We start from the raw sequence: 45855 nt of genomic DNA, 5'->3' as shown, positions 1-45855 counted from the left end.
GGGAATCCCAAATCGTTAAATCGTCACCGCGCCCTAGAAACTGGCATGTGACGAAGGTTAGAAAATGCAAAAGCCGTCCGCCAAGGGTTACAGCCTCAGCCAGCGCGCGCTTCATTGGACGGTGGCGCTTTTGATCTTCTTCAATCTGCTGTTTCCTGACGGCATGAACATCTGGCATCGGCTCATGCGCAGAGGCGAGGTGCCGACGCCGGAGCAGATTGCGTCGGCCAACATCCACGCCTATGTCGGCATCGCCATTCTGCTGCTCGCCGCCGTCAGGCTCGGGCTGCGCTTCGTGAACGGCGTGCCGGCCGAGGTCGCGGAGGAGCCTGCGATCTTCCGTCTTGCGGCTAAGCTTGCGCATGCCGGTCTCTACATTTTGATCTTCGCCATGCCGCTTACGGGCATCGGCGCCTATTATTTTGGCGTCAATCCCGCCGGTTCGTTGCACGCGGATATCCTGAAGATCATTCTCTGGGCGCTGATCGCGGCGCATGTCGCGGGCGCGCTCACCCATCAGTTCTATTGGAAAACCAATGTGCTGCGCCGCATAACGCTCGGCTGAACACCACCTGACGTATACAAACTGAGGTTGTTAGTCTCGATGATCTGCTATTGTTGCTGACTATTCGGATGACATGCTTCAGTTTACGGCAGTCACCGTAAAACCCTGCTTGCGGAGCAGTTCAATGACGCCGCGCTCGCCGGGCAGATGCAGGGCGCCGACGGCCATGAAGACGTTGCCGCCGTCGAGAATGGGGGCGGCGCGTTCGGCCATCACCTTGTTGCGGTCGAGGATGACGCGTTGTTCGAAGGCGGCGTAATCGCTGGTGTCGCCTTCGTCTTCCGGCGTCACGGTTTTCAGCATCGGCATGGTCATGCCGATATCGCCGGAGAGGTAGAGATCGGTCATCGTTTCAACGACATCGTTCATCTTGTCGCCGAGCTCCAGCGTCTCGATCAGCGACTTCATATGGAATTCTACCGGCAGGTCGGCCATCGCCTGGATCTGCTCGGCAAGGGTCTCCAGCCCCTTCACCTGCTTGCCTTCGGCCGCGGCATCGGCGGCGATTTTCTGGTCGAGGAATTTTACGCCTTTCGCCTTGCGGGCGATTTCGCAGGCCGGCAGGGCAACGGCGCTCGAGATCATCCAGGGCCGCATGCGAGAGACGGCGCCGAGCGGAATGCCGCGCTGCTTGAGGCCGGCTTCGAGCCGCTGGTAATCCTCGGGGGAAAGCAGCTTGTCGATCGTCGTGCCGTCCGTGAACATCGTCAGCTCCGGCTTTGCGAGCAGGGCGGCGGTCGCCTTGCGCTCATCGAGGATCTCGTCGGATTCGATGATGACCGTGCCGGCCGCATCATGGGCGGCCTGGGCGCGGGGCGGCAGGGCAAGCACGCGCGGATCGGTGACATGCATGCTGCCGAGCAGCCAGGAAGGCTGGACGCCCGGCTTCTCGATCTTCCAGAAGATACCCTTGCCGTTCGGCGTGGCGTCGGCTTCCTTCAGAGCTTCGGCATAGCGGGCAGGATCGTTCTGCTGCAGCTCGGCCATCAGGTTGCGGCCGGTGCAGGTCTCATCGCCGGCCGCTGCCGGCCGAGCCGTCAGAAAGGCGACAAACAGGGCCGCGAGAAGCAGCATGTGAAAGGCTGCGATCAACCAGAGAAGCAGGTTGCCCGGCGCGATGAAGTGAAGCGTCCGGCGGCCGATTGATGTCGTCATAGGGGTTTTCCCATCATGCCTTTTGTGCGTCATGCTCTACGCCCGGCTTGCGCATATTCCTTTAAGAGAATGCGTTAACGAAAGGTTGAAGCCTCATGCGTCTCTTCGGCCCAAGCCTTTGGGGCGACCTGCATCAGGCTCGCGGATGCGCGCGATCATACACCTCCAGCAGCCGCGACGCATCGACGCCGGTATAGACCTGGGTGGTCGACAGGCTGGCGTGACCGAGCAGCTCCTGAATGGTGCGCAGATCGCCGCCGCCGGCAAGCAGATGGGTGGCGAAGGAGTGGCGCAGCGCGTGGGGTGTGGCGGTCTCCGGCAGGCCGAAGGCGCTGCGCAGCTTCTGCATGGCGCGCTGGATGATCGCCGGCTGCAGCTTGCCGCCGCGGGCGCCGCGAAACAGCGGCTCGCCGCTTTCCAGATGGTGGGGGCAGAGCGTGCGATATTTCTCGACGGTATCGAAAACCACAGGGAGCAGCGGTACCAGCCGCGTCTTGTTGCCCTTGCCGGTGATGCGCAGCGTGGTGGCGCCCTTCGGCAGATCTGCGGGAACGAGATCCAGCGCCTCGGAGATGCGCAGGCCGCAACCGTAAAGCAGGGTCATGACGGCTGCATCGCGCGCGGCGATCCAGGGTTCGTCATGGAGCTGGGCTTCGTCGCTGACGACGGTGATCGCCTGGGTATCGGAGAGCGGCTTGGGCAGCGATTTCGGCTGCTTCGGCGAGCGGATCGCGCCAGCGCCGGCGGCATTGACCAGGCCCTTCTTTTCGAGATGGCGCAGCAGCGAGCGGAGGCCGGCGAGATTGCGGCCGAGCGAGCGGGCACCGGAGCCTTGCTTGCGCCTTGCCGCGAGGAAGGCGCGGAAGTCGGCAGGGCGCAATTCCCTGATATCGGCAAGTGTCGCCGGCCCGGCGAGATGGCCGGTCAGGAAGGTCAGAAACTGGCGGGTGTCGCGCTCGTAAGCGTCGAGCGTATGCTCGGAAAGACGGCGCTCGCGGGCGAGGTTTTCGAGCCACGCAGCCCGTTCCGACATCAGGCGCGGATCGGCGATGATCAACAGTTCATTCACGTGGCAGGGCCTTGAATTTGCCTTCAAGTTCGCCAATTTGAAGCAGGAACGGTTATGGAATTGCTAATGCCGGCCAAACCTTTGTCATCCCTAGATCATATTCTACTGCGATAGCTTTATACCCCATAGACAGGATCTTTCATGGCACGGCGCGATTCCATGACGGCTTTCGGACAGCTCGCGGAAGCGATCGCCCTCGTTTCACATGGAAAACCCGGTCATATCGTCGATACGCTGATTGCCGAACGCGGCCAGAGGATCGTCAAACACCCGCTCTGGCCGGCGATGCGGCCATTTCTCTACACGCTTCTGCGCTACAGCAAGGCGATCGAATTCGCCAATGCGGTTGCCAAGATGCCGGGCTTCCAGTCGTTCGAATATCTGAGCAACGTGCTGAAACTCGATATTGGCATCACCAATGGCGAACGCATTCCCGATAGGGGCGGCTTCATCCTCGTCAGCAACCATCCGACCGGCATTGCCGATGGCGTCGCTGTCTTCGATCTTCTGAAAGCGCGCCGGCCCGATATGATGTTCTTCGCCAACCGGGACGCGATCCGCGTCAATCCGCGCTTTGCCGAGATGATCATTCCCGTCGAATGGCGGGAGGAGCACAAGAGCAAGCTCAAGGCGCGCGAGACGCTGCAGCTGACCAACCATGCGGTCAGGGAAGGCAAGGCGACCGTGCTCTTTCCCTCGGGCCGCATCGCCTATTGGGCGAACGGACGGCTGAACGAGCGCTCGTGGAAGACCTCGGCCGTAGGGCTGGCGCGCAAATACAATCTGCCGATCCTTCCCGTCCATATGACGGCGCGCAATTCCGGCCTGTTCTACTGGCTGGCGAAATGGTCGACGGAACTGCGCGATATGACCGTGTTCCACGAACTCTTGAACAAGCGCGGCGACCGTTTCGATTTCGTCATCGGCAATCTCATTCCGGCCGAAGATCTGGACGGCGACCTCAACGATGTCACCAAGGCGCTGGAAAAGCATACGGTGCATGATCTGGCGGCGGACGGCGACGCGGCCTTCGTACCGGTCGGCCTGCCGGCTGTAGCCGTGTCCGGCCGCGACCTTCCGGTTCCTGCGGTTTAGCCAGGCAGCATCGTGATGATGATCGATATCCGCGTGATACGGGATCGACTGCCACAGGAGATCGTGGCTCTCGAGAGCGAGGCCAGGTGCGAAGGCCATCTCCATATCACCCGGCTCATACAAGAATGGTCCGCTGGCGAAGTCAGGTTCGACGATGTTGGCGAAAAGCTGCTCGGCGCTTACGCCGATCAGGCGCTCGCCGGTGTCGGAGGCATGACCGTCGAACACGCCGTGGCGGGAGCGTTGCGGATGCGGCGTTTCTACGTCCAACCTGCAATGCGCGGGCGCGGCATCGGCCGGATGCTCGCCCAGGCTCTGCTGGATCATGGGCGATGCTTCTGCACGCTCGCCACCGTTCATGCGGGAAATGACGGTGCCGCGAAGTTCTGGGAGTCGTTAGGATTCCAGCCCCGCGAGCACCACCGCTATACTCATAGTCTTGAGCTGTATTGATCCGGCCTCATGCGCCGATCTCTTTGAGGCGAATGGCCTGGCGCGCCAGCAGCCGTTCGACATCGGCAATGTCGGGCGCCGAGAGCCGGGCGCCCGGCTTGCGCAGAGCGGCGGACTTGATGACGCCGCGCTTGGCAAGGACGTATTTGCGGCAGGCCAGGCCGATGCCCTGCTGCTGTTCATAGCGGGCGAGCGGCAGGTAGGCGTCGAAGATTTCGTGTGCGCGATCGGGATTTCCGGCGGCATAGGCCTCGACGACGCCGACCATCATCTCGGGATAGCAGAAGCCGGTCATCGCGCCGTCGGCGCCGCGCCCCATCTCCTCAGGCAGGAAAAGCCCGCCATTGCCGCAAAGGATCGAGATGCGCCGCATGGCGCCGCTGCCGCTGGCGGCGCGAAGCGCGGTGATCTTGGCAAGGCCCGGCCAGTCCTCGTGCTTGAGCATGACGCAATTGGGCACTTCCCTGACGATGCGCTCGATGACGCCAGCGGCGATCGTCACATTGGTGGTCAGCGGATAGTCCTGCAGCACGAAGGGCGTGTCATCCAACGCCTCGCCGACCGACTGATAGAAGGAGAAGGCCTGATCGTCGGTCCTGACGGTCCAGGGCGGTGCGACCATGACGCCGGCCGCACCCGCGCCCATGACGGCTTCCGCAAGCTCGCGCATCGGTGCGAGCCCTGGCGCCGAGACGCCGACGACGACCGGAAGGCGTCCATCAAGGCGCTTCAGCACACGCTCGACGACGATGCGTGATTCCTCGGCCGTCAGCTTCGGCGCTTCGCCGAGCTGGCCGAGGACCGTCAGGCCGGTGACGCCGGCGCCCTCGTAGAAATCGACCATGCTGTCGATGCTGGCAAGATCGAGCGCGCCGTCGTCGGTAAAGGGCGTTACGGCAATCACATAGACGCCCTTGGCATCTTCGGTCAGTCGGGCCATCCGTTCTCCTCCGGTTCAGCGGTCGAACAAAGCGTTCCGGCAATCTATGCAGCCAATCGTTCGTCCGGCAACCCTTTCCCAAGGGGGGCATCAATCCTGGCCGCGCCTCGCAGCCCTCATTCCTCGCTGGATGCGCCGCTTCCTCTTTGCGGTTCCAATTCCATTGATTTGCGGGCATGGTCTCGCGCGATGAGCACAGATTCGTCCGATCTCTTTGGCGCGCTTTTCGAGGCACCGCCCGCGAACCGAACGGTTCCAGTGCTGGTGCCGATGCCGGCGCCGAAACCCTATTCCTATTCGGTGCCGGAGGGCATGGCGGTCGAGCCCGGCTCGGTCGTGCAGGTGCCGCTCGGACCGCGTCAGGTGATCGGCGTCGTCTGGGACGGCGGCGAAGATGGCGTCGATCCGAAGAAGCTCCGGCCGATCAGCCATGTCTTCGACTGCCCGCCGCTCTCCCGGGAGATGCGGGATTTCATCGATTGGGTGGCGACCTATACGCTTTCGCCGCCGGGCCTCGTCGCCCGCATGGCGCTCAGGGCGCCGAACGCCTTCGAGCCGGAGCCGATGGTGGAAGGGCTGAAGCTCGTCGGCGGCGAGCCGGAGCGGATGACGCCGGCGCGCGCCCGGGTGCTCGATGCCGCCGCCGACGGCTTGTCCTGGACCCGCAGTGGCCTAGCGCATGCTGCGGGTGTCTCTACGAGCGTCGTCGACGGGTTGATCACGCTCGGCATCTTCGAGACGATATTCCTGCCGCCGCCGCCAGTGGTGGCAAAGCCCGATCCCGACTTCGCCGCCGCGCGCCTGGAAGGACCGCAGAGGCAGGCGGCCGAGGAGATCGTGGGCGACGTTCGCAAGGGCGAATTCGCGGTGTCGCTGATCGACGGGGTGACGGGCTCCGGCAAGACGGAGGTTTATTTCGAGGCGATCGCCGAGACGCTGAGGCGCGGCAAGCAGGTGCTGATCCTGCTGCCGGAAATTGCGCTGACGGCAAGCTTCCTGGAGCGCTTCCAGGACCGCTTCGGCGCAAAGCCGGCCGAATGGCACTCCGATCTGCCGCCGCGCATGCGCGAAAAGGTCTGGCGCCAGGCGGTGACTGGCGAAGTGCGTGTCGTGGCCGGCGCGCGCTCGGCGCTCTTCCTGCCCTTCGAGGAGCTCGGCCTCATCATCGTCGACGAAGAGCATGATCCCGCCTACAAGCAGGAAGACCGCGTTTTCTACAATGCCCGCGACATGGCGGTGGTGCGCGGCCGCATCGGCGACTTTCCCGTAATCCTGGTGTCGGCGACGCCGTCGGTCGAAAGCCAGGTCAACGGGCAGAGCGGGCGTTACAGCACCGTCCACCTGCCGACGCGGTTCGGCGATGCCGCGCTGCCGGACCTGCATCTCATCGATATGCGCAGGCATGCGCCGGAGCGCGGCGGCTTCCTGTCGCCGGTCCTGATCCGGGCAATCGGCAAGACGGTGGAGAGGCGCGAACAGGCGCTGCTCTTTCTGAACAGGCGCGGCTACGCGCCGCTGACGCTCTGCCGGGTGTGCGGCCACCGTTTCCAGTGTCCGCAATGTTCGAGCTGGCTCGTCGAGCATCGTTTCCGCAAACAGCTGCAATGCCATCAATGCGGCCATGCCGAGCGCACGCCGGAGGCATGCCCGGAATGCGGCACGCTCGACCATCTGGTCGCCTGCGGGCCGGGGGTCGAGCGCATCGCCGAAGAGGTGGAGCGGCATTTCCCCGAGGCCCGAACGATCGTTCTCTCCTCCGATATCATGGGCGGCGTGAAGCGGCTGCGGCTGGAGCTCGAGGCGATCGCCAAGGGTGAGGCGGATATCGTCATCGGCACCCAGCTCGTCGCCAAGGGCCATAATTTTCCGCTTATGACGCTGGTCGGCATCGTCGATGCCGATCTCGGCCTTGCCAACGGCGATCCGCGCGCCGCCGAGCGCACCTTTCAGCTTCTGTCGCAGGTGACCGGCCGGGCCGGGCGCACGGGCCTCAAGAGCCATGGGCTGCTGCAGACCTACCAGCCGCAGCATCCGGTCATGCAGGCGATCGTATCGGGCGATTCCGGCGCCTTCTACGAGCGCGAGATCACTGAGCGCGAACGCGCCGCACTGCCGCCGTTCGGCCGGCTCGCCTCGGTCATCGTTTCGGCCGAAACCCGCCATGACGCTGAAAACCATGCGCGCGGCATGCGCAATGCGGCGCCGCAGGTTTCAGGCATTTCGGTGCTCGGACCGGCGGAAGCGCCGCTGGCGCTGGTGCGCGGCCGCCATCGCTTCCGTCTTCTGGTGCACGGGCGGCGGAACTCCGACATGCAGGGCTTCCTGCGGGCGATGCTGTCGCAATCGCCGAAGGAGCGCGGATCGGTGCAGGTGCAGCTCGATATCGATCCGCAGAGTTTCCTTTAGCTTGCTGCGGATCGCCCGCCGGCGTTTTCTGGCGCCGCCGCCATTTCATCCTTTTCCGGCCCATGCCATAAAACAGCGATTCGCGAGTGATTTGGGGCTGAAGCATGGAGTTCTATTTTCCGACCGAGCTTGGCGAGCAGCTGGCGTTTTGCTCCGCGGCCTTCACGGCGCTGGCGGGCTTCGTCATGATGTTCGCGCCGGGCCACGCCTTGCGTCTTCTCGGCCTCCAGGCGCGGGAGGGGCGGCCGGAAGGCTATGGCGAGGCGCGCTCGATGGGCGGTTTTTATCTCGGTTTCGGGGCCTCGGCGATCATGCTCGCCCAGGACTGGATCTATATGGCGCTCGGCGCTTCCTTCGTGATGGCTGCCTTTGCCCGTATCATCTCGATCCTGTCCGATAAGGGGAGTAATATCATCAACTATTTACTTCTGGTTGTGCAGGTCGCTTTGGCTGCATTGCCCCTGCTCTATGTGTTCGGCTTCATCCAGGCGTGATTTTCGCCACCGCCGGACGGCCTCTTCGGCCGGCTTTCAAGACATTGCGCAATTTTGCGGACAGAAATTCATGTGAAAGGCGTATTCGGGCATTACGCGTGTTGCGAGTCCGAACATCCTATGTTAGACGGACCCCGAATTTCGGAAGAAGCAAGAGGCTTCTCTTGTGATTTCTGGGGGAAATCAAAACGAATTCAAGATCATAGGCTCGGCGCCCGCCGAAAGCCGGGTTTTGGATTGAAATCAGGGAAATTTGTGCCAGTGGCAGACACGTCCCAGCTTACTTCTGGTGTTGCAGAGCGCTATGCCTCGTCGCTTTTCGAGCTGGCGCTCGAAGAAGGCGCCGTAGACAGGGTAACCGCCGATCTCGACCGTTTTCAGGCGATGCTGGATGAGAGCGGCGACCTGAAGCGCTTCATCCTGAGCCCGGTTTTCTCCGCCGAAGACCAGTTGAAGGCGATCGTCGCCATCAGCGAAAAGGCCGGCATCTCCGGTTTCTTCGCCAATTTCCTGAAGGTCGTGGCGCGCAACCGCCGCCTGTTCGCCCTGCCGGGCATGATCAAGGCCTTCCGGGTGATTGCCGCCAAGCATCGCGGCGAAATTTCTGCCGAGGTCACCTCGGCCCATGCTCTGACCGCAGAGCAGGAAAATGAATTGAAGGCGGCGCTGAAGGGCGTCACCGGCAAAGACGTGGCGATTGCCGTCACGGTTGATCCGTCAATTCTTGGTGGTCTGATCGTCAAGGTCGGGTCCCGTCAGATTGATACGTCTCTTCGTACCAAACTCTCTACCCTTAAGCTTGCATTGAAAGAGGTCGGCTGATGGATATCCGCGCCGCGGAAATTTCCGCAATTCTCAAAGACCAGATCAAAAATTTCGGCAAAGAGGCAGAAGTCTCGGAAGTCGGCCAGGTTCTCTCCGTCGGTGACGGTATCGCTCGCGTTTACGGTCTGGACAATGTTCAGGCCGGTGAAATGGTCGAGTTCCCCGGCGGCATCCGCGGCATGGCCCTGAACCTTGAATCTGACAACGTCGGTGTCGTTATTTTCGGCTCCGACCGCGACATCAAGGAAGGCGACACTGTCAAGCGCACCGGCGCCATCGTCGACGTTCCGGTTGGTCCGGAACTGCTCGGCCGCGTCGTCGACGCTCTCGGCAACCCGATCGACGGCAAGGGCCCGATCAACGCGACCCGCCGTTCGCGCGTCGACGTCAAGGCTCCCGGCATCATTCCGCGCAAGTCGGTTCATGAGCCGATGTCGACCGGCCTCAAGGCCATCGACGCCCTGATCCCGGTCGGCCGCGGCCAGCGCGAGCTCGTCATCGGCGACCGTCAGACCGGCAAGACCGCGATCCTGCTCGATGCCTTCCTCAACCAGAAGGCCATTCACGACAGCGGTCCGGAAGGTGAGAAGCTTTACTGCGTCTACGTCGCCGTTGGTCAGAAGCGCTCCACGGTTGCCCAGTTCGTCAAGGTTCTCGAAGAGCGTGGCGCACTGAAATACTCGATCATCGTCGCCGCTACGGCTTCCGACCCGGCTCCGATGCAGTTCCTCGCTCCGTTCGCAGGCTGCGCGATGGGCGAATACTTCCGCGACAACGCCCAGCACGCCCTGATCGGCTATGACGACCTGTCCAAGCAGGCTGTCGCCTACCGTCAGATGTCGCTGCTGCTGCGCCGCCCGCCGGGCCGCGAAGCCTATCCGGGCGACGTTTTCTACCTGCACTCGCGTCTCCTCGAGCGCGCCGCAAAGATGAACGACGACAAGGGCGCCGGTTCGCTGACCGCTCTGCCCGTCATCGAAACGCAGGGCAACGACGTTTCCGCCTTCATTCCGACCAACGTGATCTCGATCACCGACGGCCAGATCTTCCTTGAAACCGACCTGTTCTATCAGGGTATCCGTCCGGCCGTTAACGTCGGTCTGTCGGTTTCCCGCGTCGGTTCTTCGGCTCAGATCAAGGCCATGAAGCAGGTTGCCGGCTCGATCAAGGGCGAGCTCGCCCAGTATCGCGAAATGGCCGCCTTCGCTCAGTTCGGTTCGGACCTCGACGCTGCGACGCAGCGCCTGCTGAACCGCGGCGCACGCCTGACCGAACTCCTGAAGCAGCCGCAGTTCTCGCCGCTGAAGACGGAAGAGCAGGTCGCCGTGATCTTCGCAGGCGTCAACGGCTACCTCGACAAGCTGCCGGTCGCATCGGTCGGCAAGTTCGAACAGGGCCTGTTGTCCTATCTGCGCTCGGAAGGCTCGGCCATCCTCGACGCGATCCGCACGGAAAAGGCTATCAGCGACGATACCAAGGGCAAGCTTACGGCTGCTCTCGATAGCTTCGCCAAGTCTTTCCAGTAATCGGGCCTAGTTAGGACGGACAACGGATGCCTTCACTTAAGGATCTGAAAAACCGGATCGCCTCCGTCAAGGCGACGCAGAAGATCACCAAGGCGATGAAAATGGTCGCCGCGGCGAAGCTTCGGCGTGCGCAGGAGGCGGCCGAGGCCGCCCGGCCCTATTCGCAGCGCATGGGTGCGGTTCTGGCGAACATTGCCAAGGCCGTCACCGATGCGGATGGCGCGCCGGCCCTGATGACCGGCACCGGCAAGGACCAGGTCCATCTGCTGGTGGTCTGCACGGCCGAGCGCGGTCTTTGCGGCGGCTTCAACTCGCAGATTGCGCGCTTTGCGCGTGACCATGTCCGCAAGCTGCTGGCCGAAGGCAAGACGGTGAAGATCTTCACCGTCGGCAAGAAGGGCTACGACATCCTGCGCCGTGAATATGCGTCGCTGATCATCGAGCGCAAGGAACTGCGCGAAGTCAAGAAGATCGGTTTCGAGAATGCCGACCAGATCGGCAAACGCGTCATCGACATGTTCGCCGCCGGCGAGTTCGACGTCTGCACGCTGTTCTACTCCGAGTTCAAGTCGGTGATCAGCCAGGTCCCGACCGCGCAGCAGCTCATCCCGGCGAAGGCTCCCGAGGCCGTCGCCGAAGATGCGGAACATGCAGGCGCCGTCTACGAATACGAGCCGGATCCGGCGTCGATCCTCGACGATCTGATCCCGCGCAACATCTCCGTCCAGATCTTCCGCGCTCTCCTCGAGAACGTCGCGGGCGAGATGGGCGCCAAGATGAGCGCCATGGACAATGCGACGCGCAATGCCGGTGAGATGATCAACAAGCTGACGCTGAGCTACAACCGTCAGCGTCAGGCTCAGATCACCAAGGAACTGATTGAAATCATTTCGGGCGCGGAAGCGCTCTGAGTTAGGGAAAGAGGGTAAGAATATGGCTGAGGCAGCTACCCGCTCTGTCGGCAAAGTCACCCAGGTTATCGGCGCCGTCGTCGACGTTGCTTTCGAAGGCGAACTGCCGGCGATCTTGAACGCGCTTGAAACCGACAACAACGGCAACCGGCTGGTTCTCGAAGTCGCTCAGCATCTGGGCGAAAACGAAGTCCGCACCATCGCGATGGACTCGAGCGAAGGTCTCGTCCGCGGCCAGCAGGTCGTCGATACCGGCGCTCCGATCTCGGTTCCGGTCGGCGATGAAACGCTCGGCCGCATCATGAACGTCATCGGCGAGCCGGTCGACGAAGCAGGCCCGCTGAACACCGCTCACAAGCGCGCCATCCACCAGGACGCTCCGGCTTACGTCGAGCAGTCCACGGAAGCGCAGATCCTCGTCACCGGCATCAAGGTCGTCGACCTTCTCGCGCCTTACGCAAGGGGCGGCAAGATCGGTCTGTTCGGCGGCGCCGGCGTCGGCAAGACGGTTCTGATCATGGAACTGATCAACAACGTCGCCAAGGCGCATGGTGGTTACTCGGTCTTCGCAGGCGTGGGTGAACGTACCCGCGAAGGCAACGACCTCTACCACGAAATGATCGAATCGGGCGTCAACAAGCATGGCGGCGGCGAAGGCTCCAAGGCTGCGCTCGTTTACGGCCAGATGAACGAACCGCCAGGCGCCCGCGCTCGCGTCGCCTTGACCGGTCTGACCGTCGCTGAACATTTCCGCGACCAGGGCCAGGACGTTCTGTTCTTCGTCGACAACATCTTCCGCTTCACGCAGGCAGGTTCCGAAGTGTCGGCTCTGCTCGGCCGTATTCCTTCGGCCGTGGGCTATCAGCCGACGCTCGCAACCGACATGGGCCAGATGCAGGAGCGCATCACCACGACGACCACGGGCTCGATCACCTCGGTTCAGGCCATCTACGTTCCGGCCGACGACTTGACCGACCCGGCGCCGGCAACCTCGTTCGCTCACCTTGATGCAACGACCGTTCTGTCGCGCTCGATCGCCGAAAAGGGCATTTACCCGGCCGTCGATCCGCTCGACTCCACCTCGCGCATGCTCGACCCGATGGTCGTCGGCGAAGAGCATTACGAAGTCGCCCGTAAGGTTCAGTCGACTCTGCAGCGCTACAAGGCCCTGCAGGACATCATCGCCATCCTGGGCATGGACGAACTGTCCGAAGAGGACAAGCTGTCGGTTGCCCGCGCCCGCAAGATCGAGCGCTTCCTGTCGCAGCCGTTCTTCGTCGCCGAAGTCTTCACCGGTTCGCCGGGCAAGCTCGTCGCTCTCGAAGACACGATCAAGGGCTTCAAGGGTCTGGTCAACGGCGAATACGACCACCTGCCGGAAGCCGCCTTCTACATGGTCGGCTCGATGGACGAAGCTATCGAGAAGGCCAAGAAGCTCGCTGCTGCCTGATGAGCGATGCTCAGGACGAGATATTCTGCTGCGACTCCCTGAAGGGGGTCGTGGCGGACCTTCCGGAACCGGCAGCACCCACCGTCTACCGTGCCGATAACGGCGTGATCATGATGGTCGTGGGGCTGGTTCAGACCGAGGAGGGCCTCGGATATCTCGACCAGGCGATAATGCACTGCCCGTTCTGCGGGACCAAATTGCAAGATGCAAAAGCCATAGCCGAGAAGGTAAGTCACTGATGGCTGACAATTTCAACTTTGAGCTCGTTTCGCCGGAGCGTCTGCTGCTGTCGGAGATGGTGACCGAAGTCGTCATTCCCGCGACCGAGGGCGAAATGACCGTCATGGCGCACCATGCGCCGACGATGACGACGATCAAGCCGGGTGTCGTGAGCGTGCGTTCGGCTTCCGGCAAGAAGCAGGACTATGTCGTGTTCGGCGGTTTCGCCGATATTCTGCCGACCGGCTGCACGCTGCTTGCCGAATCCGCCGTACCGGTGGAAGAGCTCAACAAGGACGAACTGACCCGCCGCATCGAAGCTGCGAAGAAGGAACTCGAGGATGCCGAGCATCACGAGCACAAGTCGAAGCTCGAGCATTTCATCATGGAACTGACGCACCTGCGCGGCATCGTCCAGCAAGACTGATCGCCATCACCGGCATCGATCGAAGGCGGCCTCCAGGGCCGCCTTTTTTGTTTCTGCTTTCTTCTCGGATATGGGAACGGCGTCATCGAGCGGCTGAAATGAATGAACGGCCGTTTTGCCGCGGCGCTGTGATGGCCTTGTCCAAAGGCATGTCGCGCAAGGTGCGAAACGGTTTTGCGGCAACGACATGCGAGAAATAAAGAGCGAAGGTGCAAGGAGCGATTCTGAAAGATCGCGATGCGCTTTAGAAACCGGTGCCGCCGCGCAGCTCGATGACCAGGGTCTTGAGCAGGATCTTGATGTCGAGTAGCAGGCTGAAATGCCTGACATAATAGATATCGCAGGCGATGCGGGCGCGGGCTTGCAGCGGGCGCGCCGTCGGACCGCGCCAGCCGCGTGTCTGCGCAAGACCGGTGATGCCGGGGCGCATGACGTGGCGGTGGTGGTAATTGGGGACGAGTTCCTCATAGAGCCTGCCGGCCGCCCGCATATTGATGGCGTGGCAGCGTGGGCCGACCAGCGACATGTCGCCCTTGAGGACATTCAGAAGCTGCGGCAATTCGTCGATATTGGTCTTGCGGAGGATCGCGCCGATGCCGGTGACCCTGATGTCGCCTTTGACGGTCTGCTGAATGCCGCTGGGATCGCAGGCTTCCGTGCGCATCGACCGGAACTTGAGGATCGTGATCTTCCGGCCGTTCAGCCCCCAGCGGATCTGGCGGAAGAATACAGGGCCGCCATCGTCGAGTTTGATGAAAAGCGCGATTGCCAGAAAAAGCGGTGCCAGCACAATCAGGGCGCTGGCCGATACGATGATGTCGATGAATCGTTTCACGATCAATCGCAGCACCATCTTTCTTTTCGAATCGGAAAAGCTATCCGGCTGGCGAATATTGGAGTTCGCTACAACCAGAGCCTTGATTTTGTCCTGATGCCGAGACGCATCGAAGCGCGCGTTCCTCTTCGAAGTAAAAGCATTCATTACAGAAGGTCCACAAGATTATTCTGACGCTGAACCGCAACGAGACAAATACATGCTCAGCTATCGTTTGTCATCGTTATAAATAAGAAATTAGTAAGCATGAAGACGCCAAAAATGGGAGTATTTCCCGTTAACCTTAATGCCTGTAGTTGAGGTGATGGGGAATTTATACTTTGAAAGGAGTAGCCCGATTGGGCTGGCTGCTCGCAAGCAGGCTGCCAAAATGGATCGCCGGCCTTTCCAAGAGATAGTAGCTGAGGGTCGCGACCAGGAAGAGAAGCGCCACCGTCAGTCCGCAGGATTGAAGCCAGCCGGTCACGACATTTTCGGTGGAAGCACCGAACGAGCCGGGGTCGAGCCTCTGGATCAATATCAGGATGATCTCCTGCCAGATGTAGATGCCGAAGGAGATCTTTGCCGTGTAGCGGACAGGCGCGTTGTCGAGCAGCCTGCCCAGAATTTGCGAACGGGTCAGCGATACCAAGGCGATTGCGACCGCCAGCGGAAAGAGCGGAAAGCCGTAGGGGATATCGAGCCAGCCGAAGGCTTCCGGCGTGCCGCCGGGCGATATGACCAGGCGGTATGCGGCAACGACGAGGGCGAGCAGTGCAGCGGCATCGAACCAGGCGGAGCGCCTCAAGGGCAGTATGACCTCGATGCCGGCGGCAAGCGCGCCGATCGCGAAGACGGCGAAAAAGCCGATCGGATTATATTTGGGCATCCATTCCTTCGCCCCGCCCTGCAGGCCGTACCGCCAGCCGCGCCCGATGTCGTCGAGCGCAAAGAAGGTCAGGATCAGCACATGGGCAACAAGCACGCCGCCGATGATGCAAAGCCAGGCGGAGCGGGTGAGCAAGGGGTGCTTTCTCAGGACGGGCGCACGAAACAGCAGGAAGAAGCAGGCGGGCAGCAGCACATAGCTGGTGACCTCGAAAGGAATGGACCAGAGCGGCCCATCGGCTTCGACGGGAAAGAGGGTTCGCCAATGCCACTGGCTCATGAACAGCATGCCGGAGACGTAGCGGAGCGCAAGTTCCGGTGTCAGCGGCAGGGCAAGCAGCGTCAGGCTGAGGGCGAAGCTGACGGTGGCGGCAACCCAGAAGCCGGGGGCAATACGCGCCGCCCTGCGGATCGCATACTGCTGCAGGTTCGGCATATCGCCGCCCGCGTCGAGCGCGCGCCAGAAGGGACGAGCCAGAAGAAAGCCGCTCAGCACGAAGAAAATGGCAACACCGAAATTGCCGAAGCGGGCGATATGAGCGGCCGGCGCAAGCTCGTCGGGAATCCTGCGCATATCCAGCCGCAGCACGAGATGGTGGGCAAGCACCAGCAGACAGGCCGTCGCGCGCAGAAAGTCCGCCCCGGCCAGTCTTTCCTCTTGTCTCATCGCGCCCCTCGCCTTGCCCGGCGATTGTGACGTGGAACGCCGCGTCGGGCAAGGCTGGGATTGGGTTCAGCCAAGGAGTTCGTTGGTATAATAGGCGGAAAAGTCCGGCTTCTCCTTGAGTGCGGCGCCGTTCGCATCGACCAGAATGCCGTTTTCGAGGAGGAAGCCGCCGATGGCTTCGGCCTTTGCCGGATCGAGAGTGCCGATCACGCCTGCCTCCGATTTCAGGAAGTGCCCTTCGATCAGGGCCTTCTGAGAGGCCTTCACCAGTTCCGTATTCATCAATGCGCCATTGCTGCCTGACATCAGCAGGTCGCAGGCTTCGTCGGGATGGTCGATCGAGTAGGCATAACCCTGGCGCGTCGCCTGGATGAAGGCGCGGGCATGCTCCCGGCTTGCCGCGAGATAGGCGTCGCTGGAGACGATCACCGTCGTCTGTTCGTCGGGAATGCCATAATCGGAATAGTGGAAGCGGCTGATCTTCCGGTTTTCCAGTTCGGCGGCGATGCCTTCCCAGGTGTAGATCTCCAGCGTGAAATCGATCGAGCCATTGTCCAGCGCCTCGTAGGCAGAGGTGCCGAGGGTGACGGTCTTGACGTCGCCCTTGCCGCCGTCGTTGCGGATCATGGCGGAGACCAGCGCGCTCTCCCAGGTGCCGCCGAAGCCGCCATAGGTCTTGCCGTCGAGATCCTTGGGGCTCTTGATGTCGTCGCGTCCGCCCTTGAAGATCAGGCGGGCGGTTTCCGTCTGGACGACGCCGTAGACCATCTTCACGTCGCCGCCGCCGGCGCGCTGCGTGATGGCTTCGATCTCGCTGCTGATGCCGAAATCGGCGACGCCGTTGGAGACCAGCGTTCCGGCGCTGGTGTCGGTGAAGGGAAGAATTTCGACGTCGAGGCCGGCGGCGGCATAAAAGCCCTTCGCCTGAGCGACATAGATGCCGATATGGTTGGTGTTGGGCGTCCAGTCGAGCGCGATGCGAACCTTTGCCGGCGCCGACTGGGCGAAGGCTGCGCGGCCGGCGAGGCTTGTTGCGATGGCGGCGAGGATCGTCTGGCGACGGGTAAGAAGCGGCATGGTGACCTCCTCAGGTCTCTGGAGCATGATGCCGAAAAGTGAGTGGTTTTCGGCCGCCATCATGCTCTAACTCTTTAAATCAGAACGGGATTCAGATTTTAGGCCGCCTGGCCTAAAATCATCCTGTTCCAGCGGATGAAGCAGGGTTTGCAGGATTTCAGTCTCGATCGCCTGGGCCGTCGGCGAGCCGAGATCGGCGATGCTTCTCGGGCGGGGCAGGGGAACGCGGAATTCGCGGATGACGCGGGCCGGACGGGCGGAGAGCACGTAGATGCGGTCGGAAAGAAATACCGCCTCGCGCACATCATGGGTGATCAGCAGCGCCGTCCAGCGGTGCTCGGTCCACATGCCCTGCAGCCATTCCTGGATCTGCGTGCGCGTCAGGGCGTCGAGCGCGCCGAAGGGCTCGTCGAGCAGCAGCACGTCCTGGGTCTGGATGACGGTGCGCAGCAGCGCCGCGCGCTGGCGCATGCCGCCGGAAAGCGCGGAGGGATAGTGGTGCTCGAAGCCGGCAAGGCCGAACCGCTCGAACAGAGGCGCGACAGCGGCGCGGGCGGCGCGGCGGCTCATGCCCTTCACCTCCAGGCCGAGCGCGGCATTGTCGATGATCCGGCGCCAGGGCATCAGCGCATCGCGCTGCGGCATGAAGGCGAAGGAATGCGGCGCCTGTTCCAGCGGTGCGCCATTGAAAAGCATGGCGCCGGAATCGGGCTGAAGCGCCTGTGTCAGCAATCTCAGCACTGTCGATTTTCCGGAACCGGACGGGCCGACGATCGACACGAACTCACCGTTTGCGACGCTCAGCGAAACGTCGCCCAGAACCTTCATGCCGTCGAAGGTTTTCGAGATGTTGCGCAGTTCAAGCATGTCGGTCATCGGCGCCGCTCCCGGGGTGGCTGCCAGGGCATCGCGAGACGCTGAATCATCAGTGTCAGCCCGAAGAGGCAGAGCGTCAGCACGGCGCTGACGATGACGGCGGCAAGCACCAGATCGGGGCGAAAATTATTCTTGGCGTTGAGGATATAGATGCCGAGGCCGCTCGCGGCGCCGGCATATTCGGCAAAGATCGCGCCGACGACGGCATAGGTGATCGAAATCCTGAGGCCGGCGAAGAAATAGGGCAGGGAGGAAGGAAGCCGGGCGAGGCGGAAAATGCGCCAGCGGCTCGCCTTCATCGAGTTCAGGAGTTCGGCGATGTCGCGGTCGGTCGATTCATAACCCTGAAGCAGGGCGACGAGCAGAGGGAAGAAAGTAACCAGCGCCACCAGCAGGATCTTCGGCAACAGGCCGAAGCCGAACCAGAGCACGACGAGGGGCGCGATCGCTACCAGCGGCAGGGTCTGGCTGGCGATGAAGATCGGCAGCAATGCGCGGCGCATGAACGGCACAAAATCCATGAGGATCGAGGAGACAAAGGCGAAGGCCAGCGATAGCGCAAAGCCGCCGAGGGTCGCGCCGAGCGTCGGCCAGGTATTGGCGGCCAGCGCTTGCCGGTTCAGCCAGCCCTGGATGAGAATGCGGGAGGGCGCCGGCAGGATGGAGGGCTTGATCCCGGAGAGATCGACATAGAGTTCCCAGGCCGCCAGGAAGGCGCAGCCGGCGAGCAAGGCGGGCATGCCCCGGTAGAGAGCGGCGCGGAGCGCGGGAAGGCGCCAATCCGATTGTTGCGGCGATGTCGTCACGTTCGATTTCAGGCTTTCGTCGGGCTGTTGGCGGAAATCGTGATGTCGAGGGTCACATGTCCCTCGGGATCGCCGAAGCGATGAAAAGCCTCGCGGATGGTCGCGAAGATAGCGCCGGCATCGCCGCTCAGCCTGGTGCAGAAATTCTTCGAGCGATCGAAGGTTCCGGAGCGCTTCAGGAAGTCGATGCAGCCATAGATCTCGTCCATATGGGTTCCGCTTCCCATGACGTAGAGCGAGAATTGGGCGGCGGTCGGCTGACCGGTTTCACCGGCGGTTTCGACGGCGGCCAGTGCAGCGTCTATGCGCCCGGCAAGCGGTTCCGCCTGTCCGGAGGAAGAATTGACGCCGCAAATGGCGTCGTCGGGTTCGCCCGGGCAGCCGCGTGAGACCGCGGCGGAAAGCACGCAATGCTCGCCGGTTTTTGCGGCGGCGACGAACAGATCTCGCATGGCGGAAAAGAGGATGTCGGGCGGGCCGACCAGCAGGGTGGAGATATCGTCGGTCTCGATGCGCAGCCGGTCACGATAGGGATCGAGCGCCTTGACGGCATCAAGGATGATGCCGACGAAATTGCCGGACATCGGATAGAGCGACACTTGTGCGCCGGAAAACATTTGGACCTCGCTCCGCTGGCATTACCCAGATCAGCTTTGAAGGGTCCAGAAGCTTGCGCCTCACATCTCAGCCCCGGCAATACGGAGCTCCCCTGTAATCGGCGCGGAAATTATCACCGGGGTTTTCTTCCCGCAACCGCAAAGTTCGTAACCCGTCCGCGTGGTCGGAATAAGCCCGATATGAAGGAAAAACACCCGGACGGAGGTCCTGTCCGGGTGTTTCTCGAGGTTCCGTACCTGCCGGGAACGGAACCGAAGGCCTCTAAAGCACGTCGCGATCTTTCAGATTCGCTCGCTGCGCTTTAGGTCTTTATTTTCTCGCGTGTCGTTATCTCAAAACCGCGCATACGCGACACGCTTTAATTCAACGCGGCGAGACAGGCATGCCTCTTTCCGGCGGCCGGCTTTACGGCTGCAGGAGCAAGATTTATAAAACCTCAACCAATATTGAGGTCAACAGGCGATGGATAGATTTTCTCCGGCCGCGCTTGGCAGGCTGCTTACGGTCGGCGAAGTGGCGCAGCGCAGCGGCCTTGCCGTCTCGGCGCTGCACTTCTACGAGACCAAAGGGCTGATCTCGAGCATTCGCACCCGGGGCAATCAGCGGCGCTACGGCCGCGATGTGCTGCGACGCCTCGGCATCATCAAGGTGGCCCAGCGCGTCGGCATTCCGCTTTCGGAAATCCAGGCGGCGTTCGAATCGCTGCCGCAGGGGCGCACGCCGACAGCCGCCGATTGGCAGACGCTGTCGGGGCTGTGGAAGGACGATCTCGACGAGCGAATCAGGCAATTGAGCCTGCTGCGCGACAGGCTGGCCGGCTGCATCGGATGCGGCTGCCTGTCGATCGAAAGCTGTCCGCTGCGCAATCCCGGCGACCGGCTCGGCAGGGAAGGACCGGGTGCCCGGCTTCTGGAGGAGGAGGGCTAGTTCCCCCGGGCGAAGTCTCGCCCAGTAAGATTTCTCCCGTGAAGATCGATGCGCGCCTTTCTTTCGGTCGGCGCACTCATATGTTAACAGCGAATGGCGCAACTATGTTAACAGCGAATGGCGCAACCGGCGGCCATGTCCGCGAGGAGGACGGCTTCGTGTTTCATCCCAGACTGTTTGAAAATCGCAATGTCGTCGTGACCGGCGCCGGTCGCGGCATCGGGCTGGAAGTGGCCCGCCAGTTTCTGGATTGCGGCGCGAAGGTGATCGTCCATACCGGGCGCAAGCCGGGACGGGATCTGCCGGATTCGCTGCTGACGGCCGAATCCGAAAGGCGGGCGCTGCTGCTGCATGCCGATTTCTCGGCTGTCGGCGGGGCGGCGCAGTTTGCCGAAGATGCTCTCGCCTTCTTCGACAAGGTGCATGTGCTCGTCAACAATGCCGGCACCATGCTCGGCCGTTTTCCGGCCGGCACGCTTACCGATGCGGATTATGAGGCGGTCGTGCGACTCAACCAGACATCGGTGGTGGCGCTGACACGCGCACTGCTGCCGGCATTGAAGGCGGCTCAGGGGGCGGCCATCGTCAACACGGTTTCGATCTCGGCGCTGACCGGGGGCAGCCCCGGTTCCTCGATCTATTCGGCTTCGAAAGCTTTCGTGGCGACCTATTCCAAGGCGCTCGCCCGCGAGCTCGCGCCCGATGGGATCCGCGTCAACTGCGTCTCGCCGGGAACGATCGAGACTGATTTCCATGAGCGCTATTCCTCCCGCGAGAAGCTAGAGCAGACCAAAAAATCGATCCCGCTGCAGCGGCTCGGCACGGCGGAGGATTGTGCGCCGGCCTATCTCTTCCTGGCGGCTCCTTCGCTGTCCGGCTACATCACCGGCCAGGTGATCGAAATCAACGGCGGTCAGCTTATCTGCTGATTTGTTTGGACCTTTTTTGGCATTTCATCACTTTTGGCCAATTCGCTTCTGCGAATATGCTACTGTACTGATCTACCTCATTGCCTCCTTCCGAGATCTCGAATGCCATTGCCAAAACCGGAGCCGGGGATGACCGGCCAGGAGTTGCATAAGCTCGCTGGAAAAGCCCATGAAGCGAGTGATCTTCTGAAAGCGCTGGCGCACCAGACGCGACTTCTGATCCTCTGTATCTTGGCGACCGAGGAGCGAACGGTAGGCCAGATCGAAAGTATCCTCGGCATCCAGCAGGCAATGGTTTCGCAGCAGCTCGCGCGCTTGAGGCTCGAAGGCCTGGTCAATACGCGCCGCGAGGGCCGGCTGGTCTATTACAGCATCGGCAATGTCAGCGTGCTTGCCTTCCTCGAATCGCTGTTCGAACTTTTTCCGGCTGCGGAAAACAGTTAGCCCCCGCCCTTGCGGAATACGGCTGCTATGTCGAAGATAAGGGGATGATCGACAAGCTGGAATTCTTTATCGCCCTTGCCAATGAAAAGCATTTCGGCCGCGCCGCGGAAGAGTGCGGGATCTCGCAGCCGACGCTTTCGGCCGCGATCCGGCAGCTCGAAGATCAACTCGGCGTCATGCTGGTGCAGCGCGGCTCCAGGTTCCAGGGGCTGACGCCGGAGGGGCAGCGCGTGCTCGAATGGGCCCGGCGCATCGTCGGCGACACCCGCACCATGCGCGAGGAGATGCGCGCCGCGCGCCGCGGTCTTTCCGGCCACATCCGCCTTGCCGCCATACCGACCGCGCTCGCCATGCTCTCGCGCATCACCACGCCGTTTCAGGAACGCCATCCAGGCGTGACCTTCTCGATCGTCTCGCGCAATTCGCTGCAGGTGCTGAGCATGCTCGAAAATCTCGAGATCGACGCCGGCATCACCTATCTCGAAAACGAGCCGCTCGGCCGCGTCACCACCGTTCCCCTCTATGCCGAGCGCTACAATCTCATCACGGCCGCCGGCAGCCCGCTGTCCGACCGCGAGAGCGTCACCTGGCGGGAGGTCGGCGATCTTCGGCTTTGCCTATTGACTGCCGACATGCAGAACCGCCGCATCATCAACCGGCACTTGATCGAGGCCGGCGCCACAGTGCACCCGACACTCGAATCCAATTCGATGATCGTGCTGTTCTCGCATGTCCGGACCGGCCGCTGGGCGAGCATCATGCCGCGCAATGTGGCGAAATCCTTCGGATTTCCCGTCGAAATCCGGATGATCCCGATCGTCGAACCGGAGGCGCATCATCTGGTCGGCCTGGTCGCGCCTTATCGCGAGCCGTTCACGCCGCTGGTGTCGGCGCTGCTGCACGAAGCGAGAGTGCTGGTCCAAGAAGAAGAACTTCAATAGGAAAAAGCTATCAAGCAACGAGATAGCTTTATTGATCGCCGGCTGCTTCCTTGAGATGCTGCTTGTGAAAATGACACTCAGGTGGGGGGAGGCCGTCATTTCGCAACGAGCAAGCCGTGGGAGGGCTGCCTTATGACCATTCATATCGCCGAAGGCGATATTGCAGCGCGTACCCGTTCCATCGTCGCCGATCTTCGCTTCCTCGAAGGGCCGCTGCTCCCCATTCTGCACGAAGTTCAGGAAGAGTTCGGCTATGTGCCGCAGGAAGCCCTGCCGGTCATTGCAGAGGAATTGAACCTCTCGCGCGCCGAAGTGCATGGGGTCGTGACCTTCTACCACGATTATCGCAATCACCCCGCCGGCCGGCATGTGCTGAAGCTCTGTCGTGCCGAGGCTTGCCAGTCTATGGGCGGCGATGCGGTGGCCGAGCGCGTGAAAAGGCTGCTCGGCATCGATTTTCACCAGACGACGCTCGATGGCAGCGTGACGCTGGAGCCGGTCTACTGTCTCGGGCTCTGCGCCTGCGCGCCGTCGGCCATGCTCGATGGCGAGGTCTATGGCCGTGTCGATGATCAGGTGGCGGCGGAACTCGTCGCGGAGGCACGTCGATGACAGTAAAGATTTATGTTCCGCGCGATGCCGCTGCGCTGGCGCTCGGGGCCGAAAAGGTGGCAAAGGCGATTGCCCAGGAGATCGCCGCCCGCGGCCTCGACGCAGAGATCGTGCGCAACGGCTCGCGCGGAATGTTCTGGCTTGAGCCGCTGGTCGAGGTCGAAGTCGCCGGCAAGCGCGTCGGCTATGGGCCGGTCAAGGCAAGGGACGTGCCTGTTCTCCTCGATGCCGGGATGATGAGCGCCGGCGATCACCCGCTCTGTCTCGGGGAGGTTGAAGACCTCCCGTTCCTGAAGGAACAGACCCGCCTGACCTTCGCCCGCTGCGGCATCACCGATCCGCTGTCGCTCGCCGATTACGAGGCGCATGGCGGCCTTGCCGGCCTTCGCCGCGCCGTTTCGATGACGCCTTCCGAGATCGTCAAGGAAGTCACCGATTCCGGCCTGCGCGGGCGCGGCGGCGCTGGTTTCCCCACAGGCATCAAGTGGAAGACCGTTCTCGATGCCGCCGGCGACCGCAAATATATCGTCTGCAACGCCGATGAGGGCGACAGCGGCACCTTTGCCGACCGGATGATCATGGAGGGCGATCCCTTCGTGCTGGTCGAGGGCATGGCGATCGCTGGACTTGCGACCGGTGCGACCAAGGGCTTCGTTTACACGCGTTCGGAATATCCGCATGCGATTGCGGCGATGACCGAGGCTGTCGGCATCGCCCGGCAGGCCGGTATTCTCGGCCTTTCGGTGCTCGGCTCCGGCCGCGCCTTCGACATCGAGGTGCGCACCGGCGCGGGAGCCTATGTCTGCGGCGAGGAAACGGCTCTGCTGAACAGCCTCGAAGGCAAGCGCGGCATCGTGCGCGCCAAGCCGCCGCTGCCGGCGCATAAGGGCCTGTTCGACTGTCCGACCGTCATCAACAATGTGATCTCGCTGGCCTCGGTGCCCGTCATCATGGAAAAGGGCGCTGCCTTCTACCGCGATTTCGGCATGGGCCGCTCTCGCGGCACGATCCCGCTGCAGATCGCGGGTAATGTCAGGTATGGCGGGCTCTATGAGACCGCTTTCGGTCTTTCGCTCGGCGATATCGTTGACAGGATCGGCGGCGGCACGGCGACGGGGCGGCCGGTCAAGGCCGTGCAGGTCGGCGGTCCGCTCGGCGCTTATTTCCCGCGGGCGCTGTTCGACACGCCTTTCGACTATGAAGCCTTCGCCGCCAGGGAAGGGCTGATCGGCCATGCCGGCATCGTGGTCTTCGACGATACGGCCGACATGCTGAAGCAGGCGCGTTTCGCCATGGAATTCTGCGCCGTCGAAAGCTGCGGTAAGTGCACGCCCTGCCGCATCGGCTCGACGCGCGGTGTCGAGACGGCCGACAAGATCGCCCAAGGCATCGAGCCGGAGAAAAACCGGGTGCTGCTTGCCGATCTCTGCAACACGATGAAATTCGGCTCGCTCTGCGCGCTCGGCGGTTTCACGCCTTATCCCGTCATGAGCGCCATGACGCATTTCCCGGAAGATTTTTCGCCGGCGCCGATCGTGGAGGCTGCGGAATGATGACTTTCTACCCGTCAACTTCCTCCGAATCGCTCATCTCCACGTCCATACAGGAGGCCGACCATGTCTCTCATCCATGAAATCGACTACGGCACTCCCGCTTCGAAATCCGAGGCCATGGTGATGCTGACCATCGACGGGCAGCAGATCAGCGTGCCGGAGGGCACCTCCATCATGCGCGCCTCGATGGAGGCCGGCATCCAGGTGCCGAAGCTCTGTGCCACCGATATGGTCGATGCGTTCGGCTCCTGCCGGCTTTGTCTTGTCGAGATCGAGGGTCGGGCCGGAACGCCGGCCTCCTGCACGACGCCGGTGGCCGCGAATATGGTGGTGCACACGCAGACGGGGCGGCTGAAGGATATCCGCCGCGGCGTGATGGAGCTCTACATTTCAGACCACCCGCTCGACTGTCTCACCTGCGCTGCCAATGGCGATTGTCAATTGCAGGACATGGCAGGCGCTGTCGGCCTGCGCGACGTGCGCTACGGCTATGAGGGCGACAACCACGTCAAGGCGCGTAACAACGGCGACATCAATCTGAAATGGATGCCGAAGGACGAGTCCAATCCCTATTTCACCTATGATCCCTCCAAATGCATCGTCTGTTCGCTCTGCGTGCGCGCCTGCGAGGAGGTGCAGGGCACGTTTGCGCTGACGATCGAGGGGCGTGGTTTCGGCTCCCGCGTGTCATCCGGCATGCATGAGAATTTCATCGATTCCGAATGCGTCTCCTGCGGTGCCTGCGTGCAGGCCTGTCCGACGGCGACGCTGACGGAGAAATCAGTGATCCAGATCGGCCAGCCGGAACATTCCGCCGTCACCACCTGCGCCTATTGCGGCGTCGGCTGCTCCTTCAAGGCGGAAATGCGCGGCGAGGAGCTGGTGCGCATGGTGCCGTGGAAGGACGGCCAGGCCAATCGCGGACATTCCTGCGTCAAGGGCCGCTTCGCCTACGGTTATTCCACCCATAAGGACCGTATCCTCAATCCGATGATCCGCGAAAAGGTCAGCGACCCCTGGCGGGAGGTGAGCTGGGACGAGGCCTTCGCGCATGTGGTGTCGGAGTTCCGGCGCATTCAGTATCAGTATGGCCGCGATTCGATCGGCGGCATCACCTCCTCGCGCTGCACCAACGAGGAAACCTATCTGGTGCAGAAGCTTGTCCGCGCCGGCTTCGGCAACAACAATGTCGATACCTGCGCCCGCGTCTGCCATTCGCCGACCGGCTACGGTCTCGGCCAGGCCTTCGGCACCTCGGCCGGCACGCAGAACTTCGACAGCGTCGAGTATTCCGATGTCGTCGTCATCATCGGCGCCAATCCGACGGACGGGCATCCGGTGTTCGCCTCGCGGCTGAAGAAGCGGCTGCGTCAGGGCGCCAAGCTGATCGTCATCGATCCGCGCCGCACCGATATCGTCCGTTCGCCGCATGTCGAGGCGTCCTACCATCTGCCGCTGAAGCCGGGCACCAATGTCGCCGTCATGACGGCGCTGGCACATGTGATCGTCACCGAAGGTCTCTATGACGAGAAATTCATCCGCGAGCGCTGCGACTGGTCGGAGTTCGAGGATTGGGCCGCCTTCGTCGCCGAGCCGCAGCACAGCCCCGAAGAGACCGAGATCTTCACCGGCGTGCCGGCGGCGGATCTGCGCGGTGCGGCAAGGCTCTATGCCAAGGGCGGCAATGGTGCGATCTATTACGGCCTCGGCGTCACCGAACACAGCCAGGGCTCGACCACCGTCATCGCCATCGCCAACCTTGCCATGGCGACCGGCAATATCGGCCGTCCCGGCGTCGGCGTGAACCCGCTGCGCGGCCAGAACAACGTGCAGGGCTCCTGCGACATGGGCTCCTTCCCGCACGAGCTGCCGGGCTACCGCCACATTTCCGACGATGCGACGCGCGACATCTTCGAGAAACTCTGGGGCGTGAAGATCAACAACGAACCGGGCCTGCGCATCCCGAACATGCTGGATGCGGCGGTCGACGGCTCCTTCAAGGGCATCTACATCCAGGGCGAGGACATCCTCCAGTCCGATCCCGATACCAAGCACGTGGCCGCCGGACTTGCGGCCATGGAATGCGTCGTCGTGCAGGATCTCTTCCTCAACGAGACCGCCAATTACGCCCATGTCTTCCTGCCGGGCTCGACCTTCCTCGAAAAGGACGGCACCTTCACCAATGCCGAGCGCCGCATCAACCGCGTGCGCAAGGTCATGTCGCCGCGCAACGGCTATGGCGATTGGGAAGTGACGCAGAAGCTTGCCCAGGCGATGGGGCTCGACTGGAACTATAACCATCCGTCCGAGATCATGGACGAGATCGCCGCGACGACGCCGAGTTTCGCGCTTGTGACCTACGACTATCTCGAAAAGATGGGTTCGGTGCAGTGGCCCTGCAACGAAAAGAACCCGCTCGGATCGCCGATCATGCATGTCAACGGCTTCGTCCGCGGCAAGGGCAAGTTCATCCGCACCGAATATGTCGCGACCGATGAGCGCACCGGTCCGCGCTTCCCGCTGCTGCTCACCACCGGCCGCATTCTCAGTCAGTACAATGTCGGGGCGCAGACGCGCCGGACCGAGAATGTCGCCTGGCATGCGGAAGATCGGCTGGAAATCCATGCGCACGATGCCGAGCAGCGCGGCATCCGCGACGGCGACTGGGTGAAGCTCGTCAGCCGCTCCGGCGACACGACGCTGAGGGCCCTGATCACCGATCGCGTCGCGCCCGGTGTCGTCTACACCACCTTCCATCACCCCACGACGCAGGCGAATGTCATCACCACCGACTTCTCCGACTGGGCAACGAACTGCCCCGAGTACAAGGTGACGGCGGTGCAGGTCTCGCCCTCCAACGGGCCGACCGACTGGCAGCTGGAATATGACGAGCAGGCGCGGCAATCGCGCCGCATCGCCGGCAAGCTCGAGGCAGCGGAGTGACGATGGGGGTGCGGGCTGGCGTCGACGGCGAGATCCTCCCTTCTCCCCTCGGGGAGAGGGTGCCCGAAGGGCGGATGAGGGGGCGTATGCCATGAGCTTTCCGACCACCGCCCGCGTTCCCGAAACTGCCCGCCGCAACGGGATCATGCACACCGGCTCGCGCATCGTGCCGGAAGAAGTGCCGGTCGCCTTTTCCTATGGCGGCAGCACGCATGCTGTGATGATGGCGACGCCTGATGATCTCGAGGATTTTGCCGTCGGCTTCAGCCTGACCGAAGAGATCATCACCGAGCGGGCAGAGATATCGGCCATCGAGATCGTCGAAGGTGAGCAGGGCATCGACGTGCAGGTGAGCCTTGTCGATGACGTCGCCGATCGGCTGCAGGCGCGGCGGCGCAGCATGGCGGGACCGGTCGGCTGCGGGCTCTGCGGCATCGAATCGATCGAGCAGGCGGTGCGGCAGGTGCCTGATGTCTCGGCATCGCCGCTGTCGCTGTCCCATGCCGATATCGTGCGCGCCGTTTCGCTTCTGAACGAGGCGCAGCCGCTGCATCGGGAGACGCGCGCGGTGCACGGCGCCGGCTTCTATCTTCCGGCCAGGGGATTGCTTGCGGTGCGCGAAGATGTCGGACGGCACAATGCGCTGGACAAGCTCTGCGGGGCGGTCATCCGCGCCGGCGAAAGCGGCGGGGGCGGTGCCGTCGCCGTGACCAGCCGGCTTTCGGTCGAGATGGTCCAGAAGGCGGCAATCCTCGGCAGTCCCGTGCTCATCGCCATTTCAGCGCCGACCGCCCTTGCCATCCGTACGGCCGAAGAGGCCGGCATGACGCTCGTCGCGCTGGTGCGCGGCGAGGATTTCGAGATTTTCACACACCCGCACCGCATCTCGCCCGGAAGCATCGCCGATGTCGCATGATACCAAGACCAAGCTCGTCTACATGGCGAACCAGATCGCAACCTTCTTCAAGAGCCAGCCGGCAGACGAAGCCGTGCAGGGGGTGGCTACCCATATCAACAAATTCTGGGAGCCGCGCATGCGGCGGCAATTGTTCGAAATTCTCGAAAAGGAGGAAAACGGCCTGGATGCCCTCGTGCTGCAGGCCGCTCCGATGATCCGCAAACCGGAGGCGGAAGCACAGCAGATCCGGTAATCCAAAGTGGCGTGTGCAGAGGGAGGCAGAAGCACACTTCCTGCATGCGCTATCGCATAACTGAAATTTAAATCGATTTAAATGTAAACTAGGCAGAAATTCAAAGTGTTACAGCGTCCTTTGCGCTCCTGAAAAAACGGCAGCGCTCCAATCACAGCAAGGTCTGAAACAAGGAGGAGTTGTTCATGACTGCAGCGGAAACACGTACCGACGGAGCGGTGGCGGGCTCAGGCCTGCTCGATCGCGAAAGAATTGTCGCAAGGCCCGGTTTCAACAGGTGGCTGGTGCCGCCGGCAGCGCTTGCCATCCATCTCTGCATCGGCATGGCCTATGGTTTCAGCGTGTTCTGGCTGCCGCTTTCCAAGTCGCTCGGCATTACGGCCCCGACGGCCTGCCCCGACCTGACGCTCGCCTCGGCGCTCTTCACCACGACCTGCGACTGGCGCGTTGCCGATCTCGGCTGGATCTATACGCTGTTCTTCGTTCTGCTCGGGTCTTCTGCCGCAATCTGGGGCGGCTGGCTGGAGCGGGCCGGGCCGCGCAAAGCGGGTGTCGTTTCCGCCTGCTGCTGGTGCGGCGGCATCGTGCTTGCTGCTATCGGCGTCATGACCCATCAGCTTTGGCTGATGTGGCTCGGCGCCGGGGTCATCGGCGGCATCGGTCTCGGGCTCGGTTACATCTCGCCGGTGTCGACGCTGATCAAGTGGTTCCCGGACCGTCGCGGCATGGCGACCGGCATGGCGATCATGGGCTTCGGCGGCGGCGCGATGATCGGCGCGCCGCTTGCCAACCTGCTGATGAATGCTTTCAAGACCGATACGTCGGTCGGCGTCTGGCAGACCTTCATCGTCATGGCGGCGATCTATTTCGTCTTCATGATGGGCGGCGCCTTCGGTTATCGCATTCCGCCGGCTGGCTGGCGCCCCGATGGCTGGACCCCGCCTGTCGCCAAGAGCACGATGATCACCACCCGGCATGTGCACCTGCGCGATGCCCACAAGACCAAGCAGTTCTGGCTGATCTGGGCCGTGCTTTGCCTCAACGTTTCGGCTGGGATCGGCGTCATCGGCATGGCCTCGCCGATGCTGCAGGAGATCTTTGCCGGCTCGCTGATCGGCTTGCCTGATGTCGGCTTTGCCCAGCTCGATGCCGGACAGAAGGCGTCGATCGCGACGATCGCCGCCGGTTTTGCCGGCCTGCTGTCGCTCTTCAATATCGGCGGACGGTTCTTCTGGGCGTCGCTTTCCGACAAGATCGGCCGCAAGAATACCTACTACAGCTTCTTCATCATCGGCATCGCGCTCTATGCGCTGGCGCCGACCTTCGCCGGCATGGGCAACAAGGCGCTGTTCGTTCTTTCCTTCGGCATCATCCTGTCGATGTATGGCGGCGGTTTTGCGACCATCCCGGCCTATCTCGCGGATATCTTCGGCACTCAGTTCGTCGGCGCCATCCATGGCCGGCTGCTGACGGCCTGGGCAACGGCCGGCATCGTCGGCCCTGTCGTGGTGAACTATATCCGCGAAGCGCAGATCGCGGCCGGCGTTGCGCCCGGTCCGGCCCTCTATACCGGAACCATGTATATCCTCGCCGGCATGCTGGCGCTCGGCCTCGTCGCCAATGCGCTCGTCAGGCCGCTTCCGGACAAGTGGTTCATGAGGGATGACGAGGTTGCGGCGCTGCAGGCGAAGTCGGCGGCCGTCAATGCCGGGCCGACCGGCTCCTTCGGCATCGGCACCGGCGGGCTGGACGGCAAGGCCATGCTCGCCTGGGCCGTGGTCGGCATTCCGCTGCTCTGGGGCGTTTGGGTAACGCTGAAGGCGACTTTCGCCCTCTTCGGCTAAGCGATCAAAAGCGCGCTGCCTAGGTACGGCGGCGCGCTCTAAAGTACGTCGCGATCGTTCAGATCGCTCCTTGCGCTTTAGGTTTTTGTTTTACGCATGTCGTTGCCGCAAAACCGCTGCACACTTTTGCGCGACATGCGTTAATCAGAATTCTTCCCAACTTTGGGCCGTTGACGCGGCGGCGCCGTGGGCCTTGGCGACGCGTGCGACGAGATGCAGCGCCGGCGATCCCATCTGTCGCGTTTCGGGCCTGCTGACAGGCTGGGTCTGGCCCGGGAGGCGGAACTTCGACAAGAGGACACGCAGTGTTTCGGCCTCCCTCGCAAGGCTGTGGCTGGCAGCTGTGCTCTCCTCGACCATCGCGGCATTCTGCTGCGTTGCCTGGTCCATGGTGTTGACCGCCTGATTTATTTCCTTGAGACCGACGGCTTGTTCCTTCGACGCCCTGACGATCGCTTCGACATTGCCGTCGATATCGCCGACCTGCGCGACGATCTCTTCGAGCGCCTGACCGGTCTCGCCGACGAGGCCGACGCCGTTTCTGACGAGTTCGCTCGACGTGTTGATCAGCGCCTTGATTTCCTTGGCGGCCTTGGCGGAGCGTTGGGCGAGTTCCCGGACCTCCTGGGCCACGACCGCGAAGCCCTTGCCGGCCTCGCCGGCGCGTGCCGCCTCGACGCCCGCATTCAACGCCAGAAGATTGGTCTGGAAGGCGATATCGTCGATCACGCCGATGATGTTGTTGATCTCGCGCGAGGACTGCTCGATCTGGCCCATGGCCGCAACGGCATTGCGGACCACCACGCCGGATTGCTCGGCGCCTTGCTTGGTCTTGGCGACCAGCCGGCCGGCCTCGTCGGCGCGGCGGCTGGAATCATTGACGGTGGTGGTGATCTCCTCCAGTGCGGCGGCCGTCTCCTCGATCGATGCGGCCTGCTGTTCCGTCCGCTTGGAGAAGGTATCGGCCGATGCGCCGATTTCGCGCGAGCCGGCGGCGATCGCGCTGGCGTTCTCGCCGATCGTCTTCATGGTTTCGGCAAGGTCGCCGATGGCGGTATTGAAATCGCGGCGCAGCTGTTCCATCGACGGAACGAAAGCCGTATCCACCGTCCGCGTCAGGTTGCCTTCGGAGAGGTCGCGCAGCGCGGTGCCGAGCAGGGCAATGGCACTCATGCGTTCGGTGACGTCGGTGGCGAATTTTACGACCTTGTAGACCTTGCCGTCGGCATCGAGGATCGGGTTATAGGCTGCCTGTATCCAGATCTGCCGGCCGCCCTTTCCGAACCGGACGAATTCATTGGCGATGAATTCGCCCCGCGCCAGCCGTTTCCAGAAATTGGCATAGTCTTCGGTCCTGGCATAGGCGGGATCGCAGAACATGCTGTGGTGCTTGCCTGTGACCTCGGCGAGCGAATATCCCAGCGCATTGCAGAAATTCTCGTTGGCGGTCAGGATTTCGCCGGTGGGGGTAAATTCGATCACCGCCTGCGAGCGCGACATCGCCTCCAGCTTGCCGGCATCATCGACGGCCTTCCGTTTCGCCACGGTGATATCGGCTGCAAACTTTACGACCTTGAACGGTCTGCCGCCCTTGAAAACCGGATTGTAGGACGCTTGGATCCATATTTCCCTGTTGCCCTTGGCAAGACGCTTGTAGGCGCCGGTGTCATATTCGCCGCGTCCGAGCCGCGCCCAAAATTCGCGGTAGTCCGCAGTCGCCGTGTATGCCGGTTCACAGAACATGCTGTGATGCTTGCCGACGATTTCGCTCAGGCCATAGCCGAGCGCACGACAGAAATTCTCGTTCGCCGCCAGAATATTACCCTTGAGATCGAATTCGATGATCGCCTGCGATTTGGAGATGGCATCGAGAATGCATTTCGAATCGGAGGATAGCCCAAACATATCCGTCTCTCTGAAGTCCACAGCTGTTGCTGTTTCGGCCTGGTAGAAGCGAAGCGGGGCATTCCGTGGACCGGAGACATGTCATCCGTTGGCTTCGTAACCCATAGTGGTGGAGCGTGGTTAATATTAGGTATAAAAGCAATCTCTAATTTTGAAGCATCGCGCAATGACGGCAAGCATAGATTGCGCTCTGGCCGGTAATAAAAAACCGCCCGGAAAGGCGGTTTTTAATTGCTGAATTGTTTTGGAGGATCAGGCGGCCAGTTCGTCCGTCTCGTTTTCCTTGAACATCTTGGCGAGGTTCAGGAAGCAGATCATGCCATTCTCCGAAGCGATGATGCCCTCGCAATAGGCGCGGTCGAAGGAGGCGGTCACCTCGGGCACTGGCTGGACCTGGCTGGAGGAGATGGTGAGAATGTCCGAGACGCGGTCGACCAGCATGCCGATGACCATGCTGTGAACCTCGGCGACGACGATGGCGCTGCGCTCGTTGGCGACCGTGCTCTTCATGCCCAGCTTATAGGCGAGATCGATGATCGGGATGACCGAGCCGCGCAGGTTCATCACACCGATGACGTCGGCAGGCGAATGCGGGATCGGCGTCGACGGCGCCCAGCCGCGGATTTCGCGGATGGTCGTGGTCTTGACGCAGAATTCCTGGTCGTGCAGGCGGAAGGCGATGATTTCGAGCGTGTCGCCGCTGAAGCTAGTGGAATTGATCGTGGCCATTAGAATTCTTCCCAACTGTCGTAAGCCAAAGCAGAAGCGGGCGCGCCACCATTGGCGCTGACAAGCCTTGCCTTCACACCACGCGATGGCTTAGCGCTTAGCGAAGCATCGTTACGGTTACGACGACATTAGCGAAAGAGTGTTGCCCAAATCTAAATCGGCAGACGCGTTTATGAAGGTTTTCGGCCTGGATTTGCTTCAGCTGATCGTCTTTTCGATCTGCGAGACCGCCCAATCGACCTGTTCGCGCGTGATGATCAATGGCGGGGCGAGGCGAATCGTATGGTCATGGGTATCCTTGGCGAGAAGGCCGCGCTCCTTCAGCGCATGGCAATATTGCCGCGCGCCGCCGGCTTCGGGTTCCAGCTCGATCGCCATCATCAGGCCGCGGCCGCGCACGTCCCTGACGATGTTCGAGCGGATCGAGCGGAGGCCTTCGAGGAAATAGTCGCCCATAGCAGCGGCGTTCTCGATCATGCCCTCCTCGACGAGGACCTTGAGCGCCGTGCGCGCCACCGCACAGGCGAGCGGATTGCCGCCGAAGGTCGAGCCGTGCTGGCCGGGTTTCAGCACGCCCAGCACCTCGGAATTCGAAAGCACGGCCGATACCGGGTAGAAGCCGCCGGACAGCGCCTTGCCGATCAGCGTCACATCGGCCTCGATGCCTTCGTGCTCCTCGGCCAGCAGCTTGCCGGTGCGGCCAAGGCCGGTCTGGATCTCGTCCAGGATCAGAGTGACGTTGTTTGCTGTGCAGAGCTCGCGGATGCGGGTGAAATAACCGGCCGGTGGGATGATGATGCCGGCTTCGCCTTGGATCGGCTCGATCAGGGCGGCAACCGTATTGCTGTTGATCGCGGCCTCGAATGCTCCAGCATCGCCGAAGGGAATGGTGCGGAAGCCCGGCGTGTAGGGGCCGAAGCCGGTGCGGGCGTCGGGATCCGTGGAGAAACTGATGATGCTGAGCGTCCGGCCGTGGAAATTATCGGCGCAGACGATGATCTCCGCCTTGCCCTCGGGCACGCCCTTGACCTCGTACCCCCATTTTCGCACCGCCTTAATGGCGGTCTCCACGGCCTCGGCGCCGGAGTTCATCGGCAGGATCTTGTGCGAGCCGGTGAGCGCCGCAAGCTCTTCATAGAGGTAGGCGAGCTGGTCGTTGCGGAAGGCGCGGGAGGTCAGCGTCAATCTCCCCGCCTGCTCGACCATGGCGGCCAGGATCTTCGGGTGACAGTGGCCCTGGTTGACGGCGGAATAGGCCGAGAGGCAATCGAGATAGCGATTGCCGTCGGTATCCCAGACATGAACGCCTTCGCCGCGCGTCAGCACGACATCGAGCGGTTTGTAATTGTTGGCGCCGAGCCGCTGTTCCGTGGCGATCAGTTTTTCCGACGTGTTCATGGCTTTCTCCCCTCTATGCTGCGCGTGTCGGGCGGTCGAAGATACGGCGGCCGAAGAGGCTCGCCGTCAACTCCACGAGGATGCGGGCGCTCTTGCCGCGATCGTCGAGAAACGGATTGAGTTCGACAAGATCCAGTGACGAAACGAGGCCACTGTCCGAAAGCATTTCCATGACGAGATGGGCCTCGCGGAAGGTGGCGCCGCCGGGCACCGTCGTGCCGACGCCGGGGGCAATGTCGGGATCGAGGAAATCGAGATCGAGGCTGACATGCAGCAGGCCGTTCGCCTTGGCGACGACGTCGAGAATGTCCCGCATGATGGCCCCGATGCCCTGCTCGTCGATCGCCCGCATATCGAAGACGTTGACGCCGTGTTCATGGATCTCCTCGCGCTCGCGCGCATCGACCGAACGGATACCAACCTGGAAGACATGCTTGGGATCGACGAAGGGGCGGTCCTTCGGCAGGATTTCGGCGAACTCTGCCTCGCCGCAGAAGAAGGCGACGGGCATGCCGTGAATATTGCCGGAGGGCGAGGTGGCGGGAGAATTGAAATCGGCGTGGGCATCGAGCCAGAGCACGAAGAGCGGGCGGCCTTTGCTGGCGGCATAGCGGGCCATGCCGGAGACGCTGCCCATGGAAAGGCTGTGGTCGCCGCCGAGAATGAGCGGGAAACGGCCGGAAGCGGCGACGTCATGGACGCTGCTTTCGAGCGCACGGGTGAAGGCGCCGACGATCCTCAGATTATGGGCCTTGGGATGATTCGGCAGGTCCATCGCCGGCACGATGCTGAGATCGCCATTGTCCGCGACATCGTGGCCGAGATCGATCAGCGTCTGGTCGACACCGGCAATGCGCAGCGCCGCGGGGCCCATGGCGGCGCCCCTGCGGCCGGAGCCTTCTTCCAATGGTGCGCCGATGAGGGTGACAGATCGCGATTGGACATTCATGCGAGGGCTCCGGGTTGAGGCCTGTTTCGGCCGATAGTGGGATAAAGGGTTGACGGCAAAAAGATGGAAAAGTGCCAGAAATGGATTATGATTGCGCAGATTGATAAAGCTATTTTGACAAAGTGATCAGCGTGGACGATCTCGATACCGAGCTTCTGAGCGCCCTTCGCCACAATGCCCGGATTTCCGTTTCATCGCTTGCGGCGATGACGGGCGCATCGCGGGCGACGGTGGCCGCCCGCATCGACCGGCTGGTGGCCAGCGGCACCATTGTCGGTTTCACCATTCGCACCAGCCACGAGACGCGGTCCGCCGGCGTGCGCGCCATCGTCATGATCGAGGTGCTCGGCAAGCTCGCTGACAGGGTCGCCGATCAGCTCAGGGGCCTGCCGCAGGTTCGCGCCCTTCACAGCACCAACGGCAAATGGGATTTTGTCGCCGAACTCGAGGATCGCGACCTTGCTTCCTTCGACGAGACGCTGCGCCGCATCCGGCTGATCAACGGCATCAACTCGACCGAGACCAATATTCTTCTGAAGACGAGCAAGACCGGTTTCTAAGAAGTCCCAGCCGGCTCAGTATTCCCGTTCATAGACGATACCGGCTTCGCCGTCGCCGTTGCCGCCGGCTGCGCCGCGCAGTTTGACACCGCGGCCGACATCGAGGTTGATGATGGCCTTGGCGCCGGCCGCGCCGCCCTGCTGCAGCTCGAAATAGGTGCGATCGTTGAGATAGCGGCCGACGCTGACGCTCGTCTGGCCCTTCTCGTCGGTGCTGATGTCGAGGTCGTCGACCCCGAGCTGGTTGCGCAGGCCTTCGAACAGCGAGGTGGAGCGATTGCCGGCCAGCTGGCTGACGGCGTCGGCGAGCTGCGCGATCTGCACCGGCGAGAGTTTCGACATCGACTGGCCGAAGATCAGCTGCGCCAGCACCTCGTCCTGCGGCAGCTGCGGCGAAGAGGAGAAGGTGATCGAGGGATCGGTGGCAAGGCCGGCGACATCGACGGTCAGCGTCGTCGTGCCGGAGGTTGAGGTCGCTTCCATGTCGAGCGCCGGCGTCAGGTCGCCGGCAAAGGTGATCCTGCTCTTGTCGGAAAAATCAAGGCGGCGGTTGAGAATGGTCAGCCGGCCGCGGCGCATGGTGAAGCCGCCGGTCACGATCGGTGCTGCCGCCGTTCCGCGGATCGTGACGCTGCCGCCGACTTCGGCATCGATGCCGCGGCCGCGCACGAAGATATGCGAGGGCGCGTCGATCTGGAGATCGAGGGTGAGAACCGAGGATTTCTCCCCCGGCTTCCGCTCGCCTTCGTCGCGCAGCTGCGCAAGCACAGCACGCGGCGCATTCTTGTGCCGGATGTCGATTTCCCGCAGTGAGGTCGGCAACTTTTCCGGAATGGTGATCGATGTCTTTTCCAGCTGAAGCTTGCCGTTCAGCGTCGCGCTCATGATCGGTCCGCGCAGCCCGACGTTTCCGCTGACGGTCGAGACGACGAGCGTTCCATCGACATAGACCGCCTTGTCGAGCTTGATCGAAATATCGGCGGGGAAGCCGCCGGCCGGCTGGATGCCGATGGTGCCGCTTGCCGAAATCGTGCCGCCGCCGCCGAGATTGCCGCTGAGACGCGAGATGACGGCCTGGTTGCCGTTGAAGGTCACGGTCGCGGCGAGATTGTTGACGGCAAGATTGCGCCGGACGTCGACGAGCTTTGCGCCTGATGTCGCGACCGTGCCGTTGATGACGGGTGCCGCGGCCGTTCCGCCGATCCGGAGATCGACGGTGGCGACGCCGTCGGCGACGAAGCCCTGCTCGGCCAGCGGCGTGCCGAGTACGGCGAAGGGAAGATTGCCGTTGAAGCGCATGTCGAGGGTGCGATTGCCCGATATCACCACGCTGCCGCCGCCCTTCAGCGACATGCCGGCGTCACCGGCGAGGCTGGTGTCGACCGTCAGCTTGTTGTCGGCAAGCTTGCCCGATGCGCCGATGGTGAAGGGCGAGAGGCCGGCGCCTTTCGTCTGGCTCGTCGCGGCGTTCTTCCAATCGACCTTGAAGTCGACGGAGGGCGCCGATAGCGCCCCGGCCGCCTTTGCGGTTGCCGAGACCGTGCCTTCGGCGGCAAGACCGGGAACGAAGCCATTGGCGATGCCGGCCGGAACATTCTCGGCATTGGCCGTGACATCGACCGAGCGGATGGAGGTGCCTGCGATGGCGAGGTTGCCGGCTGCCTTCACGGCAATGCCACCGCTGCCGCTGAGATTGGCATCGAAATCCAGCCTGTCGCCGGCGTATTTTCCCGTCGCCGCCAGGGCAAGGCGGGAAAGGCCGGCAGCCTTGGTATGGCTGGTCGCGGCATCCTTCCAGTCGAGCTTGAAATCGACGATCGGGTCGGCCGGGGTTCCTGATGTGGTCGCATTTGCCGAAATCGTGCCCTCGGCGCCGAGACCGGGGACAAAGGCATTTGCGATATTTGCCGGCAGGGCAGGGATATCCGCATTGATCGAAAGATCGCGAATGGCCGTTCCCGCGATGGTCACGCCGCCTGTCGCCTTGGCCAGCACGCCGTCCCTGCCGGTGAGGTTGGCATCGAAATCGACCCTGTCGTTGACGAATTTGCCGGATGCCGCAGCCGCGAGGCCGGAAAGGCCGCTGCTTTTGGTCTGTGCGGTCGCGGCATTCTTCCAGTCCAGCTTGAAATCGACCGCCGGCTTCGGCAGCGCTCCGGAAGCGGATGCCGTTCCCGATACGGTGCCTTCTGCGGCGAGACCCGGCACGAAACCATTGGCAAGACCCGCGGGCAGGTTGGCGAGATCGGCCTTGACGTCGAGATTGCGAACCGAGGTTCCCTCTATCGCGACATTGCCGGCGGCCTTGAGCGAGAGACCGCCCTCGCCGCCGAGATTGGCGTCGAAATCGAGCCGGTTATCGGCGAAACGGCCGGATGCGGCCAGCGCGAGGCCGGAGAGACGAGCGCTTCTGGTGTGGCTGGTCGCAGCGTCCTTCCAGCCGAGCTTGAAGTCGGCCTTCGGTGCGGCAGGGGTGCCGGCGGCCGACACGGTGCCAGAAATCATGCCGCCGGCGGCGAGATCCGGAACGAAGGCGTTTGCGAGGCTGGCCGGAATATTGGCGATCTCGGCATCGAGCTTCATGTTGTCGACCGTCGTGCCGGCAAGAGCAACATTGCCTACGGCCTTCAATGAGAGGCCCTTGTCGCCGCTCGCCGCCGCGTTGAAATCAAGCTTGTTGTCGGCGAATTTTCCCGACGCGGTTACGCCGAGGCCGGCAAGGCCGGCGCGCCTGGTGTGGCTGACAGCAGCATTCTTCCAATTGAGGTCGAAATTCGCGGCCGGCGCGGAAAGAGAGCCCGCGGCCGAGAGTTTTCCTGAGACCGCGCCTTCGGCGGCGAGATCGGGAACGAAGCTGTTTGCGATGCTGGCCGGGACATTGTCCAGCGCCGCATCGACCCTGACGTCGCCGACCGTCGTGCCGGTGATCCCGATATTGCCGTTCGCCTTCAGCGACAGCCTTTCGGCGCCTGTTACCGCCGTGTCGAAATCGAGCTTGTTGTCGGCGAAGCGTCCCGATGCCTTTACGGCGAGATCGGCAAGGCCGGCGCCCTTGGTATGGCTGGTCGCAGCCCCTTTCCAATCGAGATCGAAGTCGGCGGTGGGAGCGATTGCCGAGCCGGAGGCGGCCAGCTTTCCGGTTATCGTGCCTTCGGCGGCGAGGTCGGGAACGAAGCCATTGGCGATGCGGGCCGGCAGGTTGACGATATCGGCGTCGACATCGAGGACCGGGGCTGCCGGATCGGCAAGTCCAACATTGCCGGCCGCCTTGAGCGAAAGACCGTCAGCACCGCCGACCGTCGTATCGAAATCGAGCCTCTTGTCGGCGAATTTGCCGCCGACGGTGATGCCGAGCGGCGCAAGGCCTGCCCCCTTGGTCTGGCCCGTCGTCGCGTCCTTCCAGTCGAGCTTGAAGTCGGCCACGGGCGCGGCGGGTGTTCCCGTGACGGCAATCGTGCCGGAAATCTTGCCGCCGGCCGAAAGGTTCGGCACGAAACCATTGGCGAGGGCGGCAGGCAGCTCTCTGATATCGGCATCGAGTTTCAGCGTTTCGCCGGCCGAGCCGGTGACCGACACCGAGCCCGCTCCAGTCTTCAACGTCAGCCCGTTCAGATTGGCGGTGCCGCCTGCGACCGTGACCCGCGTCGGTGCGGCAAGCTCGATCGGGATATTGCGCGGGCTTGCCGAGAAGCGATCGAGGTTCAAGCCGATATTGCCGCCTGAAGTCTCGATATTGCCGTCCGCCATGACGGGATTGCCGTCATAGGCGGCATCGAGGTCGAAGTCGGTACGGTCCTGCTGCTTGGTAAAGCCGAGCGAGAGGCCGGCAAGCCTGTTCGTTCCGGCGCTCAATTCCTCGGCCTTCACCGTACCGTTTGCCGCAAAGGCGCCGAGATCGCTGATCGTGACGTCGATATCCGGCTTGACGATCGCAATCGTATCGCGGCGGATCGCGTTGCCTGACGCCAGCAGCTTGAGCGCGATCCTGCCGCTGTCGCTGCTGACGCCGAGCGAACCCTTGAGATCGCCTTCGGCCTTCTGACCGCCGAGCGCGGCGAGCAGGCCGATATTGGGGAAATCGAAGGTCAATGCGCCGGTCGGCTCCAGAGAAGGCGACACTTCGAGATTGCCGGTCAGCCGGTTGCCGCCGATATCGGCGGTCAGTGCCGGAATTCTGGTCTTGCCGTTCTCCGAGAGAATGTCGCCGTTGATGCCGATCGGCTGGCCGTCGATCGCGCCGGTGGCGGCGATCTTGCCCTGCGGCGCCTTCGGATCGGCGATGCCCGAAAGGTCGACATTGAGGTTGGTAAGCGCGCGGCCAGCCATCTCCAGGCTGGGGGCCTTGAGATTGGCCGTCATGGAGATGGCCGGCAGCTCGCCGCCTATTCTCAACGCATAGCCTGCGCTGCCGCTGGCGCCCGCCATCAGTTTGCCGATGTCGGGCAGCCGGCCGGAGAGATCGGCGTTCAGCGCCGAGCCGTCGAGCGCCACATTGCCGGCGGCTTCGAGCGTCGTCGAGGTGAGGGTGATATTGCTGAAGGCGAATTTCGACGGGATCGTGCCGGCCACCTGGCTTTCGAGCGAGATCGGCCCATCGAATTTGCCCGTCACCGCAACCGGCAGGGCTGCCGGCTCGACGGTCAGCTTGACGTTGCCGGTCAGCGCCTGGTCCGCCTGCCGGTAGGAACCGTTGAGGGTGCCGTTGATATTGGCGCTTTCGACGGTGGTGCCGTTGAAGCCGATGCCGTCGCGCGAGATCTGCAGGGGCGCGGCGATCGTCACCGGGCCTTGAACTGCGCGATTGAGGTTCGGGTCGGTGAAGGTCGCGTCGCCGGCGACGAGGCGCAATTGAATGCTGCCGGAACGGGCGGCGAGATTGAAGGCGTCGCTCTTGGCCGTCAGCTTGACGTTGCCGATATCGGCTTGCGGAAGCCTGGCGGAATCGAGGGAGCCGCTGACGTTCAGCCGGGCCGCCTGCGCGTCGCCTGTCAGCGCCAGGTTGAGGCCCGATATCAGGAAGCGCGCTTCGCCTTCGGCAAGCGGCCAGCGAAAATCGACGGGGCCGGATGTGCCGAGCAGATTGGCGTTCAGGCTGTTGTTGCCGGACGGATCGAGCGTGCCGGATGCGGCAATTACGACGCTGCCGGTGGCAAGGTTGCCGGTCTGGATATCGATCTTGCCGTGGTTGTCGAAGGTAGCGGCAAGATCGATATTGGTCTGGCCGGCGAAAAGCGGCCGGAACGCCGCCGGGAGAAGCGAGCTCAGATCGCCGCCGCCCTTGAGGTCGAGATGGTGAAGCCCGTCGGCGGCGATGGCATGCCGGCCCTCGATTGCGGCGCGCTGCTGTCCGTCGAGCGCGGCCTGCAATTTGCCCGTCCAATCGGAGATCGGCCCCTGTCCGTCGAGAGCGATGTTGACCGCCGGATCGCCCGGCAGGCCGAGAAAGCCCGCTACCAGCCCTCCCTTCGGTTCCGAAAGGTTGGCTTTCAACTGCAGCCGATTTTCGGCCGGGGCATAGGCGATGTCGGCAGTTAGCCGGGCATCGGGGACGGCGTGGCGGCTGACGTTGATGGCGCCCTCGCCGCCGTTGCCGTCAGCCGACAGGTTCCCTTCGGCGGCGAGTGCGAACGCGCGGCCGGCAAAGGGTTCGGCAAGTTTGATATCGGGCAGGGCGACGCGGTCTATGTCGACCTTGATCGGCAGGCTGAAGCCGCCGGAATTTTCAGCCGCGGGCCGCGAGGGCAGGGTACGCACCGGCTTGCGCAGCACGTTGATCGAATCGATCTCGAAGCGTTTGGCGTGGAAGGTTCCGGTCAGCAGCGCCAGCGGATTCCAGTCGATCGCGATGCCGTGAATTTCGGCGAAGACGCCCTTGGTGTCGGAAAGGGAGATCTCGGCGGCGCGAAGCCCGCCGGTCAGGAGGCCTTCCGGTTCGCGAACTTCGATCGTCATGTCGCGGTTGGAAAGGGTGGAGGCGATCCTTTCGGTAACGATGCGGGCGCCGAAACTGGTGAAGCCGAAGATCGCAAGCGCTGCGACGGCGAGAATCAGGGCGGCGCCCACGGCATAGCCGGTGAGCCGTATGATCCAGTTGACGATTTTTGCCAGCGTTTGCATCGGCGCGGACACTACCCCGTTTTCATGACGGCCCACAGATTGGAAAACAAAGCGGAAACGGCAATCCTAGAAGGATTGGCCTATGCCGGCGTAAATTCCGTAATCTGTGCCATCTTCGTACTTGTTCAGCGGCATGGCAAAATCAAGCCGCAGCGGTCCGAAAGGCGTTGCATATCGTATTCCTGCGCCGGCGCCGGCGCGGATGTCGGAAAAACCGGGGAAAGTGCTGTCCGATACCGTACCGACATCGACGAAGGGCACGATGCCGATCGTATCGGTGATCTTGATGCGGGCTTCCAGCGAAGCGGTCACATAGGAGCGGCCGCCGGTGGCCTCGCCCTCGTCATTATAGGGCGAGATTTCCTGGTAGCCGTATCCGCGCACCGAGCCGCCGCCACCGGCAAAAAAGCGTTGCGTGGCAGGAATATCTTCGATCCCGCCGCCGCCGATCAGCACACCGGCAGCGACCTTGCCGGCAAGCACCAGACGGTCTTCGGCGCCGAACGGCAGGTAGCCGGAGATCGAGCCCTCGAATGCGGCATAGGGCGTGGCGTTGAAGATCTCGTAGCCGGGCTTCGCCGAGAGCGTGGCGCGATAGCCTTCCGTCGGATTGAACTTGTCGTCACGCGCGTCGCGATCGTACTGGATCGGCAGGGTAATGGTGAGATAGTCGTTGGTGCCGAAGGCGTCGTCGTCACGCTCCCAGCTGACCTCGCCGCTCGCCGAGATCGTATCCTGATCGGTCAGCTCATAGGAAAGGCCGAGCGAAGCGGTGACGAGCGTCGCGTTATAAGCATCCGGATTTTCGGTCTTGGCGACGATGCCGGCTTTCAGCGTGGCGGCCGGGAAGAAGGCGCCGGGCTTGGTGAAGAGGATGCCGGCGGAATAATCGAGGCTGCCGACATCCGTCGTCTCCCCGATCCGCGAGACCGATCCCTCGATCCTCAGCGTTTCGGCTTCGCCGAAGAGATTGCGATGGCCCCAATAACCTTGAACGCCGAAGCCGTCGATGGTGGAATATTGCGCGCCGACGCCGAAATAGCGCCTCTTGCCTTCCGAAACCTGGATCGTCATCGGCAGCGTGCCATCCGGCGCCAGCGCGTCGCCTTCATGAATGGTGACGCTCGAAAAGACGCCGAGCGCGCGCAGGCGTTCGCCGGCCTTCTTCAGCGCTTCCGGGGAGTAGGCCTCGCCTTTGTTCAGCCGGGAATAGCGCTGGATGAAACCGGGTCTGACGGTTTTTTCACCGGTGACGCCGACATCGCCGATCGGAGCGACGGGGCCACCTTCCGCGGCAAGTACGATGTCGACGGTGTCGCTCTTGTGGTCGGCAACGACCCTGCGTTCCGTCAATTTCGCGAAGGGCCGGCCTTCGCTCTTCAATTGTTCGACGATCTTGTCACCGGCCTTGATGATGGCGAGCGAGCCGGCTTGAGCGCCCGGCGCGAGGTCGTAATCGGCCGGATTGCGGCTTGCGGCGTCGCCGCCGAACTGAACTTCCTTGACCGTGAAAACGGGGCCGGGAGCGATATCGACGGTCACCGGGATCGGTCCGGAGCGGTCGAAGGTCGGGTTGGGCGGCAGGTCGTCGATGTTCTTGCCGTCGATGGTGATCGTTACCACGCCGCCGTAGCGGGCCTTTTCGTATAAGGCGGCAATCAGCCGTTCACGGTCGTCGCGCGCCTTGACGACGATGCCGAGATCGCCGGATACCGGCTGCTTCTGGTCGCTGACGAGGCGGGAACTGTTTTCCAAGGCTTCCCTGAGGTCGGGATCGGCGGTATCGGCCTTGAGATCGACCTGATAGCGCACAGGATCCGGCACCTGCTCACCTTCGTCTTCCTCTTTGCCGAAGATGGTGATGCCGAAAAGCTTGAAGGCGTAAGCATCGCCGATCAGGACCGGTGAGAATGCAGCTGCCGCTGCAACCACCATCATGGTGCCTGTTCGCCGATACGCAGTACCTGTTTTCGGGCCTGTCCCTCTTATCCGCATCCGCTGCTTTTGGTTACGCCTACAATGAAGCTTCGTTGCCCAGCCGTGAACAGCTTAGCGGCAAAATCGCGCGGGGTGTACCATTTTAAATTGCCGACGCGCTAATTTAGCACAAAAAATCCCGGATGTGTGTCCGGGATTTCCTGATTTGGCCGGTGTGCAAGCGCTCTCAGCGCGGGCAGGCGTCGATGTAGCGGCGGCCGTAACGGTCGCGATAGTAGCACTGGCCGGGCTGTTCGGCGACGCTGCCGATGAGCGCGCCGGACACGCCGCCGATAGCGGCGCCGACCGCCGCGCCACGAACGTCACCGGTGACCGCACCGCCAATGACGGCACCGGATGCAGCGCCGATGCCGGCACCCTGTTGGGTCGGCGTGCAGCTTGCGATCGACAGGCCGATCACTGCGAGTATGACAGCTTTCTTCATCACTTTTCTCCTGGGTTGTCGCCCAATGGGCATAGGCCGTCCCTAGTCTTTTTTTGCCACGCTAGTCCGAAAACTATGTCGGAAGAAAGGGTTGTCCACTCTTGTCCTGATTTTTTTGCAAGCGGGACATTGTGGTCGGCGGGTGGTTTTCGCGAATTTCGATGGGGTTTATGCAGCATCGATTATTGATCCGCGCTCGCGTATTTTTTTATCTGGAATCATTCAAAAAACTGGGCCTTTTGCCGCAGTTGATGTTAAAGCAGAGGGTAAGCATTGACGCGCGGACGTCCGGTCGGCAAGAACGGCCGCGCGATACTGGAGCATATGATGGATTTCGAAGCATTTTTCAAAAACGAGCTGGACGGGCTTCATGCCGAGGGCCGTTACCGCGTTTTTGCCGATCTCGAGCGTCACCGCGGCCACTTCCCGCGCGCGACGCGCCATACGGCCGATGGCGAAAAGGAAGTCACGGTCTGGTGCTCCAACGACTATCTCGGCATGGGTCAGAACCCGAAGGTGATCGAGGCGATGAAGAACGCCATCGACCACTGTGGCGCGGGTGCGGGAGGCACCCGGAATATTTCTGGCACCAACCACTACCACGTCCTGCTCGAGCGCGAGCTTGCCGATCTGCACGGCAAGGAAGCAGCGCTGATCTTCACCTCCGGCTATGTCTCCAACTGGGCAGCGCTCGGCACGCTCGGCGCCAGGATCCCCGATCTCATCATCTTCTCCGATGCGCTGAACCATGCCTCGATGATCGAGGGCATCCGTTACGCCAAGTGCGACAAGGTGATCTGGAAGCACAATGACGTCGCCGATCTCGAAGCCAAGCTTAAGGCCGCCGATCCGAAGGCGCCGAAGCTGATTGCCTTCGAGAGCGTCTATTCGATGGATGGCGATATCGCCCCGATCAAGGAGATCTGCGATCTCGCCGACAAATACGGCGCGATGACCTATCTCGACGAAGTGCATGCGGTCGGCATGTACGGCCCGCGCGGCGGCGGCATTGCCGAGCGCGAAGGGCTGATGGACCGGCTGACGGTCATCGAAGGCACGCTTGGCAAGGCCTTCGGCGTGATGGGCGGCTATATCGCCGCTTCGACGGCGCTGTGCGACTTCATCCGCTCGTTCGCCTCCGGCTTCATCT

The 45855-nt window shown here is 62.5% G+C and carries 40 protein-coding genes and 1 riboswitch; of the genes, 24 read left to right on the top strand and 16 right to left on the bottom strand.

Translation table 11 applies throughout. The annotated features are described in order from the left end of the window. The first annotated feature begins 64 nt into the window (after positions 1-64). Complete coding sequence (locus CO670_RS27310) at positions 65-565, top strand: cytochrome b (protein ID WP_097593094.1); 501 nt, start codon at positions 65-67, stop codon at positions 563-565. Between the two features lie 78 nt (positions 566-643). Here the strand turns inward: CO670_RS27310 and CO670_RS27305 are convergent, their stop codons facing one another. After that, positions 644-1720 (bottom strand): TraB/GumN family protein, encoded by a 1077-nt coding sequence (locus tag CO670_RS27305; protein ID WP_097593093.1) that lies wholly within the window; start codon positions 1718-1720, stop codon positions 644-646. A 133-nt stretch (positions 1721-1853) separates the two neighbouring features. After that, entirely contained in the window at positions 1854-2789 is a 936-nt protein-coding gene (locus CO670_RS27300) for a tyrosine recombinase XerC (RefSeq protein ID WP_097593092.1), read from the bottom strand. Positions 2790-2930: 141 nt separating this feature from the next. On the opposite strand from CO670_RS27300, the gene CO670_RS27295 reads away from it, so the two are divergent. Continuing rightward, positions 2931-3884, top strand: a complete 954-nt coding sequence (locus CO670_RS27295) for a 1-acyl-sn-glycerol-3-phosphate acyltransferase (RefSeq protein WP_097593091.1) — start codon at positions 2931-2933, stop codon at positions 3882-3884. A 15-nt stretch (positions 3885-3899) separates the two neighbouring features. Continuing rightward, complete coding sequence (locus tag CO670_RS27290) at positions 3900-4337, top strand: GNAT family N-acetyltransferase (protein ID WP_097593090.1); 438 nt, start codon at positions 3900-3902, stop codon at positions 4335-4337. A 7-nt stretch (positions 4338-4344) separates the two neighbouring features. Here CO670_RS27290 and CO670_RS27285 read toward each other — a convergent pair whose 3' ends face one another. Next, positions 4345-5277, bottom strand: coding sequence for a dihydrodipicolinate synthase family protein (locus CO670_RS27285; protein WP_097593089.1), 933 nt, complete (start codon positions 5275-5277; stop codon positions 4345-4347). 189 nt (positions 5278-5466) lie between these two features. Here CO670_RS27285 and CO670_RS27280 point away from each other — a divergent pair, with 189 nt between their 5' ends. The 8 genes from CO670_RS27280 (at position 5467) to CO670_RS27245 (ending at position 13535) form a co-directional block, all read left to right on the top strand. Then, a complete protein-coding gene (locus CO670_RS27280; RefSeq protein ID WP_097593088.1) occupies positions 5467-7683 on the top strand; it encodes a primosomal protein N' in 2217 nt (738 codons plus the stop codon). Between the two features lie 104 nt (positions 7684-7787). Next, complete coding sequence (locus CO670_RS27275; RefSeq protein ID WP_097593087.1) at positions 7788-8177, top strand: DUF4345 domain-containing protein; 390 nt, start codon at positions 7788-7790, stop codon at positions 8175-8177. Positions 8178-8432: 255 nt separating this feature from the next. Beyond that, the gene (locus tag CO670_RS27270) at positions 8433-8999 is read left to right on the top strand and encodes a F0F1 ATP synthase subunit delta (protein ID WP_097593086.1); all 567 of its coding nucleotides are present in this window, start codon (positions 8433-8435) and stop codon (positions 8997-8999) included. After that, complete coding sequence (gene atpA / locus CO670_RS27265) at positions 8999-10528, top strand: F0F1 ATP synthase subunit alpha (RefSeq protein WP_097593085.1); 1530 nt, start codon at positions 8999-9001, stop codon at positions 10526-10528. The genes CO670_RS27270 and atpA overlap by 1 nt, the downstream gene beginning before the upstream one ends. A 26-nt stretch (positions 10529-10554) precedes the next feature. Beyond that, complete coding sequence (locus tag CO670_RS27260) at positions 10555-11439, top strand: F0F1 ATP synthase subunit gamma (RefSeq protein WP_097593084.1); 885 nt, start codon at positions 10555-10557, stop codon at positions 11437-11439. Positions 11440-11461: 22 nt separating this feature from the next. After that, positions 11462-12889: a F0F1 ATP synthase subunit beta gene (gene atpD, locus CO670_RS27255; RefSeq protein ID WP_097593083.1), complete on the top strand. Its 1428-nt coding sequence runs from the start codon at positions 11462-11464 to the stop codon at positions 12887-12889. Continuing rightward, on the top strand, positions 12889-13128 hold the full coding sequence (locus tag CO670_RS27250) for a hypothetical protein (protein WP_097593082.1): 240 nt from the start codon (positions 12889-12891) through the stop codon (positions 13126-13128). Before atpD ends, CO670_RS27250 begins: the two co-directional genes overlap by 1 nt. Then, positions 13128-13535 (top strand): F0F1 ATP synthase subunit epsilon, encoded by a 408-nt coding sequence (locus tag CO670_RS27245; RefSeq protein ID WP_088689220.1) that lies wholly within the window; start codon positions 13128-13130, stop codon positions 13533-13535. The genes CO670_RS27250 and CO670_RS27245 overlap by 1 nt, the downstream gene beginning before the upstream one ends. A gap of 244 nt (positions 13536-13779) precedes the next feature. Here the strand turns inward: CO670_RS27245 and CO670_RS27240 are convergent, their stop codons facing one another. From CO670_RS27240 to CO670_RS27215, 6 genes are all read right to left on the bottom strand, one after another. Then, complete coding sequence (locus CO670_RS27240; RefSeq protein WP_097593081.1) at positions 13780-14517, bottom strand: sugar transferase; 738 nt, start codon at positions 14515-14517, stop codon at positions 13780-13782. Positions 14518-14683: 166 nt separating this feature from the next. Next, positions 14684-15904: an acyltransferase gene (locus tag CO670_RS27235; RefSeq protein WP_097593080.1), complete on the bottom strand. Its 1221-nt coding sequence runs from the start codon at positions 15902-15904 to the stop codon at positions 14684-14686. A 66-nt stretch (positions 15905-15970) separates the two neighbouring features. After that, positions 15971-16981 (bottom strand): ABC transporter substrate-binding protein, encoded by a 1011-nt coding sequence (locus tag CO670_RS27230; RefSeq protein WP_097593098.1) that lies wholly within the window; start codon positions 16979-16981, stop codon positions 15971-15973. Positions 16982-17047: 66 nt separating this feature from the next. Continuing rightward, complete coding sequence (locus CO670_RS27225; RefSeq protein WP_097593079.1) at positions 17048-17857, bottom strand: ABC transporter ATP-binding protein; 810 nt, start codon at positions 17855-17857, stop codon at positions 17048-17050. Continuing rightward, positions 17854-18663, bottom strand: coding sequence for an ABC transporter permease (locus CO670_RS27220; protein ID WP_097593078.1), 810 nt, complete (start codon positions 18661-18663; stop codon positions 17854-17856). The genes CO670_RS27225 and CO670_RS27220 overlap by 4 nt, the downstream gene beginning before the upstream one ends. Positions 18664-18671: 8 nt before the next feature. Beyond that, positions 18672-19280 (bottom strand): YkoF family thiamine/hydroxymethylpyrimidine-binding protein, encoded by a 609-nt coding sequence (locus tag CO670_RS27215; protein ID WP_097593077.1) that lies wholly within the window; start codon positions 19278-19280, stop codon positions 18672-18674. Beyond that, positions 19271-19384: riboswitch (TPP riboswitch) on the bottom strand. (Overlaps the previous gene by 10 nt.) A 359-nt stretch (positions 19385-19743) precedes the next feature. Here CO670_RS27215 and soxR point away from each other — a divergent pair. From soxR to CO670_RS27165, 10 genes are all read left to right on the top strand, one after another. Continuing rightward, positions 19744-20208, top strand: coding sequence for a redox-sensitive transcriptional activator SoxR (soxR, locus tag CO670_RS27210; RefSeq protein ID WP_097593076.1), 465 nt, complete (start codon positions 19744-19746; stop codon positions 20206-20208). 158 nt (positions 20209-20366) lie between these two features. Beyond that, on the top strand, positions 20367-21137 hold the full coding sequence (locus tag CO670_RS27205; RefSeq protein ID WP_097593097.1) for an SDR family oxidoreductase: 771 nt from the start codon (positions 20367-20369) through the stop codon (positions 21135-21137). A gap of 102 nt (positions 21138-21239) precedes the next feature. Further along, positions 21240-21581, top strand: a complete 342-nt coding sequence (locus tag CO670_RS27200; protein WP_097593075.1) for a metalloregulator ArsR/SmtB family transcription factor — start codon at positions 21240-21242, stop codon at positions 21579-21581. A gap of 44 nt (positions 21582-21625) precedes the next feature. Next, complete coding sequence (locus CO670_RS27195) at positions 21626-22522, top strand: LysR family transcriptional regulator (RefSeq protein ID WP_097593074.1); 897 nt, start codon at positions 21626-21628, stop codon at positions 22520-22522. 132 nt (positions 22523-22654) lie between these two features. Further along, positions 22655-23134 carry a formate dehydrogenase subunit gamma gene (locus tag CO670_RS27190; RefSeq protein WP_097593073.1) on the top strand — a complete coding sequence of 160 codons (480 nt, stop codon included), beginning with the start codon at positions 22655-22657 and terminating at the stop codon, positions 23132-23134. Continuing rightward, positions 23131-24687, top strand: coding sequence for an NADH-quinone oxidoreductase subunit NuoF (locus tag CO670_RS27185; protein ID WP_097593072.1), 1557 nt, complete (start codon positions 23131-23133; stop codon positions 24685-24687). The genes CO670_RS27190 and CO670_RS27185 overlap by 4 nt, the downstream gene beginning before the upstream one ends. 63 nt (positions 24688-24750) lie before the next feature. Next, positions 24751-27630: a formate dehydrogenase subunit alpha gene (gene fdhF / locus CO670_RS27180; protein ID WP_097593071.1), complete on the top strand. Its 2880-nt coding sequence runs from the start codon at positions 24751-24753 to the stop codon at positions 27628-27630. A gap of 91 nt (positions 27631-27721) precedes the next feature. Next, positions 27722-28546: a formate dehydrogenase accessory sulfurtransferase FdhD gene (fdhD, locus tag CO670_RS27175; protein ID WP_097593070.1), complete on the top strand. Its 825-nt coding sequence runs from the start codon at positions 27722-27724 to the stop codon at positions 28544-28546. Continuing rightward, entirely contained in the window at positions 28536-28781 is a 246-nt protein-coding gene (locus tag CO670_RS27170; protein ID WP_088677606.1) for a formate dehydrogenase subunit delta, read from the top strand. The genes fdhD and CO670_RS27170 overlap by 11 nt, the downstream gene beginning before the upstream one ends. A gap of 185 nt (positions 28782-28966) precedes the next feature. Then, positions 28967-30625, top strand: coding sequence for an OFA family MFS transporter (locus tag CO670_RS27165; protein WP_097593069.1), 1659 nt, complete (start codon positions 28967-28969; stop codon positions 30623-30625). A 144-nt stretch (positions 30626-30769) separates the two neighbouring features. On the opposite strand, the gene CO670_RS27160 is transcribed toward CO670_RS27165, so the two are convergent. The 4 genes from CO670_RS27160 to rocF all read right to left on the bottom strand — a co-directional run bounded on the left by CO670_RS27160 (position 30770) and on the right by rocF (position 35606). Continuing rightward, entirely contained in the window at positions 30770-32530 is a 1761-nt protein-coding gene (locus CO670_RS27160) for a PAS domain-containing methyl-accepting chemotaxis protein (RefSeq protein WP_097593068.1), read from the bottom strand. A 252-nt stretch (positions 32531-32782) separates the two neighbouring features. Beyond that, positions 32783-33259, bottom strand: coding sequence for a chemotaxis protein CheW (locus CO670_RS27155; protein ID WP_088677608.1), 477 nt, complete (start codon positions 33257-33259; stop codon positions 32783-32785). Positions 33260-33457: 198 nt separating this feature from the next. After that, positions 33458-34657, bottom strand: a complete 1200-nt coding sequence (gene rocD, locus CO670_RS27150) for an ornithine--oxo-acid transaminase (protein WP_097593067.1) — start codon at positions 34655-34657, stop codon at positions 33458-33460. A 13-nt stretch (positions 34658-34670) separates the two neighbouring features. Next, positions 34671-35606, bottom strand: coding sequence for an arginase (gene rocF, locus CO670_RS27145; protein ID WP_097593066.1), 936 nt, complete (start codon positions 35604-35606; stop codon positions 34671-34673). Positions 35607-35728: 122 nt separating this feature from the next. On the opposite strand from rocF, the gene CO670_RS27140 reads away from it, so the two are divergent. Then, positions 35729-36166 carry an Lrp/AsnC family transcriptional regulator gene (locus tag CO670_RS27140; RefSeq protein ID WP_170960055.1) on the top strand — a complete coding sequence of 146 codons (438 nt, stop codon included), beginning with the start codon at positions 35729-35731 and terminating at the stop codon, positions 36164-36166. Between the two features lie 15 nt (positions 36167-36181). Here CO670_RS27140 and CO670_RS27135 read toward each other — a convergent pair whose 3' ends face one another. From CO670_RS27135 to CO670_RS27125, 3 genes are all read right to left on the bottom strand, one after another. Further along, positions 36182-42283: a translocation/assembly module TamB domain-containing protein gene (locus CO670_RS27135; RefSeq protein WP_097593065.1), complete on the bottom strand. Its 6102-nt coding sequence runs from the start codon at positions 42281-42283 to the stop codon at positions 36182-36184. Between the two features lie 66 nt (positions 42284-42349). Beyond that, on the bottom strand, positions 42350-44278 hold the full coding sequence (locus tag CO670_RS27130; protein ID WP_176539033.1) for an autotransporter assembly complex family protein: 1929 nt from the start codon (positions 44276-44278) through the stop codon (positions 42350-42352). 169 nt (positions 44279-44447) lie between these two features. Then, the gene (locus CO670_RS27125) at positions 44448-44705 is read right to left on the bottom strand and encodes a YMGG-like glycine zipper-containing protein (protein ID WP_097593064.1); all 258 of its coding nucleotides are present in this window, start codon (positions 44703-44705) and stop codon (positions 44448-44450) included. Between the two features lie 91 nt (positions 44706-44796). On the opposite strand from CO670_RS27125, the gene CO670_RS32715 reads away from it, so the two are divergent. Beyond that, positions 44797-44982 carry a hypothetical protein gene (locus tag CO670_RS32715; protein ID WP_141502409.1) on the top strand — a complete coding sequence of 62 codons (186 nt, stop codon included), beginning with the start codon at positions 44797-44799 and terminating at the stop codon, positions 44980-44982. Positions 44983-45032: 50 nt separating this feature from the next. Then, the coding region (gene hemA, locus CO670_RS27120) for a 5-aminolevulinate synthase (RefSeq protein ID WP_097593095.1) at positions 45033-45855 on the top strand (823 nt) is incomplete at its 3' end.

The organism is Rhizobium sp. J15 (assembly GCF_002531825.1).
Taxonomy (GTDB): domain Bacteria; phylum Pseudomonadota; class Alphaproteobacteria; order Rhizobiales; family Rhizobiaceae; genus Rhizobium.
This window is presented reverse-complemented; position numbering and strand designations above follow the sequence as displayed.

Coding starts and splice junctions, on each gene's coding strand:
- fdhD (WP_097593070.1), top strand. CDS start 27,722: ATGAGCTTTCCGACCACCGCCCGCGTTCCCGAAACTGCCCGCCGCAAC.
- CO670_RS27290 (WP_097593090.1), top strand. CDS start 3,900: ATGATGATCGATATCCGCGTGATACGGGATCGACTGCCACAGGAGATC.
- CO670_RS27310 (WP_097593094.1), top strand. CDS start 65: ATGCAAAAGCCGTCCGCCAAGGGTTACAGCCTCAGCCAGCGCGCGCTT.
- CO670_RS27185 (WP_097593072.1), top strand. CDS start 23,131: ATGACAGTAAAGATTTATGTTCCGCGCGATGCCGCTGCGCTGGCGCTC.
- CO670_RS27215 (WP_097593077.1), bottom strand. CDS start 19,280: ATGTTTTCCGGCGCACAAGTGTCGCTCTATCCGATGTCCGGCAATTTC.
- rocF (WP_097593066.1), bottom strand. CDS start 35,606: ATGAATGTCCAATCGCGATCTGTCACCCTCATCGGCGCACCATTGGAA.
- soxR (WP_097593076.1), top strand. CDS start 19,744: ATGGATAGATTTTCTCCGGCCGCGCTTGGCAGGCTGCTTACGGTCGGC.
- CO670_RS27130 (WP_176539033.1), bottom strand. CDS start 44,278: ATGCGGATAAGAGGGACAGGCCCGAAAACAGGTACTGCGTATCGGCGA.
- CO670_RS27165 (WP_097593069.1), top strand. CDS start 28,967: ATGACTGCAGCGGAAACACGTACCGACGGAGCGGTGGCGGGCTCAGGC.
- CO670_RS27230 (WP_097593098.1), bottom strand. CDS start 16,981: ATGCCGCTTCTTACCCGTCGCCAGACGATCCTCGCCGCCATCGCAACA.
- CO670_RS27135 (WP_097593065.1), bottom strand. CDS start 42,283: ATGCAAACGCTGGCAAAAATCGTCAACTGGATCATACGGCTCACCGGC.
- CO670_RS27235 (WP_097593080.1), bottom strand. CDS start 15,904: ATGAGACAAGAGGAAAGACTGGCCGGGGCGGACTTTCTGCGCGCGACG.
- CO670_RS27160 (WP_097593068.1), bottom strand. CDS start 32,530: ATGTTTGGGCTATCCTCCGATTCGAAATGCATTCTCGATGCCATCTCC.
- CO670_RS27285 (WP_097593089.1), bottom strand. CDS start 5,277: ATGGCCCGACTGACCGAAGATGCCAAGGGCGTCTATGTGATTGCCGTA.
- CO670_RS27305 (WP_097593093.1), bottom strand. CDS start 1,720: ATGACGACATCAATCGGCCGCCGGACGCTTCACTTCATCGCGCCGGGC.
- CO670_RS27190 (WP_097593073.1), top strand. CDS start 22,655: ATGACCATTCATATCGCCGAAGGCGATATTGCAGCGCGTACCCGTTCC.
- CO670_RS27155 (WP_088677608.1), bottom strand. CDS start 33,259: ATGGCCACGATCAATTCCACTAGCTTCAGCGGCGACACGCTCGAAATC.
- CO670_RS27170 (WP_088677606.1), top strand. CDS start 28,536: ATGTCGCATGATACCAAGACCAAGCTCGTCTACATGGCGAACCAGATC.
- CO670_RS27200 (WP_097593075.1), top strand. CDS start 21,240: ATGCCATTGCCAAAACCGGAGCCGGGGATGACCGGCCAGGAGTTGCAT.
- atpA (WP_097593085.1), top strand. CDS start 8,999: ATGGATATCCGCGCCGCGGAAATTTCCGCAATTCTCAAAGACCAGATC.
- CO670_RS27260 (WP_097593084.1), top strand. CDS start 10,555: ATGCCTTCACTTAAGGATCTGAAAAACCGGATCGCCTCCGTCAAGGCG.
- CO670_RS27245 (WP_088689220.1), top strand. CDS start 13,128: ATGGCTGACAATTTCAACTTTGAGCTCGTTTCGCCGGAGCGTCTGCTG.
- CO670_RS27275 (WP_097593087.1), top strand. CDS start 7,788: ATGGAGTTCTATTTTCCGACCGAGCTTGGCGAGCAGCTGGCGTTTTGC.
- atpD (WP_097593083.1), top strand. CDS start 11,462: ATGGCTGAGGCAGCTACCCGCTCTGTCGGCAAAGTCACCCAGGTTATC.
- CO670_RS27240 (WP_097593081.1), bottom strand. CDS start 14,517: ATGAATGCTTTTACTTCGAAGAGGAACGCGCGCTTCGATGCGTCTCGG.
- CO670_RS27125 (WP_097593064.1), bottom strand. CDS start 44,705: ATGAAGAAAGCTGTCATACTCGCAGTGATCGGCCTGTCGATCGCAAGC.
- CO670_RS27225 (WP_097593079.1), bottom strand. CDS start 17,857: ATGACCGACATGCTTGAACTGCGCAACATCTCGAAAACCTTCGACGGC.
- CO670_RS27250 (WP_097593082.1), top strand. CDS start 12,889: ATGAGCGATGCTCAGGACGAGATATTCTGCTGCGACTCCCTGAAGGGG.
- CO670_RS27295 (WP_097593091.1), top strand. CDS start 2,931: ATGGCACGGCGCGATTCCATGACGGCTTTCGGACAGCTCGCGGAAGCG.
- CO670_RS27195 (WP_097593074.1), top strand. CDS start 21,626: ATGATCGACAAGCTGGAATTCTTTATCGCCCTTGCCAATGAAAAGCAT.
- rocD (WP_097593067.1), bottom strand. CDS start 34,657: ATGAACACGTCGGAAAAACTGATCGCCACGGAACAGCGGCTCGGCGCC.
- CO670_RS27280 (WP_097593088.1), top strand. CDS start 5,467: ATGAGCACAGATTCGTCCGATCTCTTTGGCGCGCTTTTCGAGGCACCG.
- fdhF (WP_097593071.1), top strand. CDS start 24,751: ATGTCTCTCATCCATGAAATCGACTACGGCACTCCCGCTTCGAAATCC.